Below are 56,117 nucleotides of genomic sequence, written 5' to 3'. Positions count from 1 at the left end.
TACCGCTCCAGACCCGAGAAGCCGCAGGTCTCGGCCTTCTGGTAGACGGTGCGGTCGGCGATGCCGGGCACGTCGAGGTCGGCCGCGGTGCCGCAGAGGTGCATGCTGTCGCTCGCGCCGCCGATCTCGGCGTTGTGCGCGATGCTGCGGAAGCCGGAGTTGACGGTGATCGGCACATTGCCGAGCTTCTTGCGCAACGCCTCCAGCTTGTACATCGCCCGGCGGGCGTTCTCCTTGACAGCGGCGGCGCTCACCTTGCCGCCGTCGAAGTTGCCGCTCGAACGGTCGCAGAACTCGCTCCAGTTGAAGTGCGCGGTCGAACCGTCCGACTGCTCAAGGGCGTTGAGCTGCGCCTGGGTCACAGGTCCGGCGCTGCCGTCGGCCGAGAGCCCGTACGCGGCCTGGAAACGACGCACCGCGGCGGCGGTTCCAGGACCGAAGTCGCCGTCGCCGCTCACCCGGGACTGGGACGCGGAATCGGCGGCCCAGCCCGCCACACCCGGACCTGAAGCTCCATCACATCGGCACCGGTGGCGCCCTGGTTCATGGTGCGCGCCCAGTCGTACGCCTGCGCGCCGCCCGAGAGCAGGACGAGCCCGGCGAAAACACCCGCGGCAACGGCGAGGGCGCCGCGCACGACGGAGCGGCGGTCCGGAGAGAAGGCCATCATGAACTCCCTTGTACACAGGGTCAGAAGGCAAGCCGGAACAGGACGATCTGAGCGTCGCCGTCGTAAGCGCGCACGCGCAGCCTGAAGCCGGTGCCGTCCCTGACACCGGTAGCGACAGCCGCCCACCGGGGACCCAACGCCGAGTAGGTGCCGCCGTGGTCGCACAAGAAAGTGTGATCCACGAAAACGACACAGACATCCAGGAAGCCGGCGGCCGAACTGCTGACCATGATGCCGATGCCGCAGCAGCGCGAAGCACTCGTGCAGCTACCACACCCGACAGCGGCAGCGGAGCAGCCATAGCCGAGCAGCACCGCACCACCACAGCAAGAAGCCACCGCACCCTCAGCTTGACCAACGGCCGGCACGGCGACACCCCCGGCAAGAAACACACTGACGGCAGCGAGCACAACCGCCGCTCACCGGATGCGGAACACCGAAACTCCCAACCACTCGAGGAAAGCACAAGCCAGAACCCCCACCAGGCCAGAAAGCAATCCGGACACACACGAAGAAGCCCTCGAAACCCACACCAAAGGGCACAGCGAACCCGCCACCGACCCCGACACCAACGGCAACAACCCTCCAACTCCAGCCGACCCAGACCCAACAACCACACCCCCCAACACAGATAAACACCACCCAAACCCAGCCAAAACCAGCACCACCACCCACCACACAGACACCGACATCAACACAACAAAACAACGCGACACAGGACCCGAACACGGCGGCGTACCCGTAGTTCAGGTGACGGCGCTGCCGTAGCAACTGGTACTCAAAGACGCCGAGTTGACGGGGCCGCCGACGCGGTGGCGGGCGCCGAGACGGCAAGGGCAGCGAGCAGGGCCGCCGCCGCGGCCGGGGGGGATGAGGATCTTCGCCATCGGGTTCCTTCGGTGTCCGTTCGTGCCGGGCTCGGGTCGCGGGCTCATTTGAGTGGGCCGGGGACCTGCGGAAGGTGCGGGTGGTGCACCGGGGATCGGTGCGGCGGAGCGAGTTCATGCTCCGGTGTGCGCTTTCGGCTGTCATGCTCATTCGAACAGGATGAAATGACGCCGGTGGAAAGGGTTTCCACACGCTGACGCTGTTGGGGGCGACGATGGTGAGCCGGAACACGAAGGAGGCTCCGCCGGGCGCCGCCGGGTGAGGCGGTGGCGTGTCCTGGGCGACGGGACGCCTCACCCGTGGGCGAACAGCGAGCCGCGTCCAGCTTCGCTGGTCCGGACGGGCCGGGCGCCGAGCGGCCGATCACCTCCGGGCAGCTCGCCCTGACCAGAAGCCTCGCGCGTCCGGCCGCGGTTCTGTCGCCCCCGCCGCCTAGCATGCTCAAGGCACCGGCGTTCCCCGGACAGAACGGAGCTGGCGACGTGCCCTTCGCGGAATCGGACGGTGAGGGGGTTCCCGGGCCGTCCGACGGTGCGGACCCGACGGTCCGGCGGCGTCGCATGGCACCGCTGCTGGCCGTGTGCGCCGGTTATTTCATGGTCATCCTGGACGTCACGATCATCAACGTCGCGGTACCGGTGGTGGGCCGGGATCTGTCGGCCTCGCTCACGGGCATTCAGTGGATCACGGACGGCTACACCCTGGTGTTCGCCGGTTTTCTGATGACGGGTGGCGCACTGGGCGACAGGCTGGGGAACCGGCGCGTCTTCTGTGCGGGCGTGCTGCTGTTCACGGTGTCGTCGGCGGCCTGCGCGTTCGCGCCCGACGCCGTCTTCCTGATCGCGGCGCGGCTGGTGGAAGGACTCGGTGCGGCGCTGATCGTCCCCGGTTCACTCGCGCTGCTCCAGGAGGCCTACCCGGCCCCGGCGGCACGCTCGCGTGCCTTCGGTCTGTGGGGCTCGATGGCGGGCGTCGCGGCCTCGGCCGGACCGCTCCTCGGCGGACTGCTGGTGTCGACGGTGGGCTGGCGCTGGGTCTTTCTCATCAATCTGCCGGTCGGTGCGGCCTGTCTCGTCCTGACGTCGCGCCATGTGGCGCGCTCTCCGCGCCATGCGGGCCGGGCTCTTGACTGGCCCGCGCAGTGTGCCGTGGTGGCGGCGGTGGCCCTGCTGACCGCGTCGTTGAACGAGGGGGGACGGCGCGGCTGGTCCGACCCGGCCGTCCTCGCCGGACTGGGCCTTTCCGCGGTGGCCGTTGCGGCGTTCCTGGTACGTGAGCGGGTGGCCCGCTCCCCCGCACTACCGCTCCGGCTGCTGCGCTCGCGGGCCATGGGCGGCGGGGCCGTCGTGGGAATGCTGTTCAACTTCGGGTTCTACGGCATGGTGTTCACCGCCAGCCTCGATTTCCAGCACCGGCGCCATTTCAGTGCGCTGGAGACGGGGCTGGCCCTGTTCCCGGCGGTGGCGATGACCATGTTCGCCTCGGTCCTGTCCGGGCGGCTGACCCGTCGTACCGGTGACCGACCGCTGGTGACTTCGGGCATGCTGCTGGCGGCCCTCGGACTGGCGGGGTGGGCGGCGGCAGGCCCCGAGCCCGCGTACGCGCTGCTGGTGGCGCCGATGATGGCCACCGGATTCGGTACGTCCTTCGCGCTCACCGGCGCGACCGCCACCGTGATGGGGTCCGCGCCTCCGGCGTACGAGGGAGGCGCCTCGGCCCTGTTCAACACGACCCGGCAGATCGGCAGTGCCACCGGTGTGGCGCTCGGCGGCAGTCTCCTGGCGACCAGTGGCGGCTACGGAACCGGGGTGCGCGTCAGCATGGCGATCGGTGCTCTCGCCTACCTGATCGCGGCGGCCCTCGCCTGGGCGTGCGTGCCGGCCCGGGCGCGGGGCGCGGGCCGGTGACCACGCCGCGGTCGTCGCCGCCTTCCGAGCCGCAGCCGCAGCCGCGGAGGCGTTGAGCCCAGCCGCCCTGAAAAGGCACGGTCGCCCCTGGACGGCGGGAGCCGGTCGTGGTCGGGTGGGCGCATGACTTCCTTGATCCGTCACGTCACCGTGGACTGCGCCGATCCCTACGTTCTCGCCACGTTCTGGGCCGGAGTGCTGGGGGGCTCCCTCGCCGAAGACGACTTTCCGGGAGATCCGGAGGCCACGGTGACGACTGCGGCTGCCGCCCTGCTGTTCGTCAGGAGCGATGAGCGCAAGTCGGTGAAGAACCGCGTGCATCTGGACGTTCAGCCCCAGGACCGCACCCGGGACGAGGAGGTCGAGCGTCTTCTCCTGCTCGGTGCCACCGTGCAGGGTGATCACCGTCGGCCCGACGGTTCCGGATGGGTGACCTTGCTGGACCCCGAGGGCAACGAGTTCTGCGTGGAACGCAGCAGGGAGGAACTGGCGCTCCGCTCTCCTGCCATGATTACTACCGATCAGTAGCTTGACGTTCGGCGAGAGGCAGCGCAGTGACCCGAGTGTTCACCGTGAAGGGCAGCATCGTCATCGACGTTCCACCGGAGGTGGCCTACCGCGCGGTGAGCCGCCCCGGCGACATGGGGCGCTGGAGTCCGGAGAACCTCGGCACGACAGCCGACGCGGCGGGCGAGGACGCGGCCGTGGGCACCACGTTCGTCGGACGCAACAAGCGGGGCAGGTTCCGCTGGGTCACGCGCTGCACGGTGACGGCCGCGGATCAGGGGCGCCGCTTCGCTTTCCGCGTGCACGCCATCGGACGCACCCGCCCGTTTCTGCGCGGCCCGATCGCCACCTGGGAGTACCGCTTCGAGCCGGTCCAGGGGGGCACGCACGTGACGGAGATCTGGACCGACGACCGGCGTGCCTGGCCCACCTTCGTGGCCCACGCCTTCGACAAGCTGGTCACCCGGGGCAGGACCTTCGCCGACTTCCAGGTCCGCAACATCGACACGACGCTGAGCAACCTGAAACGGGAGCTGGAGCGGGACCTCACCCCCTGAACGCCGACACCGGGAGTCCAGGGGCATCCCGGAACGGGATGGCGAGCCGGCTCAGCCGGCATCCGGCGTGGTGAAGGCGCTGAACACCACCGAGACGGGTGACCGGGTCGCCGCCTTCGACGGTGTCGGTGAGTCGTGTCTCCGTAGACGATGCCGATACCGGTGGGCAGGTGGTCGGGGAGGGGCGGGCGAAGTGCCCGGGCAGGAAATCCAGTTCGGCCGTGGCGCCGTCCGGACCATCGGAGGGCGGCGCGCCACTCGCACTGACCGGCGGCTAGGTCCTGGGCGCCAGCCTCTCGGCGCACGCCTCCCTGCCGGGCGCCCTCGCCGCGTACGAAAGCTGGACGCGGCCCCTCGTCGACGCCGTGCAGAAGCTCCCGCCCGGCGTCGTCCGGGCTCCTTGCCCCCCGGACCCGGCTCGATCCGGCCCTGCGCACCGTGACCGTCAGACACCTCCGTCGCGCCAGGTCGCCGCCGAGCGGACGTCGCGCCAGGTCGCCGCGTGCTCGTGGAACGCGAACCGCAGCGGGTTGTGGGTGTCGATGTTCTTGGTCAGACCGTAGACCACGCCGTCGGCCTCGGGCTCGAAGCTGGTGAACAGGCGGTCCCAGACGACGAGGATGCCGCCGTAGTTGCGGTCCAGGTAGACGGTTTTGGAGCCGTGGTGCGCGCGGTGGTGGGACGGGGTGTTGAAGACCCACTCCACCGGGCGCCACAGCTTGTCGACCCGTTCGGTGTGCAGGAAGAACTGGTCGACGAGGCTGACGGACTGCTGGAGGAGGATCATCCAGGGCGGTACGCCGAGCAGGGCGAGCGGCAGCCAGGACGGCAGCGTCGTGATCGGCGTCCAGCTCCGCCGGAGCGCGGTCGAGAGGTTGAAGCGCAGGCTGGAGTGGTGGACCACATGGCTCGCCCACAGCACCCGCACCCGGCGGTGGGCACGGTGGAAGACGTAGTAGGCCAGGTCGTCGGCGAAGAACAGCAGCAGCCAGGTCCAGGGCGAGGACGGCGGGAGGTGCCAGGGCGCGAGGGTGAAGGCGGCGGCGTACACCACGACCGTCACCACCTTCCACGGCAGCCCGATCACTTGGCTTCCCGCGCCCGTGGACATACTGGTGACGGTGTCGCGCAGTTCGTAGCCGCGCTCATCGTCGCCGGACATAAGCGCCCTCCACGATGAGCCGCCACCAGGCGACGTCCGGCTCGTCGAGCTCCGTGAAGTCCGGGCCCGGTAGGGCGTACCGGCTCGCCCCCTCCATGATGCGGGCGGCGGTCTGGTCGGAGCGGCGCAGCGCGCACAGCCGGGCCGCGTCGACGCCGACCCAGGCGCGCATCTCCAGGGTGTCTCGGGTGAGTTCGGGGATCGTGGGGCCGGTGTCGGCCGCGGCGATGCCCAGGGCGAGGTCGAGGCCGGCGGTGCGCCGTCAGTCCAGAACGAGGGTGCGACCGCCGTGGCTGACCTCGACCAGCCGGGCCTGCTGGAGCCGCTTGACCGCTTCGCGCTGGGCGTGCCGAGTGACGCCGAACTCGGCCGCCAGGTCGCGTTCGGCGGTCAGCGGGGAGCCGGGTGGCGGCGCTCCGCCGAGAATCCCGTCGCGCAGCACGGCATAGAGCTGGTCGGAGACCGCTTCGCGCCGGACGGGCAAGGAAGGCATGGCGAACAGGGTGGGTGACGGCCGGGCACTGGTCAGCTGGTTGGACCCGGTCGCCTCCGCGCTCTTCGCCGTGCCGGGTTCTTCTGATGCGCTGCGCGAGGTTCGTGCGCGGCGAACAGTTCGGGCGGATTTTTCCGCCGAAGCCGTGCTCGCGCATCCGTACGGACGCGCCGGCACGAAAAGTATCGCGTAACGCCGTCAGTCAGCCGTCGAACGGGAGGCGTGGATGGAGATCGAGGGTGCGCGCGTCCTCGTCGCCGGAGCGAGCGGTGCCATCGGCGCGGAACTGGCGGTGCGGCTGGCCGGGCTCGGGGCGGTGACCGCCCTCGCGGGACGTGACCGCCGGAGACTGGCGGAGGTGCGCGCGGAGTGCGGCCCCGGCCCTTCCCGGGTGTTCGACGCCTGGGACCTCGACGGCGCGGAGGGCTGTGCGGCCTGGGCGGCGCGGGAGCTGGGAGGGCTCGATGCCGGAGTGGTGTGCGTGGGGGTGGCCGCCTTCGGTCCGGTCGGTGAGATCGGTGAAGCGCTCGCGGAGCATGTGATGACGGTGAACGCGCTCGCGCCCATGGCCGTTCTGCGCGCCGCGTCGACGCTCGTGCGCCCGGGCGGTCTGCTCGCGGCCGTCACGGGAACGGTTGCCCGTTCGGCGCCGGCCGGCATGGCGGACTACGCGGCGGCGAAGGCCGCCCTGGCGACCTGGCTGACGGCGACTCGGCGGGAGTCGCGTCGCAGCGGCGTGGGGGTCATGGAGATCTGTCTGCCCCACGTGGAGTCCGGATTCGCCGGGCGCGCCGTGACCGGCACCGCGCCCTCGCTGCCGCGGGGCATTCCGGTGGAGGAAGCGGTGGACGCCATCGTGGAGGGCATGAGAGCGGACGCGCGGTTCGTGCCCCTGGCGACGGCGTCGGGAGGGAGTTGGCCGTACCGCAGCGAGGTGCGACGTGACGGGAGAGAGCGTACCGGGCACCGCGTCCCGGCCGGGGCGTACCGTCGGCGAGGTGGAGGGTGTCACGCCGGTGTCCCCGCGTCCCCTGCCGCGGGTGGTGTTCCGGCAGTGGTGGCGTGACCTCGTGTTCCTGCACTGGGCCGCCGATCCTGACGAAGTGGCCCGGCTGCTGCCTCCCGGCACGTTCCCCGACCTCCACGAGGGCCGGACCTATGTGGGTCTCGTCTTCTTCCGGATGGAGCATCTGGCCGTCGGGCAAGCGCCCGCGCTTCCCTACCTGGGCAGCTTCGGCGAGGTGAACGTGCGTCTGTACAGCAGGGACGCCCTCGGGCGGCGAGGGGTGGTGTTCCGCTCCCTCGACTGCGACCGTCTGCTGCCCGTGCTGACGGCTCGGACGGTGTTCGGACTGCCGTACCACTGGGCCCGCATCCGCACATGGCGTTCGCACGGCGGGATCTCCTACGAGAGCGTCCGGCGCGGTGGTCCGGGCCCGGGCGCCCGGGTGCGCGCCGACATCTCGCCGGAGCAGCGCGCGGCGAACTCCCTTGAGGACTTCCTCACGTGCCGCTGGGGCCTCCACAGCCGGATCCGCGGGCGCACCTTCTACCTGCCGAACACCCATCCCCGATGGCGCTTCACCCGGTGCGAACTGCGCCTGTACGACGAATCGGTCGTCGCCGCGGCGGGGCTTTCCGCACCGTCCGAGGAACCGGTGAGCGTGCTGTACGCGCCGGGAGTCCCTGTCCGCTTCGGGCCACCGGTGCGGGTGCCCTGACCGGGTCAGGGGCGTTTGGTCGACAAGGCGCCGGACCTTCCTCCTCCGGTCGGCGACATTACGCCCCACGTGTACGGGTGCCTGGTCCGCGGGTCAACTCGTACTGTCGGCTCCGGCGTCGTCACACACCGGTGGGGGACATGGCAAGCGACGAAGAGGCCGGGCGGAGGCGTGAGTTGATCCGCCTGTTCGGGGAATAGTCTTCGGTTTCCCCGACCTGGCGCGTCTGCGCCTCCGGGCATCGGCGGGTGGCTCGGCGACGGTTTCCGAAGCCCACTTCTCCTGTGCGCACCACCGCGTAGGCACCTCTGGCCGAACACGAGGTGGTGATCCGGGGATTCAGCCGGAACACCCTCGAAGCCGGGGAACAGCCCGACACCCCGGACGGCGGGAGGCCGTACGTGCGGGTGGTGGACGAGGGCGGCCCCCAGGCACCGGCTGGACCTACCCCGGCTGCTGAGCGGCAGCGCGACGGCGCGGCCCGGTCGGGCGTGGCGCCGTCGGCTGCGGGCTCCGGCTGGTCAAGTGGTGCGGAGCGGCCGCCGTGGGCGGGCGCGGGCCGCCCTGGTGATGGATCGCGCCGTGGAAGCGCTCAAGGGCCTTGCGGCCACCCGGGGTCCTGAGAGCGCCGCAAGGCCCACGGCAGCGCCGGTGCCTGCTCAGTCGAGACGGCAACGGCATGGGGGGGGTCTCCCCCTATGTCTGGGTGCTCTCGTACTGTGCGAGGGCTTGGCCGAGGCCGAACCACGTCGCGGGCCATGTCGCGATGAACGTGCCCCATCGGTCCGCACGGTCGAGCCCGTTGGACTCGACCTCCAGGGAGGTCACCCAGGAGGCGACGGACAAGCCGATGCTGAGACAGGCGACGGAGTAGGCGTGCCGGCTGCGAAGACCCTTGTCGTACAGAAATTTGACGATCATGACATCTCCTGTGGGGGTGTGGCGGTGCTTCGTGGGAAGCGGTACGCCTGTGCGGGGGCCAGCTCGGCCGCCTGGCGGGACGGGGCGGAGGTGTGGCTCCCAGACCCCGCTGTCCGGTCGCTCGCGGTGAGTCCACGGGCAGGCAGCTCGGGTGGCGCTCTGCGGCCCGGTCGTCGCCCGGCCGCGATGGCGTCGGTCTGGCCGACTGCTTGCCACCGCTCAGGCCGGTGAGGAACCGCCCTTCTCCTACCTGTTTCACCCGCACGATGCCGATCGGATGCGTAGAACCGCTTCCGCGACCGGATGAGGGCACACATTCCGCTCGGACACGTGCCCCGCCAGACGGAGGGACGGGCAGACGGACAGCCGGATGCCCGTGCAATGGGTCAGAGCGCAGGAGTTGTCGAAGCGATCGTCGCGAGAGCGACAGTCCCGGGCTGCCTTCAGCCTGCGGTCATTCGCACGGTTTCCAGACCCAGTCACGGCTCCGGCGAAAAGTCAGCCGGGCAAGGCAGATCAGCGTGACCAGCCATACGGCACCGAAGGCACAGTAGAGCGCCGTGCTCGTGAACGCCACGGCGAGCCCGAGCAGGGTGAAGGACACGGCGGAGCCTCCCGCGACGGCGGACGCCGGGCGGCGCAGTCTCATGAGCTGGGTCGCGCGGTGGAGGCGGACCGTCGCCCGGTCACGTCTCAGCGTCTCCTCCATCGCGGCCAGCACCCGGCGCTCTCGCGCCGACAGGCCGATCTCGTCCACGGCAGGCACCCCTCTCACCTTCGTCGGCCCCGCGACACGCTGCGGACTCCCCCCTCGCATGGTGTGCTCCTCAATGGTTCGGCATCCCTTGCCGCACCGGATGCACGGACCGCCGATGTCGACACCCCCTTCACGACTGAGGCGGACCGCCCTGGCCCGCCGGGGGTGCTCGCGCCGCCGGCGGTGCGTGAGGTCCAGGACCCGTCCGGTGCGTGCCCGGTCCCGTACCGGTGCGTCGGAGGAGGGGAACGGCGTGGTGCTGCGGTGGCTGTCGGGCGGGTGTTCCGCCGAGCGGCGAGTCGGTCGGTCCCGGCACCGGCCCTGTGGCCGTTCCTCCCCCAGCCGACCGCGTCCAGGGCTGCTGGAGGGCAGTGGGGGGGGATCTGTTGCACCGTGGCGCCAGTGAGCCGGCACGCCACGTCGTCGACTCGCCTCGGCCCAAGCCGCACGGCCGCGCCCGGGGTTCCGGGTCACGGCCGTCGCTGGACTTCGCCACGTTGCTGATCGGACGCCGTCGCGTCCGACGCCCTTGTCAGGAGTTGCGAGCGCGTGAGCTCACAGGTTCTCGGCCATCTCGGACCTCCGGCCGGCCGAAGCCCCGGCCGACCCCAGTGCCACGCGCAGCTCGGTCAGACCGCGGAACGCGGGAAAGGGGACTGTCAGCCACTTCGCCTCCTCGCCCGGCGCTTCCAGGGCGAGCCCGGGGAAGCGCTGGAAGAGGGAGGTCAGGGCGATCTGCATCTCCATCCTCGCCAGCGGGGCGCCCAGGCAGTAGTGGGGGCCCGTGCCGAAGCCGAGGTGGTTGCTCTGGACGCCCTGGCGGGTGATGTCGAAGACGTCGGGGTTGTCGAAGGCGGCGTCGTCGCGGTTGGCCGAGGTGACGGCGATCTGGACGAGGGAGCCCTTGGGGATGACGGTGTCCGCGATGGTGATGTCCTCGAGGGCGTGGCGGAAGGTCGCGTTCTCGACGGAGCCCTCGTAGCGGATGACCTCCTCGATGGCGTTGGGGAGGAGGTCGGGCGAGTCGATCACCCGCTGGAGCTGCTCGGGGTGGGTGAGCAGGGTGTAGACGGCGTTGCCGATGAGGTAGGCCGTCGTCTTGTGGCCCGCGAAGAGCAGGACCCAGAGGGTGGAGAGCAGTTCGCCGTCGGTCAGGGACTCCTGCTCGTCGCGCGTCTGGATGAGGACGCTGAGCAAGTCGTCCTCGGGGGTCTGCCGCTTACGGGCGATCAGGACCTCGAAGTACTTCCGGAGCGTGGTCTCCGCCTCGGCCAGCTTGTCCTTGTCCTTCTTGCTGAAGCCGGTCCGCGCGACGACGCTGCACCACTGCTGGACCTCGGCCCGCTCCTCCTCGGGGACGCCGATCAGCTCGCAGATCACCTGCAGGGGCAGCGGGAAGGCGAAGGCCGACAGGAGGTCGACGGAGTCCTGTCCGGCGCACTTGTCGAGCAACGCGTCGGTGATCTCCTGGACGCGCGGGCGCAGGGCCTCGATGCGGCGGGGGACGAACGCCTTGCTGACGATCCGGCGCAGCCGCGAGTGCTTCGGCGGGTCCGCGAACAGCATGTTGTCGTCCAGGGCGATCGAGGAGTCGCCGAAGATGGACCGGTAGGCGTCGATGGCCGCGTACATGTCCTTGCTGATCCGCGGGTCGGCCAGGGCGGCCTTCGCGTCCTCGAACCGCGTGACGAGGTAGGAGTCCACGCCGTGCGGCGGGGTGATGCGGACGACGGGCGCGTTCTCGCGCAGATGCCGGTAGACGGGGTGGGGGTTGGAGCGGTACACGGGGCAACCACGGGACGCCGCGTCCACTGCCCGGGCTGTCTCGTCCGCGTTCTCCTGCTCTTGCAACTGAGTCATCGACGGTCCTTCTTCTCTTCCCGCAGTGGTCTTCCGCAATGGCACGAGGCGGCTTGACGCCGGAACGCAGGAATTCATTGACGCCACGCGGAACGGGAAAACGCGATTCACCCTGACGCCGCCCCGGCTCTCCGGCCCGGCGCGGAAAGGGGAAAGGCGAATGCGCCGTCCGAGGGAAGGCTCGATTGCCGACCCGGTGTCCCTGTGACAGGTTCGGAATCAGGGCCGCCACGAGTTCGAATTGCTGCCCGAACCACCGCTGGGTCACTGGAGGAGGACGGGCCGTGGACAAGCGCGCCTCGGAAGTCGAAGAAAACGAAGAAATGCTGCCGGTACTGATCGTGGGCGGTTCGCTCGTCGGACTGTCCGCGTCGGTGTTTCTGGGCAGGCTGGGCGTCAGTCACATGGTCGCCGAGCGACGGGCCGCCACGTCGGAGCACCCCCGGGGCCGGGGGAACAACATGCGCACCATGGAGCTGTTCCGCACCGCCGGTCTGGAGCCGGACATCCGGCAGGCGGCGTCCAGCCTGTCCGGCAACCACGGCATCCTGCAGACGGACCGGCTCTCGGGCGGTGAGAGCAGATGGCTCTCGGCCCGGCTCACCGGCGGGGCCCCCGAGAAGGGCCTGTGCTCCACCGTGCGGTGCGCGTGCAGCCAGAACGACCTGGAGCCGGTCCTGCTGGACCATGCCCGTCGCCTGGGCGGGGACGTGCGTTTCGGTACGGAGCTGGTCTCCTTCACCGAGGAGCCGGACGGCGTGACGTGCGAACTGCTCGACCGGGAGAGCGGGTCGACGTACACGCAGCGCGCCGCCTACCTCCTCGCGGCCGACGGTCCGCGCAGTCCCGTGCGCAGGCGTCTGGGCATCGGGCAGAGCGGCGCGGGCGACCTGTTCCACAACGTCAGCGTCACCTTCCGCAGCAAGCTGCTGCGCGAGGTGGTCGACGACCAGCGCTTCCTGGTCTGCTACCTGAACGGGACCGAGGGCGACGGGGTCCTGCTGCCCGTCGACAACGAGGAGAAGTGGGTCTTCCACATCCCGTGGTTCCCCGAGCGCGGCCAGACGCTCGAGTCCTTCACCGACACGCGCATCGCGGACCACATCAGGGCCGCCGCCGGCGTACGGGACCTGGACGTCGAGGTCACCGGGCGTGCCCCGTGGCACGCGGCGGACCGGGTCGCCGACGGCTACCGGGAGGGACGCGTCTTCCTCATCGGTGACTCGGCCCACGAGATGCCGCCCACCGGCGCGTTCGGCTCCAACACGGGCATCCAGGACGCGCACAACCTGGCCTGGAAGCTCGCGGCGGTGCTGCGCGGCTGGGCGGGCGAGGGGCTGCTGGACACGTACGAGAACGAGCGGCGTCCGGTCGCCCTGGCCACGATCGCGCGGGCCATCGAGCAGGCGGCCCGCGAGGAGCACCCGGGCTACGCCGCCGCGCAGAGCACGGCGCAGAGCACGGATCTGATGACCGTCTCCCTCGGCTACCGCTACGTCTCCACGGCGGTCTCCGGCGCGGACACCGAGGCGCCAACCATCCCGACGGAGCTGCGCCTGGACGGGGACCCCGGGACCCGGGCCCCGCACATGTCCGTGGTGCACGACGGGGAGAGCAGGTCGACCGTCGATCTGTACGAGCGGTCCTTCGTCCTGCTCTGCGGCACCGTGGACGGCCCGTGGCCGTATGCCGCCAAGGCGGCTGCGGCCGGGCTCGACGTCCCGCTGGTGTCCTACCGCGTCGGCGCCGGTGCGGACTTCGACCTCGACACCACGTCAGCCTCCAGTGCCGGTGGCGCGGACTGGGCCGCCGTCCACGGCGTCACCTCGCGGGGCGCGGTGCTCGTGCGCCCCGACGGAATCGTCGCCTGGCGCTCCACGGACCTGCCCGCCGACCCCGAGCCGGAGCTGACGCGGGTCCTCGAAGGTCTCCTCAGCCGCTGATCCGCCGTCAGACAACCCGAACCTCACCCCCCATAGGGAGTGCCATGCCGACCGACCTGCAAGCTCCGGGCGACATAGGTCGCCGCGCCGTGCCGGGCGGCGACGACGCCCGACACGAACGGATTGACGTCCACCACCACTACACCGCTCCCGAATGGGTGCGGTGGGCCACGGAGAACGGCACGGTGGACCCGGACAGCCTGCCGCCGTGGACGCGGTGGGACGAGGCCGCCGCGCTGGACCTGATGGACCGCACCGGCACCCGCACCAGTGTCCTCACCGTGGCGATGCTGGGCCGTTCCAAGGACCCGGCGGTACGCAAGGAGAGCGCGCGTGTCTCTCTCGACGCGGTCGGCGACCTGACCGCCCGGCACGCCGGCCGGTTCGCCTTCTTCACGCCCGTCTTCCTCGACGACCCCGAGCTCTCCCGCTGGTCGGTCTCCCACGGGATGGACGAACTCGGGGCCGTCGGCGTCAGCGCGCGCACCAGCACGGGCGACACGTTCCTGGGCGACCCCGCGCTCGACCCGCTGATGGCGGAACTGGACGAGCGCGGCGCCGTGATCAGCACGCACCCCATGCAGGTGGCCACCTCCGGCGGTCCCCAGGGCGTGCCGCCGTTCGTGTGCGACTTCCTCATGGACACCACGCGCGCCGCGCTGAGCCTGATCATGAACGGCACGCTGGACCGCTTCCCGCGGCTCACCTTCGTCCTCCCGCACGGCGGCGGGTATCTGCCGTACATCGCGGGCAGGATCGAGGTCTTCGGCCGCCGGCTCGCTCCCGCGGTCGACCCCGGCCGCGTCCGCGACTATCTGCACCGCTTCTACTACGACACGGCCGCGCCGATGTCCCCGTCGGCCACCCCCACGCTGCTGGCCGCCGCGGGCGTCTCCCGGATCCTGTACGGCAGCGACTGGCCGCCCACCCCCACCCGTGTGGTCACCGAGGTGACCACACCCGCGCTGGACGCGGATCCCGCCCTCGGCGAGCGGGAACGCGGCCGCATCAACCGCGGGAACGCCCTGCGGCTGCTGCCCGCGCTCGCTCCCGCCTGAGCACGAAGGAAAAGAGAATGCCGCACGTCGACGAAGAAGAGATCCGCGGGAACGCGGACCATACGGTGCCCCGGTCCCGGACCCTCACCGGCGGTCTGCGTTGCGCGGTCGGGCAGACCCATCTGATTCCGGTTCTGCTGGTCCTGACGGTCATGATGGTGGCCCTGTGGCTCATGGGAATGCCTTTCCTCCAGGCCCTGACCATTTCGACCGCGCTGAAGATCTCGATGGCTCTTCTCGCGGCGCGCGGTCTGCCGCGCGCCGCGAAGAACTGACGCGCGCTTCAGACCCCGTGGCCGGCCCTCTCCCCGGCCCCGCTCTCCCCCACGCCCGGCCGGGGCGTCGCCGCGAGGTCGTCGTCCTCGTGTGTCCGGCGCTCGCGCAGGTCCGCCACGGCCAGGGCGAGGGCGAGGGCGATGATGGTGGCGGCGGTGAGCAGCCCGAGCTGGAGGGCCCTCGGGGCACGGCCGTGGTTGGCGAGGTGGGCGAAGTACACGGCGCCGACCACGGCGATGCCCACGGACGAGCCGATCCGCTGGCCGGTCTGCATGACGCCGCCGGCCGCACCGGCTCGTCGTACGGGTACGAGCATGAGGGTGAGGGTGGTGTTGGGCGAGACCGTGAGGCCGGAGCCGATGCCGCCGATGAGCAGCGGCAGTGCCATGGCCCAGCCGACGTGCTCGCCGGGCACCCACTGAACGGCCAGCACCACGCCCAGCAGCCCGAGGATCACGCCGCTCAGGCCGATGACGACCAGGCTGCGGCCGTAGCGCACCACGGCGCGTCCACCGTAGGCCGCCCCCGCCGCAGAGGCGGCGGCGAACGGCAGGATCGTCACGCCGGCGGCGAGGGGGCTGTATCCCACGGAGTTCTGCAGGAACAGCGACAGCACGAAGAAGATCGTGGTGAGCCCGCCGAAGAACGTGAGGCTGATCAGGGTGCCGAGCGTGAAGGAGCGCAGGGAGAACAGCCCGAGGTCGACCAGCGGCGCCTCGCCCGTGCGGCCCCGGTCCTGCTCCCACCTCCAGAACGCCCCCAGCAGCAGGGCGCCCAGCGGGAGCAGCAGCCACTTCGCGCGGCCCGGCCACTGCTGTTCCTGGACCAGGGGAAGCAGCAGGGCGAGCACGCCGGTGCCGAGCAGCAGCACGCCGACCGGGTCGAACTTCTCCCGTCCGCCGCCCGCCGCCGGGAGGCGGGGCAGCAGCCGGTGTCCGGCGACGAGGGCGGCCACACCGATGGGCACGTTGACGAAGAACACCCAGCGCCAGCCGTGCTCGGTGCCGAACGCCTGGAGGAGCAGTCCGCCCACGAGCGGACCCACGGCGGTGGACACGGCGATGACGCTGCCGTGGAAACCGAACGCCCGGGCCCGTTCGGCACCCTGGAACATCTGCTGGATCAGTCCGGAGGTCTGCGGGGCGACCACACCGGCGGCCGCGCCCTGGACCATCCGGAACACCACCAGCCAGGCGGGCCCGGCGGCGAGACCGCACGCCATGGACGCGGCCGTGAACACGGCGAGGCCGAACAGCAGCACCTGGCGGCGACCCCGCAGATCGCCCAGCCGTCCCGCCGGCGCCAGCGCGAGCCCGAAGGCGAGGGCGTACCCGGACACCACCCAGGACTGGGTGGCTTCGGAGGCACCGAGCCCGCGCTCCATGGAAGGCAGCGCCACGTTCACGATCGAGACGTCGAGCAGCGAGATGAAGCCCGCGGTCAGACAGACCCCGAGCGCTTTCCACCGCCGGTCGTCGAGAACGGGACGGTCCGTTTCTGTGGTCATGCGATCACGCTATGCAGTCACGGGCGGTCGCACCAGCGGTGAAGGGGGGTGTCGGGGTGCCGATCGGCAGCACGGAGCAGGGCGCCGACGCACCACCGGTCAGACGGTGAGCCGGGGTTCGCCCGGACCGAGGCAGTGCGCACGAGTCGGCTCGGCGGGTCCACCTGCCGTCCGTCCGCCACCGCCTGAGCGGGACGTCGGATCAACCGCCGGAACCCGGTGCCGTGACCGGCAGGCCGGACAGGTTCAGGTCGGCCGGGGGTGGCAGGGGACCGTGTTGCGGGGCGGGACCGAAGGAGTCGAGGAGGTAGGCGACCAGGCGGGCCGATGCGGCCGGTTCGTCGGGGAGGGCGGCGACCAGGCCGCCGTGGGAGAGGAGGACGACGGCCAGGTCGGAGAGGTGGAAGTCGGGGCGGAGGGCGCCCGCGGCCTGGGCTCGGCGGATCAGGGCGGACAGCGCCCGCTCGGCCTCGGACCGGGCTGCGGCGTGTTCGCGGGCGCGGTCCGGGAAGGCCGCGAGGAACGCCGCCGGGAAGCCGCGCTCCTCGCGTTGGAGGCGGCACAGTTCCACCACCAGGCGCCGGAAGCCGCGGCCCGGGTCCGGGTCGGCCACCGCTTCGGTGAACACCTTTGCGCACGCTGACATCTGGTAGGCGAAGGCGCCTCGGACCAGGTCGTCGCGGGTCGGAAAGTGGCGGTACAGCGTCGCCACACCCACTCCGGCGCGGCGGGCCACCGTCGCCATCGGGGCGTCGATGCCGTGCTCGGCGAAGACCTCGCGGGCGGCCGCCAGGATACGGCGGCGGTTGCGGCGGGCGTCCAGGCGCAGCCCCGTCTCCTCGGCGGGGTCGGCCGCCGCGTACCGGCCCACGCCCGGGGGTGCCATCCGAGAGGAATCCCCGGTCACTGTCTCTCACCTTCGCGTAAACGGACGATGCCGTCCGTTTACCAGCCTAACCTCGGGAAACGGCCGCCGGGTGCCCTCCGGCGGGCTCCGTTTCCGCAGCTCCGTACCGGCAGAGGAGAACACCATGAGGGCCGTATTCGTCGACCGCTTCGGCGGCCCGGAGGTGCTACGGGTCGGGGAGGCCGAGCGGCCCGCGCCGGGTCCCGGGCAGGTGCTCGTGCGGGTGCGGGCGTTCAGCGTCAACGGCGGTGAACTCGCCGCCCGCGCCGGGAAGGTGCGCCTCGTGACCGGCCGCCGGTTCCCGCAGCGCACGGGTCTCGACTTCACCGGCGAGGTCGTCGGGCTCGGCAGGGGTACGGCCAAGATCGCGGTGGGCGAGCGGGTGTGGGGCGTGCTGGGCCGTGGCTCGGGGTTCGGCAGCGCCGCCGAGTACGTCGCGGTGCCCGCCGAGCGGGTCGGACGGGTGCCGGACGGGCTGGACCTGGTGGAGGCGGCCACGCTCCCGGTCGCCACCACAGCCGTCACCGCCCTGCGCGACAAGGCCCGCCTCCGGCCCGGTGAACGGGTCCTGGTACGCGGGGCGGCGGGCGGGGTCGGCAACGCAGCCGTCCAACTGGCCAAGGCGCAAGGCGCCCATGTCACCGGTCTGGCCCGCGCGGCGAACCTCGACTTCGTCCGCGATCTGGGGGCGGACGAGGTGGTGGATCACCGCGCCGTGGGCCCAGGCGAGTTGGGCCGCTTCGATGTCGTACTGGACACGGTGGGCACCCAACTGCCCGTCTACCGCGACCTGTTGCGTCCCGGCGGTCGTATGGTCACCATCGCCTTCGACCTGTCCCGGCCTGTGGCGTCCCTCGCCTGCGTCGCCGCGAGTGCGGTGCACGGCCGCGCCCGTATCCGTTTCTTCAGCGGTAATCCGCGGCGGGCTCTGCTGGACGACATCGCCCGGCACGTGGTCCGGGGCGATCTGCGGCCCATGGTGGACACGGTCTATCCCCTGGCGGCTGTCGCCGACGCCCATCGGGCGCTGGAGGCGGGTGGGGTGCGCGGCAAGTACGTGGTGCGGGTGGACTGAGCCGACGGGGGCGCGCCCCTGTCGTACCCAGGGTTCGTCCGTCGGATTCGGCGCTCCACGAACCGCGAACTCCTGCTCCCGGGCTACTTCTTGTCCTTCTCGTCGTTCTTCTTGAAACAGACGACGAACGTCTTGCCCGAGGCCAACTGCGTCAGCGAGCCGGTGGTGTCCGGGACGTCCGAGCACGCGAAGGTGTCGACGACCGCGTCCTTGTCCATCTTGAGAACCTTGTAGTCGGCGTGCGGGTCGGTGCAGTCGAGCTTCTCGGCCTTCGCGTTCGTGTCCGTGCCGGTGTTCTGGAAACAGTCACCGGGCTTGAGCGTCGCGGACTGGTCCTTGGTGTCGTACGGGCCCAGGGCGGAGAACGTCACGAGGCCCGCGAGGACGAGGAGCACGGCGAGGAAGATCAGACGGTTGCGTCGTATCTGCGCCGGGGTGCGCGAGACGTTCGGGTCGCCGGGGGACGGTGGTCGGGGCACGGTCGGTTCCTTGGGCTAGGGGTGTGTGCAAGAGAGATCATGAAACTAGCCCACCGGCCCACAGGTGCCGCTCGCCGCCCCCGTTGTCGGTGGGTGGCGCAGGTGGTGGAACACGGAGCCGAACCCCGGCAGGATGTCGGTCCCGGGCGATCGCGTGGACGACGCCGCTCGTCTGTGCGCCTTTCTCCGCTCAGGGGAGGACCGCTTCGGCGTGCGGCTGACAGCCCTTCTCCCCCGACCGCCCGGACCTGTCCGTGGCGGCGCCCCCGCAGACGGTGGAGGACGCAGGCGCTGGACGTTCTGGTGGGACCGGGGACCGCGCGGACCCTGCGGGCCGCTCGGTTCACACGCGGGTGAGCCGGTGCAGTGCCCAGTGGACCATGGGGGCGTAGAGCAGTGGGACCGGGCAGGCGGCGGTCAGGTCCACGGCTACTTGGGTGCCCGTTCCGTGGGGAGACATGGTGTGGGCCACCTGTACGGGGATACCCAGGAAGACCAGTTGCCAGGTCCAGGCGCCCTTCGGGCGGTCGACCTCCGTGACGAGGAAGCGGCCGCGCAGTACGCCCGCCACCTGGACCACTCCCTGTGCGCCCGGCCGGATGACGTCGCCCTCCGTCTCGACGGCACGCAGATGCGGTGCCCAGTGGGCCCAGCGGTCGTACCGCGCGTAGCGTTCCCAGACCACATCGGGCGCCGCGGGGCCCGCGACCGTGACGGTGTGCCGCATCTCCTACCTCCCAGCGGTGTCGGCCTCAATCTACGGGGCACCGCGCAGGGGTGCCTGGCGAGCGGGGCGAGTGCGGACGCGGACCCGGGGGGGGCGCTGAGTGATCCGGAGGGTGCGCTCACGCGCGAGCGGGTGACGCCGACCGAGATGTCGCGCGCGCCAGGGACCGCTCGGCCGCCCGCGCACCTCCTCGTCGTACCGGCGCAGCACCAGCTGCGCCACGTACCGCTGTGCGCCAGGGGCGCAGCCGTCCAGCTGGCCCCGTTCCGGTGAGCCGGCGAGCGGAGCGACCCGGGGCCAGGAGGTGGGTCGCCAGGGCTACGTCCGGGTGACCCGCCGACCGCCTGGCGGCGACCGCCTTGGCGGGTGAAGGCTCTCGCCTGTGGCGTAGGCGGCCGTCACCGGCGCGTCGAGGTGGGCCGCCGGCAGGCGGGCCGATTCGGCCGTGTCGGCGCGGGCCCGGGGGCCGGAGCTCGCGGCGTACGGCGTCTGCGCGGCGGTCACCTGGACGGCGTACGTCCGCCGGCACCGGTCCGCGTGACGCTCGCGCCCCCCGGCTAGGAGGCGGCAGCCTCGACGGCGCGGCGGGTCTCCGCGAGGCGTCCGGCGACGAACCGGGCGAAGAGCAGCACGTCGTCGGGATCGTCGGCCCGGATGCTCATGCGGCGCAGCAGGCCGGCATCGTCGAGCGCGACGCCCTCGCGGGCGAGGACGAACACGAGGGTGAGGAAGGCGGACCGGGCGTTGCCGTCGTCGAAGGGGTGGAAGAAGCAGACGTCGAGGTACGCGCGTGCGGCTCGTGCGGTGAGGGGTAGTGGTCGCGTCGTGTCCGGCGCGCTCTCGGCCAGGCAGGCGTCGAGGCGGGAGCGGGTGTCCGGGTCGACGCCGTACCGCTCCCGGCCGTTCTTGGCGAAGGCGGGGAGGGCGCGGAATGGCGGCAACTCCGGTGCGTTCAGGACGTGTTGCTGCCAGCGCTGGATCAGTTCGAAGTCGAGCGAGGCGCCGCGTGCCGCATCGGCCCGCAACAGTTCCAGGCCGGCGAGCAGACCTTGCGCGCGGGCGGCGTCGACGGCCGCGTCGAAGCGGCGGATGCCTTCGGCCGCGCCGTCTCGTGCCGGGGTCACCGGTCCGCCCCCGCCGCCGTCGGGAGCCTCGTGCCACGGCACGGTCCTGCGTACGGCGAGCCACCGCTCCAGGTGGTCCGGGGCGGGCCCGGCGGCGGGCCGTACGGCGTCGCCCGGCCGCAGCGACAGCGCGAGCCGCTCCGCGACGTCCTCCACCAGTTCGGCGTCGGGGCCGGTCCAGCTCCTGAACCGGCCGCCGATGGCGTCCTCGACCATCTCCTCCGCGCGCTCGGGCGCCACTCCCCAGCGGCCGAGGAACCAGCCGAGCACCTGATGACAGTGCCCGTACCAACCGCTGCCGCAGCCCGTGCGGTCCGTCACCAGCACGATCAGGTTGCGCGCGACCCGCTCCCACAGAATCCGCTGCTCATCGACATCCGCCAGGTCCAGCGGGTACGCCTCGAACCACCCGGCGAGACTCTCGAGCCACTCCCGCCACTCGCGCAGCGCCGCGACCACCCGTGCGAGGGTCTCCTCCGGTGTCGTGATCGAATCCCGGGGGCAGCACCAGTTCCCCACCGGCCCCCCGTCGAAGTCCCCTTCGTCGTGCCCCCACCGCCACCCCACCGTCCACCGGCCGTAGCACTCGGCAAGAGCGTGCGACATGGCGTCGGCCCACGGCTCCCCCTTCTCCCGGGTCCAGTCGCTCATCGCGGGGTCCCCGAAGCGGACGTCGGGGCGGGTCGGCACCCGCCGCGCGAGACCCAGCGACCGCACCGTCCGCTCAGCCGACCCGGCGTCGAACGGGTGGCGGTCGGGATCTACGTCGGCCCAGGTCAGGTGATGGGGGGAGAGGTCGAAAATCACCGGGTAAGGCTGTCATGGACGTACGGGTGTTCTTCAAGTGGGTTTCGGCGGGGCGGCGGACGGGGACTTGCTCCCTTTCAACTCGGAAACGCGGCGTTCCGAGAGCCGTACCGCTTTCTGTACCAGGCCACCTGCTCCGCGCTCATCGACGAGGAGAGGGCGTACACGTCGCCGCTCCGCGCTCCGCCTCGGCGCCGTTCGCCTTTCTCAGGCGACCGGGACACCATGGCGGACACCTGGGAGGCGGGTTGCCAATGCAGGCTGTGCGTGGGGGCGTTGGGGTCCGGGACGTCCTCCAGGTGCACTCCGCGAGTGGCCAGCAACCGCTGCAGTCTGTCGAAGCGGAGGTGCCGGTCGAAGCGGCCGTACCGCTCGCGCAGCACCCTGTTGACCGTGTGGCCGCCCCGGGAAAGGCGATGCACCTGGAGGGTGAAGTGGTGTCCCACCCAGGGGTGTTCACGGGATCGTCGTTCCCAGAAGAACTCGACCATGCCGTAGTCGCGCCACATGCTCCGGGCGTCGGGGGAGTTCTCGGCGAAGTCGGAGCCAAGGATCGCGGTGACCTGGTCGGGGCTGTCCGCCGGCTTGGCGCCGAGGACCGTTCCGGACGCGATCACGTCCAGGTAGAACGCGAGGGAGTGCGGAGTCAACGGGGCTTTCCTCAAAGAGGTGTGGCGGTGGGCGGGCGCCTCAGCGTAGTTGACCGCGCGGCGGGGCCCGACGGGTACGTGCCTGGACGCGGAGGGGCGTCCAGGCACGTACCCACGGACCGGCGGTCAGACGAGGGTGTGCAGGTGGACCGTGCCGTCCGGCAGGCCGGTCGACTGGAGCGCGAAGATGTCGGGGTTGGCGTCGATCTTCGTCGCCGCTGCCTGCCAGGCGCCGGCGGCGCTGTAGGCGCGGTCCCACACGCCCGAGCCGGGGACCACCGCGTCGACGGTCATGCGGCCGTCGGGCAGCGCGGCGACACTCACCGCGGTGATGTCGCCGTTGGTGTCCAGGTGGGACGAGCTCTGCCAGGTGCCCGCGGCGGTGCGGACGCGGTCCCAGATCCCGGAGCCGGGCACCACGCCCTCGATGTGCTGGGTGCCGTTGGGCAGCGCGGCCGTGGCCAGGGCGGTGATGTCCCCGTTGCTGTCGATCTGCGTGGCGGAGGTCTGCCAGGTGCCCGAAGCGCTGCGCACCCGCTCCCAGATGCCCGAACCGGGCACGAGGGCCTCCAGGTGCAGGGTGCCGTCGGTCAGGCCGGCGGCGGCGATCCGGGTGATGGACGTGTTGTCGTCGATCTTCGTGGCCGCCGTCCAGGTGCCGTCGGTGTCGCGGGTGCGGTCCCACACGCCGGAGTTCTTCACGACCACGTCGACATGGAGGGTGCCGTCCTTGAGCGCGGCGGCGCTCACGGCGGTGACGTTGTCGTTGTCGTCCATCTTGACGGCGCTCGTCGCCCAGTCGCCGGAGGCGCCGCGCACCCGCTCCCAGACGCCCGAGCCCGGCACCACCGTGAAGGTGTGCAGGGTGCCGTCGGGCAGTGCGGCCGAGGCGACGGCGGTGATGGCGTCGTTGTCGTCGACCTCGTTCGCGCTGCCTGCCCAGGCGCCCGAGGAGCCGCGGGTGCGGTCCCAGACGGTGCCGTGCGGGACGCTGGAACCGGCCGGGGCGACGTCGAGGTAGTCCGAGTCGATGTTGACCGAGACGCCGCCGTAGGTCTCGGTGTGGCCGCCGCTGTACTGGTGGACGCGCTGGTGGTTGGCCCAGAGCGAGGACGACACGGCCGGGTCGGCGGTGTCGGCGTTGCCGTTCCACAGTGCGTCGTAGATGACGTCGGGCATCTGGTAGCCGCTGCCGTAGTGGTCGGCCAGGTCGGATATGCCGGAGGTGGAACTGCTGTACACGGCGGACTTGTAGCCCTGGGCGTGGAGTTCCTTGGTCCAGGCGGAGAGGAAGCTCAGCACGCTGGAGGACGCGGAGGGGCTGTAGGCCTCCATGTCGTAGTAGAGGACCGAGCCCGCAGGGAAGCCGAGCGAGGACGCCTGGGTGACGGCGTCGTCGGCGGCACTCGTGCCCTGGGAGGCGGGTGAGCTGATGCCGCTCGCCTGCACACCGACGTAGATGGGGAGGAAGTGCCATCCGGCGGAAGCCTGTTGGGAGACCCACGAGGCGGTGAGGTTGGGCTGGCTGCAGCCTCGGTAGGCTCCGCCGATGTAGATGCCGACGGCACCGTAGGGGGACGCGCTGTTCCAGGTGTTCATGGTGCTCGCCGAGGGCGCGGCGCAGGCGTCGAAGCCCTTGCCGGTGTAGTGGGTGGTGCCGCTGGAGACCGCCGTCGCGGCGAGTGCGGTGGGCGCGAGCCGACCCGTGGGGGCGGCGGCCTCGGGCGTGAGGTCCGCGTCCTTGGCGATGTCCTCGATGAGCCGGGGGTCGGTCTTGTAGGTGCCGGTGAGCTGGATGCGGTCGTCGGACGCGGCGAGTTGGTGGGCGGTCCTGTCGGTGCGCGCCTGGCCGGCGCCCCGGGACCCGGCCGGCTGGACGAGCATCGCCTCGGTGCGGCCGACGACGTGGGCGGGGCAGTCCTGGTCCGCCGAGGGGGTGCCGTAGTAGAGGGTGTGCCGGTCGAAGCGCACGCAGGCGTGCCGGTCGCGGTCGAGGTCGACGGTGTGCCAGCCGGCCGGCACGGTGAAGTGGTGGCCGCGGTAAGTGACGGAGCGGGCCGGGGACTTCGCCGGTTCGGCCGCGTGGGCGGCGGGGAGGCCCACGCCGGTGAGCACGGCCGCGGTGGCGGTGACCGTGAGGGATCTGCGTACCGCTCTGCACAGGGCTGCGGGGACGAACACGGAACTCTCCTCAATCCAGGACGTGTGTGCGCATGACAACGCGAAGCTTGGAAACGGCGGCGGTTCAGCGGATTACGGCTGCCACCAGCGGGCCTTGTAGATGCCGCCGTCGGCGAGCGCGTACGGGGCGGCGGTGCCGGAGGCGTCACGGACGTAGCGGGTCAGCCAGTTGGGGCTCAGGTCGCCGTCCGGTTTGGTGAACAGGACGGTGCTGCCGGAGTTGCTCACGGCCTTCACACCGCCCCACGGGCCGCCGCCGCAGGCGGTGCTGCCGTACGGCGTGAAGGTGCGGGCCGACTTGGAGTACTGGTAGAGCGCCGATCCGGTGGAGACCCACAGCAGGTCGGACGAGCCCGCTACGGCACCCACGTCGTGGCCGTCGGAGGTGGGCAGGTCCACGGAGACGGAGGTCTTCTCGGTGAGGACGGGCTGCGCCGGGGTGCCGGCGAGGGTGTAGGCGGCGAGCTTGGTGCCGCCCACCGCCCACAGCACGTTCGCGCCGGAGTCCCAGTGGACGCCGTGCGCCGTGGTGAGCGGGGTGGTGAAGTAGTCGGTCGCGGTGGGACCTTGGGACGCCGCGTAGACGCGGACGGCGTTGCCGTGACTGCACGCGACGGCCACGTTGCCGTCCGGGAGCAGCTCGATGCTGTGCGGGTTGAGGTCGTCACCCGGTCCGGAGCCGGCGACCAGACCGGCCCAACGGCGTTTGCCCGTCGGGTACTCCACCACGGCCGCGAAGCCGTACGAGGCGGTGACGAGCACGAGCGTGGATCCGCCCGAGGTGCGCGCCTTGACCTCGCTGACGTAGGTGAAGCTGGAGGTCGGCTGAAGGTCCGCGTACCGGGAATCGCCGTCCGGGGTGAAGGACCACTGCACCACGGACGGATCGGCCGCCGGGTCCCAGGCGGTCTTCGTCGAGTCCAGCAGCAGCACCTTGCGTGCCTTCTGGTCGCCGACGAGAACCGGGGGCACGGTGGCGGCGCGGGCTTTGCCGCCGAGCGGCAGCGCGAGCCCCAGTGCGGCGCCCACGCCGCCGAGCAGGAGCGCGCGCCGGGAGGGCGGACGGGAGGACGGGGCTGATGGCGACGGGGAGGATGTCATCTTCGCGTCCCTCACTGCCAGATCATGTCGCGGGGGGCCACCGCGGTGCCGGCCGGCTGCTCGGCCGTGGCGGCGGCCGGGCGCCCCTTGGCGGCGACGGCGGTGGAAGAGACGGGCGACGTGTGGGCGGTGTGGACGCCGACGACGGCGGCGAGGCCGAGAGCGAGGGTCGCGACCGCGGCGGCGACGGGGCGGAATGCGGGCATGGCGAAACGTCCTTCCGGATGACGGGCGGGGAGAGCGGGCCGTACGAAGTCCGTGCGGCGGCCGACTCGGACACGTCCCGCGGTGACGTGTCCTGCGGCCTGGAACTAATGTCCGCCCTGGTCAGGACCTTCGGAAGGGGCTTCGCCGGGCCACAAGAGGCTGTGGCCCGAAGGGGCCAGCAGGGGCACTTCGGCACGCAGCAGCGACCAGCCGGCGAATTCGGGTGCCGTGGCCAGCGCCCGCAGGCACAGGGCGGCCGCCGTCCGCTCGGCCTCGCGCAACGACAGGACGCGGAGCCACAGCCCGGCCACCGGGCAGGGCTTGACGTCCGGGTGAACGCTGACGTGCTCCAGGCGATCCTCCGGACGGGCTGCGGCACGCAGAAGGGCCGCGGCCGCCGGCGACAGGGGAACGCCTCTCTCGGGCGGGCACAGTCGGGCGTGAATGAGATACATACCGGTCAACACTCACAACAAGGCGCTGTCGGACGCAACGAGCCGGGCCTGGACGGTTGTACCGGAGGCCGGAAAAGGCCACACCGCGTCGCGGACATATCACGGTCGACCGTGCCATGCGATGATCCCGTGAAGATCATTCGACACCGATTGCCGACCGTGGGGGGAAGCATGTTGACCGCATTGGGGCTCGATCCGGTCGCTGAAGCGGTCTACCGGGCCATGCTCGCCGAACGCGCCGACGGAGTCGCCGAGTTGGCAGCGCGCCTGGAGCTGGCCGAGGACGAGGTGCGCCGGGCGCTCGACCGGCTCAGTGAACTCTCCCTCGTCCGCCACTCGTACGAGATGCCCGGCGCCCTGCACGCCGTCAGCCCCGAGGTCGGCCTGGAGCTGCTGCTCGCCCGTCAGCAGGCCGAAATCGCCGCCCAGCAGCAGCGCGTGGCGACCTCGCGGGCGGCGGCGGCCCAGTTGATCGCCGAGCACGCGGCACTGCGCCCCTTCGCCGCCCCCGGCGTGGAGCAGCTCACCGGCATCGACGAGATCCGCGACCGGCTGGCCCGGCTCACCCGCCACGTGGTCGGCGAGGTCATGACGCTCGCCCCGGACGGCGAGCACACACCTCAGTCCATCGCGGCGGCCCGGCCGCTGAACAGCTCGCTGTTGGAGCGCGGCGTGCGGTTGCGCACCGTCTACCTCGAAAGTGTCCGCAACAGTCCCCACACCCAGGAGTACCTCGAATGGCTGAGCGGGCGCGGCGGTGAGATCCGTACCGTGGCCACGCTGCCCACTCGGCTGATCATCGTCGACCGCAAGCACGCGGTCATCCCGCTCAGCAGCGACGACTCCGCGGCCGGCGCGATGGTGCTCAGCGGCCAGGGCACGCTGACGGCGCTGTGCGCGCTGTTCGACAGGATCTGGCATTCCGCCAAGCCCCTCGGTGAGAACGGCCGGCGCGGCCCCGAGGGTCTGACGGACACCGAGGAGGCCGCGCTCAAGCTGCTGGCCGACGGTCATACGGACGAGGCGATCGCCAAACGCCTCGGTGTCTCGCCCCGCACCGCCCGCCGCATCGCGACCGGACTCATGCAACGCCTGGACGCGCGCAGCCGTTTCGAGGCGGGGGTGCGCGCGGCCCAGCGCGGCTGGCTCGGGTGAGCGGGTGAGCCGACGCGCCCCTCCACGGCCTTCTCCCGCCTGCCGCCCAGGTGCGTGCCGCCTTCTCCCCCGACCGGCCCCTCGACGAACCCGCTCCCTCCCCCGCTCTGCCTCCTCCCCCGCTCAGGCTCACGCCCGGTCCCGGCCCTCCCCGTATCCGGCCGGAACCGTCCCCGGACGCATCTGTCCAGGTCAAAGCCCTTTTGTTGACGCACGCATGACGGCCAGTCTCGTATCGGCGCTCCGCAGCGAAGACTGAAGCCGCGGACCGCTCCGTCGACCGGCCCCGCTCCTGCGGCACGCCGGTGACGCGTGCCCGTCGCAGGTCCTCCTGCCGGGCTCCCGCTGCCCGCGAAGGAGATCCGTCATGCTCAGCCGCGCCCGAGGCCGTGTCCGCGTCGTCGCCCTTGCCGCAGTGCCGCTCGCCGCGGCGGCGGCTGTGGGCGCCGTCCGATACGCCGCCGATCCCGCGCCCTCCGCCGCGAAGGTGCCCGTCGCCACGGCGGCTCCGGTCGCCGCGGAGTCGACGGGCCCGGAGGACTGGACGACCGACACCGCGCCCGGCAGTGCTCCCACCGCCCCCTCTCACAGCGCGACCGCCTCCCGCTCCCCGTCCCACTCGCCGTCCGCGTCGCGATCCCCTTCCGGGCCCGCGACCAGGACCGCCCACGCTGTGCAGGCGCTGCCCGCGGCGAAGCTGCCCGACGCGCATCGCTCCGCCTGGAAGGCGATGGGTCCGCCCCAGACCCGGCAGACCACCCATGACGTGAACGTCAGCGAGTGCGGCTCGGTCCACGGGGCCGTCGGCTGGCGGCAGCAGGGCTACGCCGGCAAGGCGAACAACCCGGCCATCCAGGACACGTTCACCTTCACCTCCGCCGCGGCAGCCGACACCGCCTACCGCAAGCTGCTCACCGGGTTCGACGGCTGCCGGCACAACCTGCGCGCCCTCCAGGCAGAGCACGGCGCACCTCGCGACGCGGTGGTCACGAAGACCGCTTCCATCACCGACGGCACCGCCTACTCGCGCTCCTGGACCGCCGTGCCCGGCATCTCCATGCCCGGCCGGCAGACCAACCACTACTACGTCGTCAGGCGCGGCGCCGCCCTGACGGTCGTGCAGTACACCCAGCCCGGCGTCACCGCCCCGGCCGACCCGCACCACCAGGACTCCGGCGACCGGGCGGACCTGTCCACCATCGCCGAGCACATGTAACCGCGTTTCCACCTGTGTTTCCCTCACCGAAGGCGAGTTCACCATGCCCAAGTCCCGCACCTCCCGGCTGCGCGCCCTGGCCGTCCTCGTGGCTGTCACGGCCACCACGACCTTCGCGTCCGGCCTGCCCGCCCACGCCGATTCCAGCGTCGACGGCTCCATCACCAGAAGCGAGGTACTCAACCGGGCGCAGAGCTGGGTGGACGCCCACGTGCCCTACAACCAGAGCGGCCACTGGGGCGGTTACCGGGAAGACTGCTCCGGCTACGTCTCGATGGCCTGGCACCTGTCGACGTCCCTGGTGACGCAGACCCTGCCGAGCGTCTCCACCAAGGAGAGCTACTCCAGCCTCAAGCCCGGCGACATCATGGACTACACCGCCGACCACACCTTCCTCTTCGCCGGCTGGACCAACAAGGCGAACGGCGACTTCACGTACTACGCGGAGAGCAACCCCAACGACCCCACCCACGGCCCGACCCACGCCAACATCAACTCGTCGAGCATCGAGGGCTGGCCCACCAGCAACTACGACGCGTACCGCTACCAGAACATCGTCGACGACCCGGTCACCCCGACCGGCACCGTCTGGGACCGCACCCGCAGCGCCTCGGGCGGCTGGGACGCACACGCCACCGAGATCGACGACAACAGCGCCGTCACCGCGGTGGCGTCGGCCACGCTGCCGGACGGCACCGTGCACGTGCTGACCATCGTCCCGGGCTCGGGTGTGTGGGACCGCGTCCGCAGCGCCTCCGGCGCCTGGGCGGGGGCCGCCACCAAGATCGACTCCAACGGCGGCATCACCGCGGTCTCTGCCGCCGCGCTGCCCGACGGCACCCTGCACGTGCAGACCCTCGTGCCGGGCGCCGGTGTCTGGGACCGCACCCGCAGCGCGTCCGGGAGCTGGTCGTCCAGCAGCCAGATCGACTCCAACGGCAACATCACCGCGCTGGCCTCCTCCGGTCTGAAGGACGGCACCCTGCACGTCCAGTCGCTCGTGCCGGGCTCCGGGATCTGGGACCGCACCCGCAGCTCCTCCGGGAGCTGGAGCTCCTCCACCAAGATCGACGACAACGGCGACATCTCCGCCATCGCGTCGACGGCGCTGTCGGACGGCTCGCTGCACGTCGACGCGGTCGTGCCGGGCTCCGGCGTCTGGGACCGCACCCGCAGCTCCGCCGGCACGTGGGCCGGTGCGGCCACGCAGATCGACGCCAACGGTGACGTCGCCTCCGTGTCGGCGTCCGCCCTCCCGGACGGCTCGCTGCACGTCGACGCGGTCGTGCCGGGCTCCGGCGTCTGGGACCGCACCCGCAGCTCCGCCGGCACGTGGTCGACCGCGACGAACATCGACAGCAACGGTGACATCTTCGACACCTACACGGCCGGACTGCCCGACGGCTCGATGCACGTGGGCACCGTCGCCTAGCCGATCCACGGACGGGCGGTCCCTGTTCCACCCCGGCTGGACCCCGTGATCGCGGCGGACGCACGGCACCGAGTCACCACAGGTGCCGTGCGTCCGCCGTGTGTTCGGGATCGCCTGGAACCAGGCCGTGGTCGGCCGGGGCTCAAGAGCGAGGAGGCGTGCGTGGTGTGCCGCGTCAGCACTTCTCGCGCAGCGAGTGCAGGTACGCGCTGGAGCGGCGGGCGAAGCGGAAGGAGTCGGTGGGGTTGTCGTGCTCGGTCTGCCAGTGGTGGGCGTGGCGCCCGCCGCGCAGGCGGGTGACGGCGGAGAGGAAGCGCTGGTAGTCGATGTCGCCGTCACCGACGTCGGTCATGCGGTAGCCGAACTCGTCGGACGGGTCGCTGACGCCGTCCTTGACGTGGAAGAGGGGGTAGCGGTGGGGGTGGGCGAGGACGTAGTCGAGGGGTTCGAAGGGGGCGGGGGTGCCGTCGGGGCGCTTGGAGAAGCGGAACTGGCCCGCGTAGGCCCAGTAGATGTCCATCTCCAGGTAGACGAGGTCGGGGTCGGTCTCCGCGAGCAGGACGTCGTAGAGGCGGACCTTGGGGTTGTCGGCGGCGAAGGCGAACTCGTCGGAGTGGTTGTGCTGGTAGAACTTCATGCCGCGCACCTTGGCCGCCGCGCCGTAGGTGTTGAACTCCTGGGCGGCGCGTTTCCAGGCGTCGACGGTCGAGCCGTAGCGGAAGGGACCCGAGGCGGTGCCGATGTGCTTCAGGCCGAGGGCCTGGGCGTCGTCGAGGACCTGGTCGAGGTTCTGGGCGAAGGTGTAGGCATTGGGGTCGTCGGAGTAGTAGCCGACGTGGCTGCCGATCGGGGTCAGGCCGTGGTCCTTGGCGAGGCGCTTGAGGCGGGCGAGGGTGATGGGGCCGGCCGAGCCCTGGGTGTAGCCCGCGAACTCGATCTCGTCGTAGCCGTACTTCTCCAGTTCGGCGAAGACGGGGGCGAAACCGAGGGTGCCGACCTTGTCGCGCAGGCTGTAGAGCTGGATGCCGAGGCGGCCGGGCGGGAGGACGGGGCGGCCTCGGCCGAAGGAGGACGCCGTCGGCGCGGTGGTGCTCGCGGCGGCGGGGCCTGCGGCGGCACCCAGCAGCGCGGCGGCCGTGGCGCCGGCGGCGACGCCCAGGATGCCCCTTCTGGAGAGTCGGTGGGTGAGTTCGGGATCATTGCGAGAAATGCGGCTCATGTGGGAACTCCGGGGTGTGGGCGGGCGTTGTCGGTGGTGAGTGCTTCACTGGGGACCAGGTGCACAGGACGCATCTGGTGACGGGTCGTCAGGTGAGACCTGCGAGTCGGAGCAGGAGTGGTTTCACATCGGTGGCCGCGAGGCGGTCGCCCACGGCACGGGGGGTGGAGCAGATGAGGAGCGGACCGTCGTCGTCGCTCGCGGGAAGGCGTCCGTGGCCGCCCCGAATAGGTGACGGGTCGAGGGGTACGACCGCCATCCGGTAGCGCATCCCGAGCTTCTTGCGGGCCAGTGCGGTCGCGGCTTTGACCTTGACGTAGGGGTCGAGGGGGTCCATGAAGAGTTCGACCGGGTCGTAGCCGGGTTTGCGATGGATCTCCACGAGCCGTGCGAAGTCGGGCGCTCGGGCGTCGTCGAGCCAGTAGTAGTACGTGAACCAGGCGTCCGGCTCGGCGACGGCGACGAGTTCGCCGGAGCGCGGGTGGTCGAGGTGGTGGGCCTTCTTGCCCTCGTCGTCCAGCAGTTGGGCGATGCCGGGCAGGCCGGACAGGGCGGCCCGGGTGGCGTCCAGATCCTCGGGGCGGCGCACGTAGACGTGGGCGATCTGGTGGTCGGCCACCGCGAAGGCGCGGGACGCCATCGGGTCCAGGTACTCCATGCCGTCCTGCGTGTGCACCTCCAGCAGCCCGGCGCGGCGCAGGGCGCGGTTGATGTCGACGGGGCGGTCGGCCCGGGTGATGCCGTACTCGGAGAGCACGACGACGGTACGGCCCTCCGCGCGGGCGTCGTCCAGGAGCGGTGCGACCGCGGCGTCCAGGTCGGCGGCCGCGGTGAGGGAGCGCGGGTCGTCGGGGCCGTGGCGCTGGAGGTCGTAGTCGAGATGCGGGAGGTAGCAGAGGGTCAGGTCGGGGTGGCGGGTGCGCTGGATGTGGCGGGTGGCGTCGATGATCCAGCGGCTGGAGGCGAGGCCGGCGCCGGGCCCCCAGAACTGGAAGAGGGGGAATGTGCCGAACTTCGCGGTGAGTTCGTCGTGCAGGTCGGGAGGCCGGGTGTAGCAGTCGGGTTCCTTGCGGCCGTCGGCGTAGTAGACGGGACGGGGGGTGACGGTGATGTCGGTGTCGGCGCCCATGGCGTACCACCAGCAGATGTTGGCCACGGTGTAGCCGGGGTGCGCACGACGGGCGGCGTCCCAGAGCTTGTCTCCGGCGACGAGGCCGTTGTGCTGGCGCCACAGCAGGACGTCGCCCAGCTCGCGGAAGTACCAGCCGTTGCCGACGATGCCGTGTTCGGAGGGCATGAGACCGGTCAGGAAGGTGGACTGCGCAGCGCAGGTGACGGCGGGCAGGACGGTTCCGAGGTGGGCGCGTGAGCCCTGGGCCGCGAGTTCGCGGAGGTGGGGCATGTGCCGGAGGAGACGGGGGGTGAGGCCGACGACGTCCAGGACGAGGAGGGGCGCGGGGCGGCCGGATTCCGGTCGGGGCGGCGCCGTCGGTCGGTGGGGCGCGGGCTCTGGCAGGGGTGCCGGGTGGTGGGTCACGGCAGCTCCTTCAGGCCGAGGTCGGTGAGCAGGTCGCGGGCGAGGGCGAGTTCGGCGGCGATGCCGTCGGCGAGCTGGGCGCGGGTGCGGGGTCTGAGCGTGGCGGGGAGTGCCTGCCAGGTGTAGGTCTCGACCTCCAGGTGGCGGGTGAGCGGGTGCGGGCCGCCGACGAGGCGGGTCAGGGCGGTGCCGAGCACCGGGAGGGTGGAGGTGAGGGGTGCGGCGGGGGCCGCGTGCAGGGGGACGTGGACGTGGGTGCGCCACGGCGCGCTGTCGGGCAGGGAGCCGTCCTGGAGGGCGTCGCCGAGGTCGTCGGTGCCCTGTCGTCCGGTGGCGGTGAGGGTGCGGGTCTGGTGCAGGAAGCGGGGTTCGGCGAAGGCGGCGAGTGCCTCGCGGACCTCCGGGCGGTGTGGGTGCTCGGCGTGGAGTGCCGCGGAGAGCTGGGACTTGACGACGGGGACGCCGGCGTGGACGAGGGCGTCCAGGGCGGTGTGCGGGTCTTCGAAGGAGGTGGCGAGGTGGCAGGTGTCGACACAGATGCCGATGCGGGGGTGCGCGATGTCGGCGAGGGGGGTGAGGGCGTCGGCGGTGGTCTCGATGACGCAGCCGGGTTCGGGTTCGAGGCCCACGAGGAGGGAGCGGCCCGTCATGTCCGCCAGGGCGTCGAGGCGTTCGCCGAGGGTGCGGAGCGCGGTGCGGGCGGTCTCCATGCGGGCCGGGTCGGCGACGGTGCGCCAGGCGAGCGGCAGGGTGGAGATGCTGCCCTCGGGGACGTCGTCGGGGAGGAGTCCGGCGAGGATGCGGGCGAGGGCGGTGGTGTGGCGGAGCCGTTCGGGGTCGGCCCAGTCGGGCTTGTACACGCGGTACTTGACCTGCTGGGAGCCGAAGCCCTCGTAGGGGAAGCCGTTGAGGGTGACGACCTCCAGACCGCGCCGGTCGAGTTCGGCGCGGAGGGCGCCGACCGCGCAGGGGTCGTGCTCCAGGGTGAGGGCGGCGTCCTTGGCGAGCCAGAGGCCGATGCCGAGACGGTCGCGGCCGAGACGGCGGCGGACGGGTTCGCAGTGGTCGCGCAGTTGGGCGACCACGGCGTCGAGGGTCTCGGCGGGGTGGACGTTGGTGCAGTAGGCGAGGTGGATGAGCGAGCCGTCGGGGTGGCGGAAGCGCACGGGTCACTCCTCCCCGGCGGTTGCGGCGGCCGGGTCGGCGGCGGGCGCCGTGTCCCGGGGGACGCCACGGAGGACGGAGTTGCCCTCGTGAGTGGGCTCGGTCGCGGCGACGTCCAGGTCCAGCCGCCCGCTGAGGCCGTAGAAGGCGACCGGGTTGCGCCACAGGACGCGGTCGACGTCGTCCTCGTCGAAGCCCTCCTTCAGCATCAGGTCTGCCACCTTGCGGGTCTTCAGGGGGTCGCTTCTGCCCCAGTCGGCGGCGGAGTTGACCAGGACCTGTTCGGGGCCGTGGGCGCGGAGGATGGCGACCATCCGTTCCTCGTCCATCTTGGTGTCGGGATAGACCGAGAAGCCGAGCCAGCAGCCGCTGTCCTTGGCCTCCTTGACCGTCGTCTCGTTGAGGTGGTCGATCAGGACGCGTTCGGGAGCGAGGGCGGACTCGCGAACGGCGTCGAGGGTGCGGCGCAGGCCGGTGAGCTTGTCCCGGTGGGGCGTGTGGACGAGCGCGGGCAGGCCGTGGTCGGCGGCGAGCTGGAGCTGGGCGGCGAGCGCGGTGTCCTCGGCGGAGGTCATCGAGTCGTAGCCGATCTCGCCGACGGCGACGACGCGGTCCTTGACGAGATAGCGGGGCAGTTCGTCGAGAACGGGCGTGCAGCGGGGGTCGTTGGCCTCCTTGGGGTTGAGAGCGAGGGTGCAGTGGTGGGCGATGCCGTACTGGGCGGCGCGGAAGGGCTCCCAGCCGAGGAGGGAGTCGAAGTAGTCGAGGAAGGAGGCGGTGGAGGTGCGGGGCTGGCCGAGCCAGAAGGAGGGCTCGACCACGGCTCGGACACCGGCGCTGTGCATGGCCTCGTAGTCGTCGGTGGTGCGCGAGGTCATGTGGATGTGGGGGTCGAAGATGCGCATCAGGACTCCTTGCGGTGGGGGTCGCGGTCGTCCGTGGTGTGCGGCGCGGGGCCGGGCTCGGTCAGGGCCAGGACGTGGTCCAGGTCCGGGGGGACGGTGCGGCCTGCGGCGGTGCGCTCGGCGGCGAAGTCGGTGAGCATTCGGGCGAGTTCGCCGTCACCCCGGGCGCGTGCGGCGAGCTGGTCGACGCGGTCGACGGGCACGCCGGTGAACAGGCACTTCAGGACGGCGTGCCGCCACAGGTGCGGGTCCAGCCGGCGGGCGGCGTAGGGGCCTACGGCGGCGGCCAGGAGCCGGGTGTCGTTGGTGCGCAGCGCGTCCTCGATCAGGGGGAGGGCGTCGGGGCCCGGTACGAGGCGGGGCAGCGCGTGCAGGACGGCACGGCGTTCGTCGGCGGTGCCCTGGTGGTAGAGGCGGGCGAGGTCGGCCGGTGTCGGGCGGGCCGCGTGAAGAAGGAGGACGCGGGCGGTGTCGGCGTGTGCGGGACCACATCGTCGGCCGGCCTCAGCCAGGCGCAGCTCCCAGGCGGGGAGGGAGCCGTGGGCGGCGGTGGGGTCGGCGGCTTCGTCCAGGGCGCGGTCCAGCCAGTCGCGGGCGGGAGAGGTGAGACGAGTGCGCAGGTCGTCCAGGACGGGTGAAGGGCCGGCGTCGAGAGGAGCGCTGTCGGGCGCGAGGTGGGAGGAGGTCATGTGCTGCTCCCTTCCGTGGAGGGGGAGGACCGGGTGGCGACCGCTTGGAGGAAGGGCAGGGAGATCTCGGCGTAGTGGGGGCCGGCGTGGGAGTGGCGGGGCAGTTCGACCACGGTGAGTCCCTGGTACGGCGTGGCGGCCAGGGCCGCGAGGACGGCGGGGAAGTCGACGTCGCCCTCGCCGAAAGGCAGGTGTTCGTGGCGGCCGCGCCGCATGTCCTCGATCTGGACGTGCCGCAGCCAGGGCGCGGCGGCTCGGACGCAGTCGGCGGGAGAGAGGGGTTCGAGGCACTGGCAGTGGCCGATGTCGAGGGTGAGACCGAGGTGAGCGGGGTCGCCGAGGGCGTGGCGGAGGCGGTGGAAGTCGGCGAGGCCGGCGAGCAGATGGCCGGGTTCGGGTTCGACGGCGAGGGGGATGCCGGCGGCGGTGGCGGCTTCCAGGACCGGGGTGAGTGCCCCCGCCAGCCGGTCCCAGGCCGTGTCCTCGTCCGTGCCGGGCGGGAGCGTGCCGCTGAAGCAGTGCACCGCGTGGGCACCGAGGTCGGCGGCGACCCGGACCGCGCGGATCAGCAGGTCGGCACGGCGGGCCCGGTCGGCGGGGTCGGGGTCGAGGAGGGATGGGCCGTGTTTGCGGCGCGGGTCGAGGACATAACGTGCCCCGGTCTCCACGGTGACCTGGAGTCCGAGAGCGGCCAGGCGGTGGGCCACTCTCCGGGTGCGGGCGGTGAGGTCGGGGGCGAGCGGGTCGAGGTGCATGTGGTCGAGAGTCAGGCCGACGCCGTCGTAGCCGAGGTCGGCCAGGAGAGCGAGGGCGTCGTCGAGGCGGAGGTCGGCCAGGCCGTTGGTGCCGTAGCCGAAGTGGAGGGCGGTGCGGGTGGCGGGCCGTTCGGTGTCGCCGGTTCGGGGTCGGGTCGCGGAGGTCATGTCGCGCTCGCCTTCTTGGGTGACTCGGGCGGTGAGCGGGGCCGGGGCCGCGATGACCGGCGCCGAGTCGGGAACGGCGTTGGAGCCGAGGCGGAGGGCGCCCCGATGGGGCGACCGCTCGCTCCCTGTACACCGTCGGATCGCGGGACTCATGTCACGCTCACCCTTTTCGCGAACCGTGCGGCGAGCGGGGCCAGCGCCGCGGTGATCAGCGCGCTGACCGGGGCGCCGGAGCGGGCGCAGAGGGCGGCCTGGAGGGGGATGGTGGCGCGGATGCCGCCGCCGACGGCGCGCTGGGTCAGCGGGGGTGAGGGGTTGAGGGCGGCGTGCAGGTAGGGACGGGCGGCGGTCGCGGCGTAGGCGAGGGCGCAGGCGGCGGGTAGCGCTCCCCGTCTGAGGGAGGCGAAATTGCTCTCGCCGCAGAGCAGTTCCCTCTTCATCGGGGTGCGCCCTCCGCCCACCACGCGTGTCAGGACACCGGTCGTGGCAAGGGCCGCCAGCGGTGTCAGCGGGGCACCGCCCTGCGTCTCGTGGCGGGAGACCGCCGTGAGCGCGAGGGTGTGCGTGCCGAGCAGCGCGGCGGAAGGGAGGGCGGGCCGGACGTGGCCCGAGCCGGCGGCGGCGCCGAGCAGGAGGTCGAGGGCGCGGGCCGTCGCCATCGCGGCGGGGCCCGCCGGGGTGTGTTTGAGGCCGAGGTCGTACGCCCAGACGGTCGCGGCGAGGGGTGCGGCGACGGCGAGCGCGGGTCGGCCGGACCGGGCCGCGAGGGCGAGGCCCGTGGCGGTCAGGGCGCAGGCCGCGGTGAGGGCGGCGGCGGGGCGGATGCGGCCCGAGGGCAGCGGGCGGTGCGGGCGTTCGGCGGCGTCCTCGGCGCGGTCGGCCCAGTCGTTGAGGACCATGCCTGCCTCGTACAGGCAGAGGGAGGAGCCGATGGCCCACAGGGTGCGGGGACCGGGGCAACCGGTGGCCGAGGCGCTGCCTGCCAGGACGTCACCGGGGACGGTGAACAGGGCGGGGATGCGGAGAAGTTCGGCCCAGGCGGCGGACCGGCGCCCGCTGCCCCGGCCGGGGCGCGAGGGGGCGGGGACGGGCGGGTGGTCTTCGTCGGCGACGTCGGCCGTCCGCGCGGTGAGGTCGCTCGCGGACGCCGCGCCGGGAGCCCCCGTCGCGCCCAGTACGCCGCGCTCGGGCGCCTCGACTCCCCCGGGGCTGCTCGTGGTTCCCCCGCTCCTCACCACGGCTCCACCAGGCGCCACTGATCCGCCCGCAGGCCGCGTGAGCTCCCTGGAATTCACCGGCCCGCCCCCGGCCCCGTCGCCTTTCACCGCCCCTCCCCCACGCCCCCGGCGTCACCGCGCAGCCGGTCGGCGAAGCGCCCGAGTGCCGCGTACTGCTCGCCCAGAGCCGCGGGTGCCTCCCCCACCGGGTCCTTGAAGTAGAAGCCGAGGTCCCCGAGGGGACCGGACAGGCCCGCCGTCCGGGCGCGGAGCGCCAGCCGGGCCAGATCGAGCACCAGCGGCGCGGCCAGCGCCGAGTCGCAGCCCTGCCAGATGGTCTGGAGGACCATGCGGGTGCCGAGGAAGCCGTCGAAGGCGATGTGGTCCCAGGCGGTCTTCCAGTCGCCGAGGGCGGGCACGTCGTCGATGTGCACGGCGCCCTGGACCGGCGTGCCGAGGGTGTCGGTGAGGACGCGTTCCTTGCCCGCGTTCTTGGCGGCCGCCGCGGCGGGGTCGGCCAGCGCGGCGCCGTCGCCGCCGCCGAGCAGGTTGGTGCCGGACCATGCGCGTACGGCGAGCGCGCGCTGGGCGAACATCGGCCCCAGCACCGAGCGCAGCAGGGTCTGGCCGGTCTTGCCGTCCCGGCCCGCGTACGGCAGACCGCTCTGTGCCGCTGCCGCCGCCAGCGCGGGGTGGTGGAGGCCGGTAGAGGGGGTGAAGTTGACGTAGGGGCAGCCCGCGCGGAGGGCGGCCGCCGCGTAGAGCGAGCTGGGCGGGAGGGAGTCTTCGGCGGCGGGCTCGGTGGAGGCCACGTTGACGACGACGGTCCCGGCGGGCGCGCGGCGGGCGGTGAAGTCGCGGATGTGGGCGGTGAAGGCGTCGATCAGTTGCCGCTCGTCGCGGCGGTCGCCGGGGAGCGGGCCGCCCGGGACGATCTCGCGGTCGGCGGCGGCGAGTTCGGCGGCGACGGCGCCGGGGAGGTCGGGTGGCAGAACGCCGTCGGCCGCGAGTTCCTCGGCGCGTTTGGGCAGCGGGCAGTCAAGGGTGTCGTGGCCGCCGAAGACGAGGGACGGCAGTTCGGGCAGGTCGCAGCCGTCGAACAGGGCGGTCTCGGTGACCATGCCGACGGGCGGGTGCAGCCCCGAGGTCACCGCGGCGCAGCCCGCGACGACGGTGGTCGCGACGGAGCCTCGGGCGCCGATGAGCCACACTCCGGCGGGGCCTCGGGAACGGGACGCGGACATGGTCGGCCTCCTTGTCGGGCGCGGAAGCGCTCGGGCAGCGGTGAAGGTGGGGGGGACGGCGGGCGGGAGTACGGCGTCTCCCGCCCGCCGCCGGTCAGCGGCCCTGAGCGGGCAGTTCCTTGATCCGGACGTCACGGAACGACACCTGGTCGTCGGCTCCGTGGTTCTGGAGGCCGATGTGTCCGTCGCGCAGGCTGCGGGCCGGGTCGGTGTTGGTGAAGTCGTTGACCGGTATGCCGTTGAGCCAGACGCGGAGGTGTTCGCCCTCCACGCGGATCTCGTACGTGTTCCACTCCCCCGGCGGGTTCAGCGCGCGGTCGCGTGCCGCCAGGTCGGCGGACTGGAAGCCGTACACGGCCCCGGTGGTCTTCTCCGGGACGTCGGTGGCGTCGATCTGGATCTCGTAGCCGTTGTCCACGGCGGACCAGGGGTCGTCCGAGGGCGGGAAGCCCACGAAGACACCGGAGTTGCTGTCGCCGGTGACCTTCCAGTCGAGTTTCAGGGAGTAGGAGGAGAGGCCGGAGGCGGCGTACCAGAGCAGGCCCATGCCGCCGGTGGAGGTCAGGGTGCCGTCGTCGGCCAGGGTGAAGGAGCCGGGACCGGCCTGCCGCCAGTTCTCCAGGGAGGTGGTGGTGCCGTCGAAGAGCGGGTGGTAGCCGTTCTCCGGGCGGCAGTCGGCCTGTGCGGTGCCGGTCGCCCACCGCAGGCCGCCCAGCAGGTGGGCGCGGAAGGCGGGGTCGGCGTAGGACTCCTTGGTGTGGCCGCCGCCGGTGTAGAAGGCGCGGCCGCCCTGGTACTCCTGGCACCAGGCGATGGGGTGGTCGCCGTTCATGGTGCCGCCGGAGTACGTGGACTCGTCGAGCGAGGCCAGGACGTGGGCGCGTGCGCGCGGGTCGGAGCGGTAGTTGTACCACTCGTCGGTGCGCTCCCAGCGGGCGGGCAGGTGGGCGGTCGAGGGGTGTGCGCGGTCCTCGACCACGACGGTGGCGGGCTGGATCGCCGGGTGCGAGTCGAACCAGGCCCCGGCGAGTCCGCCGTAGAACGGCCAGTCGTACTCGGTGTCGGCGGCCGCGTGGACGCCGACATAGCCGCCGCCCTGGTGGATGTAGCCCTCGAAGGCCCGCTGCTGGGCGGGGTTCAGCACGTCGCCGGTGGTGGAGAGGAACACCACGGCGTCGTAGCGGCGCAGATTGCGGGCGGTGAAGGCGCCCGCGTCCTCGGTGGCGTCGACCGTGAAGCCGTCGGTGTCGCCGAGCTGCCGGACGGCCGCGATGCCGTCGGGGATGGAGTCGTGGCGGAATCCGGCTGTCTTGGAGAAGACCAGGACCCGTTCGCTGTCCGCGGGGCGTGCGGCGGCCGGGCCGGTGACGCAGCCGAGCAGCAGCGCGGTTCCGACGGCCGCTGTGGTGAGCAGGCGTGTGGTGCGCGGGCGTGTGGTGCGCATGGGGGTGCCCTCCGCTCAGCCGGTGGTGAAGGTGAAGTCGTCCACGTCGAAGAGGGCGCCGGTGCCGCCCTTGAAGACCAGGTAGAGCGTGGTCGTGCCCTTGGGCGCGCGGGACAGGTCGGCGCTCACGTCCTGGAAGGTCTCCCAGCTCCCGGTCACCGGCACGGTGGCCTTGCCGAGGAGTGTGCCCTTGGCCGATCCGGCACGGACCTCGAGCGTGCCGCCCGCGCCGCCGGAGGAGATGCGTGCGGTGATCTTCTTGGCGTTGCCGAGCGCGTAGGGCGTGAAGGAGATCCAGTCGCCGTCGTGGATGTCACCGACCGTCTTGCCGCCGTGGGCGGTGTCCTTGGACTGCGGGGTGACGCCCGAGGAGTCGGTGTAGTGCTCGGCCTGCCGGTGGCGGGGCTGGGCGACGCTCTGGTCGTGCGAGGTGAGCGCGGCCTGGCCGCCGCCTCCGTTGTCGGTGTACTCGGCGTCGAACACGCCGAAGATGTTCTCGTCCTCGTCGTGGCCGCCGTCGGCGCTGGTCTGGATGGTGCCGGTGCAGCCCTGGGCGGAGGTCAGCGGGTGGCCGTGGGTGTCGTGGCCGAGGATGAAGTGGACGGTGACCTTGGAACAGTCGACGTTCCCGCCGTCCTCGGGGTCGGTGACCCGCACCGTGAACGGCACGGCGTCACCGAAGCCGAACAGCTGCCCGTCCTGCGGGAGCTGGAGGGTCACGGTGGGCGCGGTGTTGCCGACGACGATACGGACGGTGGCGCTGCCGGTGCGGCCGGAGGGGTCCTCGGCGGTCAGGGTCGCGGTGTAGGTGCCGTTCTTGCGGTACGTGTGCGAGGGGTTGGCGGCGGTGGAACCGGTGCCGTCGCCGAAGTCCCAGTGGTGGGTGAGGGTGTCGCCGTCCTGGTCGGTGGTGCCGGCCGAGGAGAAGCGGACCTTCAGCGCGGCCTGCCCGGAGGTCTTGTCGGCGGCGGCCTTGGCGACGGGCGAGTGGCCGTCGGTGGCGTTCTCGATGCGGTAGAGCGCCGAGTTCTCGTCGCCGCCGAACCAGGCGGTGCCGTAGTCCAGGACGTAGAGCGCGCCGTCGGGGCCGAAGGCCATGTCCATCACCTGGGTGCCGGTCCAGGGGAAGGCGTTGATCGATTTCACGGCTCCGTCGGCACCGCTGTCGATGCGCTTGATCCAGCGGCGGCCGAACTCACCGGCGAAGAAGTTCCCGTCGTACGCCTCGGGGAACTTCACCGGGGAGTCGAGGGCGGCGTCGTAGTGGTAGACGGGGCCGCCCATCGGGGACTCGGAGCCGTCGCCGAACTCCGGTACGGACGCGCCGTCGTAGGGAATCCAGGCGGGCTGTGCCGGGGGCAGGTCCCTCAGGCCGGTGTTGTGCGGCGAGTCGTTCTCGGGGGCGGCGCAGTCGAAGGCGGCGCCGGAGGCCCCGGTGGCGAAGTCGTAGTCGACGTAGGCGTCGTTCTCGCCGGTGCAGTACGGCCAGCCGAAGTTGCCGGGACCGGTCACGCGGGCGAACTCGACCTGGCCGCCCGGTCCTCGGGCGGGGTCGGCGGCACCGGCGTCGGGACCGTAGTCACCGACGTAGAGGACGCCGGTCTCCTTGTCGACGCTGAAGCGGAACGGGTTGCGGAAGCCCATGGCGTAGATCTCCGGGCGGGTCTTCGCGGTGCCGGGGGCGAAGAGGTTGCCGTCGGGGATCGCGTAGGAGCCGTCGTCCTTCACCTTGATGCGCAGGATCTTGCCACGCAGGTCGTTGGTTTTGCCGGCGGTGCGCTGGGCGTCGAACGCCGGGTTGCGGTCGGCGCGTTCGTCGATGGGGGTGAAGCCGTCGGACTGGAAGGGGTTGGAGTCGTCGCCGGTCGACAGGTAGAGGTTGCCGTCCTTGTCGAAGTCGATGTCCCCGCCGACGTGGCAGCAGATGCCGCGCGAGGTCGGGACGTCCAGGATCTTCTTCTCGCTGGCGGTGTCGAGGGTGCCGTCGGTCTTCAGCACGAAGCGGGAGAGCCGGTTGACGCCGTCGAAGGGGGCGAAGTCGGCGGCGGTGCCGGTCTCGGGGGCGTCGCCGGGCGGGGTGTCCAGCGGGGGCGCGTAGTAGAGGTAGACGAACCGGTTGTCGGTGAAGTGCGGGTCCACACCGACGCCTTGGAGTCCCTCCTCGTCGTGTGAGTACACGGCGAGCCTGCCCGCGGTCCGGGTGGTGCCGGTGGCGTCGGTCAGGCGGAGTTCGCCGTCGCGGGAGGTGTGCAGGACCGAGCGGTCGGGCAGGACGGCGAGGCTCATGGGCTCACCGACCTCCGCCGCGCCCTGGGCGAGGGCGACCTGCTGGAAGTCCTCGGCCGCGGCCCTGCCGCCCCGGTCTGCGGGGGCGGCGACGGCGGCGCCGGGTGCGGTGAGGGCGGGGGCGGCGCCGATGAGCAGCGCGGCGCCGATCAGGGCCAGGGCGGTGCGCAGCCGTGGCGGCCGGGTGGGGGTACCGGTGGGGCGGTCTTTCCCGTGCACGTGTGCCTCCAGATGGGGCGGGTCGTACGGGCGGGTGCGGGTGCGCCGGGATGCGCCGTCATCCCGGTGGGGGGAGCGGGTGGGGGCGGAGAGCCGGTCGTGGGGGTCAGTTGCCGAAGGCCGCGTCGAACGAGGCCGACGGCGGGTCGAAGTCGTACGCCTTGAGGCGGGCCAGGGCCTCGGGTGCGCCCTGGAGCCGGTCCATGCCGGCGTCCTCCCACTCCACGGAGATCGGACCCCGGTAGTCGATGGACCGCAGCATCCGGAAGACGTCCTCCCAGGGCACGTCGCCGTGTCCGGCGGAGACGAAGTCCCAGCCGCGGCGCGGGTCGCCCCAGGGCAGGTGGGAGCCGAGGCGCCCGTTGCGGCCGTCGAGGCGCTTGCGGGCTTCCTTGCAGTCGACGTGGTAGATCCGGTCGCGGAAGTCCCAGAGGAAGCCGACGGGGTCGAGGTCCTGCCACACGAAGTGGGAGGGGTCGAAGTTGAGGCCGAAGGCGGGGCGGTGGTCGACTGCCGCCAGGGCGCGCCGCGTCGTCCAGTAGTCGTAGGCGATCTCGCTCGGGTGGACCTCGTGGGCGAACCGCACGCCCTCGGCGTCGAAGACGTCGAGGATCGGGTTCCAGCGCTCGGCGAAGTCCTGGTAGCCGCGTTCGATCATCGCCTCGGAGGCGGGCGGGAACATGGCGACGAGGTGCCAGATGGCCGAGCCGGTGAAGCCGATCACGGTGTCGACGCCGAAGGCCGCGGCGGCGCGGGCGGTGTCCGCGATCTCGGCGGCGGCCCGCCTCCGTACGCCCTCGGCGTCGCCGTCGCCCCAGATGCGGGCGGGCAGGATCGCCTGGTGGCGCTCGTCGATGATGGCATCGCAAACAGCCTGTCCGACCAGGTGGTTGGAGACGGCCCAGCACTTCAGGCCGTACTTGTCGAGGAGTTGGTGGCGGGACGCGATGTACGACGGATCGGCGAGAGCCTTGTCGACCTCGAAGTGGTCTCCCCAGCAGGCGAGTTCGAGGCCGTCGTAGCCGAAGTCGCGGGCGAGGCGACAGACCTCCTCCAGGGGGAGGTCGGCCCACTGACCGGTGAACAGGGTGAAGGTGCGGGGCATGGCGGGGCCCTCCTCAGACCGCGATCGGGGTGTAGACGGAGTTCTTCGCCGCGCTCTCCTCGACGGCGGCCAGGACGCGCTGCACCTGGAGTCCGTCGGCGAAGGACGGCTCCGGCCTGCGGCCCTCGGCGATGGCGTGCACGAGGTCGCGGACCTGGTGGACGAAGGTGTGCTCGTAGCCGAGTCCGTGTCCCGGCGGCCACCAGGCGTCCAGATAGGGGTGGTCGGGCTCGGTGACGAGGATGCGGCGGAAGCCCGCGTGCGCGGCGCCCTCGGTGGCGTCGTGGTACTGCAGCTCGTTGAGCCGTTCCAGGTCGAAGGCCAGCGAGCCGCGCCCACCGTTGAGTTCGAGACGCAGGGCGTTCTTGCGTCCGGTGGCGTAGCGGGTGGCCTCGAAGGAGGCGAGGGCGCCGGAGGGGAAGCGGGCGGTGAACACGGCGGCGTCGTCCACGGTGACCTGGCCGGTACCGGCCGCGGTGACCGCCGCCAGGCCGCTCGTGGGTGCGCTGGGCAGGGGCCGCTGCCGCACGAACGTCTCGGTGAGGGCGGAGACCCCGGAGAGTGTCTCCCCCGCCAGGTATTGGGCCATGTCGACGATGTGGGCGCCCAGATCACCGAGCGCGCCCGATCCGGCCGTCTCCTTGCGCAGCCGCCAGGTCAGCGGGAACTCCGGGTCCACCAGCCAGTCCTGGAGGTACGAGACGCGGACGTGCCGCAGGGTGCCGAGTCGCCCCTCGGCGATCATCCGCCGGGCCAGGGCGACGGCGGGAACACGGCGGTAGTTGAAGCCGACCATGGCCAACTGACCCCGTTCGTAAGCCTCTTCGGCCGCGCGAGTCATCGCCTCCGCCTCCTCGACGGTGTTCGCGAGGGGCTTCTCGCACAGCACGTGCTTGCCCGCGGCGAGGGCGGCGACCGCGATCTCGGCGTGGCTGTCGCCGGGCGTGCAGATGTCGACGAGGTCGATGTCGTCGCGGGCGATCAGGGCACGCCAGTCGGTCTCGGTGGCCGCCCAGCCGTGCCGGTCGGCGGCGGCGCGGGCGGCGGCGCCGTCGCGGCCGCAGAGCACGGACAGGACCGGGCGGCGGGGCAGGTCGAAGACGCGGCCCGCGGTGCGCCAGCCCTGGGAGTGGGCGGCGCCCATGAAGGCGTAGCCGACCATGCCGACGCGCAGCGGCGGTTTCCCGGCGGCCGGGCGGGCACCGTCCCCGGCGGGGCGAACCTCTTGTGCCGCCGGGCGATCGGCTTCCCCGGCCGGCCGGCCCTCGTCCCCGGCCGCCCGGTCCGCGCCGGTCCGCTCCCCTGCTGACTGCTGCGGCTGTGCCATGAGGTGGGTCCTCTCCTCGTCCTCGTACGGGGTGGTGCCGTGCGGGTGCGGCAAGGGCCCGGTCACCGGAAGCCGGTGGGCATGTACTGGTCGACGTTGTCCTTGTCCACGACCGCCGAGTAGAGGGTGATGGAGGCGGGGATCTCGAACTCGGCGAGCCCGCCGACGCCCTTGTTCTGGCCGAGGGCGCGGGCGAGGTCGATGGCGGAGGCGGCCATCGTCGGCGGGTAGAGGACGGTCGCCTTGAGCACGCTGTCGCCGCGCTTGATCGCCTGGAACGCGGCGAGCGCACCGGCGCCGCCGACCATCAGGAAGTCGTCGCGTCCGGCCTGCTCGATGGCGCGCAGCGCGCCCACGCCCTGGTCGTCGTCGTGGTTCCACAGAGCGTCGAACTTCGGCTGCGCCTGGAGGAGTTGAGCCATCTTGGCCTGGCCGGACTCGACGGTGAAGTCGGCGGCCTGGCGGGCGACCTTCTTGATGTTCGGGTAGTTCTTCAGCGCGTCGTCGAAGCCCTTGGTGCGCTGCCGGGTCAGCTCCAGGTTGTCGAGTCCGGCCAGTTCGACCACGCGGGCGTTGGCCTTGCCCTTGAGCTTCTCGCCGATGTAGTGCCCGGCGTTGAGGCCCATGCCGTAGTTGTCGCCACCGATCCAGCAGCGGTACGCCTGGGGGCTGTTGAAGACGCGGTCGAGGTTGACGACCGGGATGCCCGCGCGCATCGCCTTCAGCCCGACCTGGGTGAGGGCCTTGCCGTCGGCGGGCAGTACCACCAGCACGTCGACCTTCTTGTTGATCAGGGTCTCGATCTGGCCGATCTGCGCGGCGGTGTCGTTGGACCCCTCGGTGATCTCCAGTGTGACGTCCGCGTACTTCCCGGCGCGCCGTTTGGCGTTGTCGTTGATGGCGTTGAGCCAGCCGTGGTCGGCCTGCGGTCCGGCGAAGCCGATGGTGACGCGCTTGCCGGGCTTGTCGTCGGCGACCGGCTGGTCGTTCGCGCCGGTCTTCTCGTCCTTGGGCTCGTTGCTCGTACACCCCGCGAGGACGACGCCGGCGGAGACGGCGGCGCTCCCGAACAGCAGTCCTCTGCGACTGGGGAGGTGCGACATGGCGGTGAACCTTTCCTCGGGGCTCGGGCGTCTCGGGTCGTGTCTCGGTCTGCTCGGTTCTGCTCGGTTCTGCGCGTGTCGAGGGTGCGGTGGTGCTCAGGCCGAGTTCGCGGTCCGGCGCTGCACCAGCACGGCGGCGACGATGATCGCGCCCTTGGCGATCTGCTGGACGTCGCTCTGGAGGTTGTTGAGGGCGAAGATGTCGGTGATGGTGGTGAAGATCAGGACGCCGAGCACGGAGCCGGTGATGGTGCCGCGTCCCCCGGTGAGCAGCGTGCCGCCGATGATCGCGGCGGCGATGGCGTCCAGCTCGTAGAGGTTGCCGTTGGTGTTCTGGCCGGAGCCGGACAGGACGATCAGCAGGAAGGCGGCGATCCCGCAGCACAGCCCGGACAGCAGGTAGAGGTAGAGGCGCTGGCGGCGTACGTCGATGCCGGCGAGCCGCGCGGCTTCGGCATTGCCGCCGACGGCGACGGTGCGGCGGCCGAAGGTGGTGCGGTTGAGCACCAGCCAGCCGATGACGGTGACGACGGCGAAGACCAGGACCAGCGGGGGGATGCCGAGGACGTACGCGTCGCGCTCTCCGAGGCTCAGGACGGAGTCGACGGTGACGATCTGCGTGCGCCCGCCGGTGATCTGGAGGGCGAGTCCGCGGGCCGAGGCCAGCATGGCGAGCGTGGCGATGAAGGGGACCATGCCGCCGTAGGCGACGAGGAGGCCGTTGACGAGTCCGCAGCCCACTCCGACGATCACGGCGGTGAAGAGGATGCCCGCGAACCCGAAGTCCTGGGTCGCCACCGTCGTCGCCCACACCGAGGCGAGGGCGACGATCGCGCCGACGGACAGGTCGATGCCGCCGGAGGTGATGACGAAGGTCATGCCGACGGTGACGACGCCGATCACCGACGCCTGGGTGAGCACGAGTTGGAGGTTGCGGGTGTCGAGGAACTCGTCGGGCTTGGTGACCCCGCCGATCACGATCAGGGCGGCGAGGACCCCGAGCAGGGAGAGGGTGCGGACGTCGGCGCGGCCCGCGAGCGCGCGCCAGGCGGGGGGCGGGGCGGCGGTGGGCACCTTGCCGGTGCCGTACCGGGGCGGGGAGGCGGGCTGCGTCATGACGCCGGGCTTCCTTCCATGACGAGGTCGAGGACGCGGTGCTCGTCGAGTTCGCGGGCGGGCGCCGTGTGGACGACGCGGCCCTCGCGCAGCACCAGGACGCGGTCGGCGAGGCCGAGCACCTCGGGGACCTCGCTGGAGACCAGCAGGACGGCGAGACCCTCGTCGGCGAGCCCGCGCACCACGGCGTACAGCTCGGCGCGGGCGCCGACGTCGACACCCCGGGTCGGCTCGTCCAGCAGCAGCACCCGGCAGCCGCGCAGCAGCCAGCGGGCGAGGACGGCCTTCTGCTGGTTGCCACCGGAGAGGGTGCGTACCGGGACGGCGGGGTTGTCGGGGCGCAGGGAGAGTTCGCGGGTCGCGGCGCGTGCGGCGCCCCGCTCGGCGTTGCGGTCGATCCAGCCACCGCGCGCGAACCGGGAGAGGGAGGACACCGAGACGTTGCGGGTGACGGACTCCAGCATGAGCAGGGCCTGCGCCTTGCGTTCCTCGGGCGCGAGGCCGATGCCCGCGCGCACGGCGGCGCGTACGCTGCCGGGGCGCACCGGCCGGCCGCCGACCAGTACCTGACCGGTGTCGGGCCTGCGGGCGCCGTAGACGGTCTCCAGGATCTCGGACCGTCCGGAGCCGACGAGCCCGGCGATACCGACGATCTCGCCCGGCCGTACCTCGAGGTCGAACGGCGCGAACTCACCGCCACGGGAGAGTCCCCGCACCTCCAGCACCGGTTCTCCGGAAGGGAGTTCGGTGGGCCGGTCGGGGAAGACGTACTCGACGTCGCGTCCCGTCATCAGGGTGACGACCTCGCGGGTCGGAGTCGTCTTCGCGGGCAGCCCGCGTGCCACGGCCCGGCCGTCCTTCAGCACGGTCACCCGGTCACCGATGCGGCGGATCTCGTCCAGGCGGTGCGAGATGTGGACGACGGCGACGCCCTCGGCGGTGAGCCCGGCGACCACGCGGAAGAGGTTGTCGACCTCGTCGGGGTCGAGCGCGGCGGACGGTTCGTCCATCACGATGAGCCGTACGTCGTGGGACAACGCCCGTGCCATGGACACGATCTGCTGCTGGGCGGCGGACAACTCCCCCACCAGCCGCCCCGGTTCGATCTCGGGGTGTCCGAGTCGGCGCAGCAGCGCGGTGGTGTTCGCGCGTGCGGTGCGGCCCCGTACGACGAATCCGGCGGTGGTGGGCTCGTGGCCGAGGTGGACGTTCTCCGCGACCGAGAGGTGCTCCACCAGGTCGAGTTCCTGGTAGATGGTGGCGATGCCGAGGCGCATGGCGGCCATCGGCGAGCGGAGTACGACGGGGTCGCCGCGCCAGCGGATGACGCCGGTGTCGGGCTGGTGGGCTCCGGCCAGGACCTTGATGAGGGTGGACTTTCCGGCGCCGTTCTGGCCGAGCAGGCAGTGGACCTCGCCCTCCTGCACGTCGAGGTCGACGCTGTCGAGCGCCCGGACGCCGGGGAACGCCTTGGTGATGCCGGTCATGCTGAGCAGGGGTGGTTCCGATGCCATGTGGGTTCCCCTCGGCGGGCGTGCGGGCCTGTTTCAGGGCGGTGCGGCGACGGGTCGGGTGGTGCGGCGCGGGGGTGCGCGGTGCGGGGGTGCGCGGTGCGGGTGGTGCCTGCGCGCCGGGCGTGCCGGTGGATGCTCGCGCGGTGGGGACGTGCGCTTGCGTGGTACGTGCCGGGCGGTGCTCAGGCGGTTCCGGGCGGTGCTGTCCGTGGCGCTGTTCCTGCGGGCCGTCCGGCGGCTCGGTGCCGGACGGGGGCGGTCACGCGGGGGAGAACAGGTGGTCGCTGATGAGCCGGGCCGCGCCGATGACTCCGGCGTTCTGGCCCAACTCGCCCAGGACGATGGGCAGGTTGCCGGTCGCGAGCGGCAGCGACTGGCGGTAGACCTGGGTGCGGATCGCGGCGAGCAGGGTGTGGCCGAGGCCGGTCACCCCGCCGCCGATCACCACGAGACCGGGGTTGAAGAAGCTGACCAGGCCGGCGATGACCTGGCCGGTGCGGGTGCCGCCCTCCCGGATGAGGTCGAGCGAGACGGCGTCGCCCGCGGCGGCCGCGGCGGCGATGTCGACGGCGCTCAGGGTGCCGTGCGTCTCCAGACGGGAGGCGAGTTCCGCCGAGAGTCCCTGCCCGGCCGCCTCCATCGCGTCGCGGGCGAGTGCCGCTCCGCTGAAGTGGGCTTCCAGGCAGCCCCGGTTGCCGCAGGCGCAGGGGCGTCCGTCGGGCACCGCCTGGATGTGCCCGATGTCGCCCGCGCTGCCCGTGGCTCCCCGGTACACCTCGCCGCCGACGACGATGCCGCAGCCGATGCCGGTGCCGATCTTGACGCAGAGGAAATCACCGACGGAGCGGGCGACCCCGGCCTGCTGCTCGCCCATCGCCATCAGATTCACGTCGTTGTCGACCATGACGGGGCAGCCGAGTTCCTGGCTGAGCGCCTCCCGCACGGGGAAGCCGTCCCAGCCGGGCATGATCGGCGGAGCGACGGGCACCCCCTCCGGGAAACGGACCGGGCCCGGAACGCCGATCCCGGCGCCGTCGAACCCTTCCGCCAGCCCGGAGGACCTCAGCTTGGCCGCCATGGCGAGGACGTGCTCGAAGACCGCGACCGGGCCCTCGCGCACGTCCATGGCCTGGTTGAGGTGGCCAAGGACCTCCAGCTCGGCGTTGGTGACGGCGACGTCGACCGAGGTCGCGCCGATGTCGATGCCGAGGAAGCGCAGGCTCGGGGCGAGCCGCAGATTGTGGGAGCGGCGCCCGCCGCGCGAGGCGGCGAGTCCGTCGGCCACGATCAGCTCGGTCTGGAGGAGACGGTCCACCTCCACGGCCAGCTTGGACCGCGACAGCTCGACCTGGTCGCCCAACTGCGCACGCGAGTTGGGTCCCTGGTCGCGCAACAGCCGCAGCAGCCGGGCCTGGTGGGCGTTGGCGGGTCGTGCCGTCATGCGTCTCACGAGTCCCTCCCGCCTCGATGGGGCCGTCCGTCGCGTTCTTTCGGGTGGAACGTAGCAGCGGGCGCCGGGAGTGGGAAGAAGTAGCGCGGGAATTCGTATCCACTTTCTCCACTCACAGGACAAAGGCGGGGTGTCGGCCAGGCAGCCCTCGTCCGCCGCGCGTGCGGCGTCAGTGGTCGTGGTGCGCGGCGGTGTGGTGTCCCGAGTGGCCCGGCACGGTGCCGTCGGGTTTCGCCACCAGGAACAGCCCGGCCATCCCCATGTCGGAGTGGCTCTGTACGTGGCAGTGGTACATCCACGCGCCCGCTCCGACGTGTTCGCCCGCTATGACCTGAAAGCCGAAGGAGTCGGCCGGTCCGGTGATCTTGTTGTCGATCACACGGCTGGGGTCGTCGGGCCCGGTCAGCAGGCCCGTGCGGTTGTCGGCCCAGCGGTGACCGTGCATGTGGAAGGTGTGGTAGTACTCGCCGTGCGTGATCATGATGATCTCTACGCGGTCGCCCACCGTGGCCTCGAAGTCGGGGGTCTCGCCCGCTGCCTTGTTGTTGATCGTCATGTCGTTGAAGACGATCGTGAACTGCTTGTCCGGCAGGATGTCGCCCTTCCTGCGCACGACGAGCGGGCCGTACAGACCCTTGCGGATGCCGCCCGTTCCGTGGTCGGTGCCCACGACGTGGTCGTGGTAGTGCCAGTAACCGGCGCTGCCCGGCTGCCAGGTGCCGTCCTTGCGGCGGCCGGGTGCGTGGGTGCGCCAGGTGTAGGTGCGGGTGCCGCCGGGTTCGACGTGGCTGCCCGTCATCCGGGTGCCGTCGTTGGCGATGTCGTAGTCGACGCCGTGGACGTGGAGACTCACGTCCCCGTCGGTGGTGTTCTCGAACTCGATGTGCAGGGTGTCACCCTCGACCAGCTCGATGAGCGGACCCGGCACGGTGGCCCTGCCCTTCTCCAGGCCGTACCCGAGCTGCCCGCCCGGCAGTTTCTCGGCGTAGAGCTTGAGGTGGCGCACCTGGCCGCCGGAGGGAGCCGTGAGCGGTGACGGTTCCGCGGCGGAGGGTGCGGAGGCCACCGACAACGTTGCCGTACCGGTCGCGGCGACCACGCCGCCGGCCAGCATCCGTCGCCCGAACGTCCTTCTGTCCAGAGCCATACCGGTCCCTCCCGTGCTGTGCGGAGACGGATGGGGAGCCAGGGCCCGCGTTCCGGATCAAGCCGAGGTCGCGGGGTCCGGCAGCGGGCGCCGTCGGTCCGAGCCGGCCTGATCCGGAAGGCGGGGCCTGGCTCCCCGTGGGGACGGCCACGGTAGAGCCGTCACCCTCGTTTATCCACACTCAGGACAAAGTTGGTGAGATTCCGTCCGTTGGTATTGGCGGGTCGTTGAAAGCCGTCTAGCTTCTGGCGCTGTTGCTGAGACCACGGAGGGTGGGTGACCCATGCAGAGCGCACCACATCACCGGTCGAGATCCCGGCGCGCGGCGGCCGCGGCACTGACGGCCGGGGCCCTGGCGGCATCCCTGCTGAGCGGTGGCACGGCCGCCACGGCCCGGCCGTTACCGGACCCGAAGGCGTCGGCGCTGCCGTCGCCGCCGGGGGGCAAGAACGTCAGAGTCCTGGTCTTCCACGCCTCGGCCACCGAGGAGTCGCCGACCGTGGACGCGGGCATCGAGGCCATCGAATCCATCGGCCTGACCGGCCCCGCCGAACAGCGCTTCAAGACCGTGGCCACGGACGACGCCTCGGTCTTCACCGACGACAGGCGGCTGGGCACCTTCAACGCCGTCGTCTTCCTGACCGGCGGCGGAGACGTCCTCGACCCCGAACAGGAAGCCGGTCTGGAGTCCTACCTCAAGGCGGGCGGCGGCTTCCTCGGCATCCATGACGCGGCCAGGACGGAGCCGTACTCCGACTGGTTCACCGGCCTGATCGGCGCCCGTCCCGCGAGCGGGAGCCCGGCCGCCGTGCAGCGTGCCGTCGTCGAGGTCCCCGACCGGAGCCATCCGGCCACGAAGGACCTGCCGCTGGAGTGGAAGCGGCCCGACACGTGGTTCAACTGGACGAGCAACCCGACCGGCAAGGTGCACACCGTCGCCAAGGTCCGGGAGAGCAGCTACCGGCCGGGTGCCGGGGCCAACGGCGCGGACCACCCCGTCTCGTGGTGTCGCGACTACGACGGCGGCCGGTCCTTCTACACCGCGATGGGCGGCACGGTCGAGTCGTTCGCGGAGACCGACTTCCGCGACCATCTGCGGGGCGCGCTGCTGTGGACCACCCGGCTCTCACGCGCCGACTGCAAGGCGACCATCGACGCCAACTACTCGGCGGTGCGGGTCACTCGGCCGAACCAGCCCGGTCAGCAGGACCAGATCGGCGAGCCGCACGGGATGGTCGTGGCGCCCGACGGCCGGGTGCTGTACATCGGCCGGGGCGGCGGCACGAACGAGGCTCCCGTCGTCACCGACTGGAACGACCCCGACATCGGCAAGGGCACCGGCCAGATCCACATCTACGACCCCGCGACGAAGAAGGTGACGCTCGCGGGCGCCCTGACCGTCTTCGGGAACAAGGGCGGCGGCGACGAACTCACCAAGGTCGAGGAGGGGTTGCTCGGGATCGAGCTGGACCCCGGCTTCGAGTCCAACGGCTGGGTGTACCTGCACTACACCCCGCACTCCGGTCTCGACCGCGACAAGCAGGTGGCCGAACGCCGCGTCTCCCGCTTCACGCTGGACCGCGCCACCGACAGGCTCGACCTCGCCTCTGAGAAGGTCCTCCTCAAGTGGCCGGTACAGGTACACAGTTGCTGTCACGCGGGCGGCGGGATGGCCTGGGACTCCAAGGGCAACCTCTACATCGCGACCGGTGACAACAACTCCTCCGGTTACAGCGACGGTTACTCCGGCAACAACCCGCAGCCCAGCTACAAGGGTCTCTCCTTCGCCGACGCCCGCCGCACCGCGGGCAACACCCACAACCTCAACGGCAAGATCCTGCGCATCCACCCGGAGCCGGACGGCACGTACACACTGCCCGAGGGCAACCTCTTCACCGGCAGAGAGCAGGACGAGGGCGGCGGGAAGACCCGCGGCGAGATCTACGTGATGGGTGTACGGAACCCGGCGCGGATCTCCGTCGACAAGAAGACCGACATCCTCTACGCGGGCTGGGTCGGCCCCGACGCGGGCGCGCCGAGCACCACGTGGGGTCCGGCGAAGTACGACACGTTCGCCGCGATCACCAAGGCGGGCAACCACGGCTGGCCGTTCTGCATGGGCAACAAGCAGCCCTACCGCGACCGCAACCTGCCCGACCCGGCCAAGCCGCTGGGCTGGTACGACTGCGACGCCCCGAAGAACGAGTCGCCGAACAACGACGGCCTGGTGAACCTCCCGCCCGTCACCGGCAACACCATCTGGTACTCCCCTCAAGGAGGCGCCCCCGACTTCCCGCGCAACGCGGCGGGTGTGCCCAGCTACAGGAACGAGGAGGCCACCTACCTCCTGCCGTGGCTCAAGGGCGGCGGCCAGGCCACCATGGACGGCCCGGTCTACCGTTACGACGCGGCGAAGGCCGGCGCCGGGGCGTGGCCGGAGTACTGGGACGGCAAGTGGTTCGTCGGTGACTTCTACGACGCGGACAACCCGCGCCACGCGGTGCTCACCGACCCCAAGACGGTCGGCAAGGGCGGTCTGCCCGTCACGGCGGAGTCGCTGAAGAAGATCGTCCCGGTCGGACAGGGCGGCATCCGCAACCTGATGGACTGGAAGTTCGCGCCGGACGGTTCGCTCTACGTCCTCGACTACGGCCGCGGCTTCTTCACCTCCGACTCGCAGTCCGCGCTGTGGCACGTGACGTACACCGGCGGCGCGGCCACTCCCGCCGCGAAGGATCTGGCCAGGAAGGCGGCACAGTGAGACATCGACCTCTGCGCCTGTACACCGCGCTGCTGGGCGCGCTGCTGCTGATGCTGGGGCTCACCTCGACGGCCGCGTACGGGCGTGACGGCGACCGCGCGAGCGCTGCCCAGGTGTTGACGTGGACGGCGAGTTCCCGCACCGACCGGTACGCGAGCTTCCCGACGACGGCGGTGGCCGGCCCCGCGACCCTCGTCTTCGAGAACAGCACCGCGACCGGCAACGACATCGGGATGCCGCACACGCTGACCTTCGACGTGTCGGACCCCGAGTACAACCACGACGTACCGGTCAACATCCTGGCCAACCCCGGCGACGACAGCGGGGGCAGGCACACCGTGGACGTGACGCTGACGCCCGGGCGCTACCGCTACTTCTGCAGCATCCCCGGCCACGGCCAGATGCAGGGCATCCTGACGGTGACCGAGCCCGGCGGCGACGACACCACGGCTCCCACGGTCACGGCCAAGGCCGAGGGGCAGAGGAACGCCGACGGTGCCTATGTCGGTTCGGCCACGGTGACCGTGTCCGCGTCGGACGACGCGTCCGGCGTCAAGTCGATCGAGTACGCGGTCGGCGCGGACGGCCCCTGGCAGGCGTACACCGCGCCGGTCGTCGTCGACCAGGTCGGCACCCACACCCTGCGCTACCGCGCGACCGACAAGGCGGGCAACGTGGCCGCAGAGAAGTCCGTGACCTTCAGCGTGGTCGCCCCGCCGACGGACGACACGACGGCGCCGGAGACCTCGGCGACGGTGAGCGGCGAGAAGGACGCCGACGGGAACTACCTCACGATGGCGACGGTCACCGTGACCGCCTCGGACACCGGGTCCGGCGTCAACACCATCGAGTACGCGCTCGGTTCGGACGGTGCCTGGCAGCCGTACACCGCGCCGGTGATGGTGCACGAGGTGGGTACGCACACCGTGCGCTACCGGGCCACCGACAAGGCGGGCAACGCGGCGGCCGCGAAGTCCCTGACCTTCACCGTCGTGGCCCCGCCCGCGCAGGACACGACGGCGCCCGAGACCTCGGCGACGCTGAGCGGGACCAGGAACTCCAACGGGGCGTACGTCACGAGCGCCAAGGTCACCGTCAACGCCTCGGACTCCGCCTCCGGGGTGGCCCGTGTCGAGTACTCGCTCGACGGGGGCGCGTATCTGGAGTACTCGGCGCCTGTGGCCGTGGACCGGCTCGGGTTCCACACGGTGGCGTACCGGGCGACGGACAAGGCGGGCAACACCTCCGCCGCCAAGAGCGTCACCTTCACGGTCGCGCAGGGCGGGGGCGTCCCCGCGCCGGCCTGCCCCGAGTACGACGAGCGGCTGACCGTCATCGTCGGCACCGTCGACTCGGGCGTGCCGAACCGGATGACCCGCAGTCGGTGCACGATCAACGAGCTGATCGAGGACGAGAAGGACTGGTCGTCGCAGGCGCTGTTCCTCAAGCACGTCGACGGCGTGCTCGACGGGCTCCTGGCGGACAACGTCATCGACCAGCGCGAGTTCAACAAGATCACCAAGGCCGCCAAGCAGTCGAAGATCGGCAAGCCCGGTCGGACGACGGGGTACCGCGACCTGTTCGACGGCACGGAGGCGTCCCTGGCCAAGTGGGAACAGGTCGGCGGCGGGCAGTTCACCCTCACCGGCGACGGCGCCCTCACCAGCAGCACGACCGTGCAGGGCATGGGCATGTTGTGGTTCCCGGAGCGCAAGTACGGCGACTTCTCGCTGAAGCTCCGCTTCCGCGACGACGCGCCGGGCACGGGCAACGCCAACGGCGGCGTCTTCGTCCGCTTCCCCAACGTCCACGACCATCCCGAGGAGTCCCGCCCCGAGTGGGTCGCCATCAACTACGGCCACGAGATCCAGATCCTCGACAGCCCGACCGGCGACATGTACAAGACCGGCTCGGTCTACGGCTTCGACCGTGTGGGCCTCGGCGGCGCGGGCGTCACCCCGAAGGGCACCTGGAACGACTACGAGATCCGCGCGGAGGGCCAGC

Annotated in this window: 50 protein-coding genes (2 of these 50 only partly in view); 15 read left to right on the top strand and 35 right to left on the bottom strand. The window is 71.8% G+C overall.

Going from position 1 to position 56,117, the window contains the following annotated elements:
• The 3 genes in view from ACWEEU_RS25465 to ACWEEU_RS25455 are tightly spaced (at most 20 nt apart) and all read right to left on the bottom strand, a layout consistent with a single transcriptional unit that may run on beyond the window.
• Positions 1-458 carry the 5' portion of a D-Ala-D-Ala carboxypeptidase family metallohydrolase gene (locus ACWEEU_RS25465; RefSeq protein WP_451735154.1) on the bottom strand. It extends 76 nt beyond the left edge of the window, so only the first 458 of its 534 coding nucleotides appear in the window; it begins with the start codon at positions 456-458; its stop codon lies off the left edge, out of view.
• Positions 455-670 carry a hypothetical protein gene (locus tag ACWEEU_RS25460; protein WP_451735152.1) on the bottom strand — a complete coding sequence of 72 codons (216 nt, stop codon included), beginning with the start codon at positions 668-670 and terminating at the stop codon, positions 455-457. Before ACWEEU_RS25460 ends, ACWEEU_RS25465 begins: the two co-directional genes overlap by 4 nt.
• A 20-nt stretch (positions 671-690) precedes the next feature.
• Positions 691-1,080 (bottom strand): hypothetical protein, encoded by a 390-nt coding sequence (locus tag ACWEEU_RS25455; RefSeq protein ID WP_451735150.1) that lies wholly within the window; start codon positions 1,078-1,080, stop codon positions 691-693.
• 1,038 nt (positions 1,081-2,118) lie between these two features.
• Here ACWEEU_RS25455 and ACWEEU_RS25450 point away from each other — a divergent pair.
• The 3 genes from ACWEEU_RS25450 (at position 2,119) to ACWEEU_RS25440 (ending at position 4,529) form a co-directional block, all read left to right on the top strand.
• Positions 2,119-3,465, top strand: a complete 1,347-nt coding sequence (locus ACWEEU_RS25450) for an MFS transporter (protein WP_451735148.1) — start codon at positions 2,119-2,121, stop codon at positions 3,463-3,465.
• Between the two features lie 123 nt (positions 3,466-3,588).
• Positions 3,589-3,993: a VOC family protein gene (locus ACWEEU_RS25445; RefSeq protein WP_451735146.1), complete on the top strand. Its 405-nt coding sequence runs from the start codon at positions 3,589-3,591 to the stop codon at positions 3,991-3,993.
• A gap of 26 nt (positions 3,994-4,019) precedes the next feature.
• On the top strand, positions 4,020-4,529 hold the full coding sequence (locus ACWEEU_RS25440; protein ID WP_451735144.1) for an SRPBCC family protein: 510 nt from the start codon (positions 4,020-4,022) through the stop codon (positions 4,527-4,529).
• Between the two features lie 445 nt (positions 4,530-4,974).
• Here the strand turns inward: ACWEEU_RS25440 and ACWEEU_RS25435 are convergent, their stop codons facing one another.
• The 3 genes from ACWEEU_RS25435 to ACWEEU_RS25425 all read right to left on the bottom strand — a co-directional run bounded on the left by ACWEEU_RS25435 (position 4,975) and on the right by ACWEEU_RS25425 (position 6,184).
• On the bottom strand, positions 4,975-5,691 hold the full coding sequence (locus tag ACWEEU_RS25435) for a sterol desaturase family protein (RefSeq protein ID WP_451735142.1): 717 nt from the start codon (positions 5,689-5,691) through the stop codon (positions 4,975-4,977).
• The gene (locus tag ACWEEU_RS25430) at positions 5,675-5,863 is read right to left on the bottom strand and encodes a hypothetical protein (RefSeq protein ID WP_385747990.1); all 189 of its coding nucleotides are present in this window, start codon (positions 5,861-5,863) and stop codon (positions 5,675-5,677) included. The genes ACWEEU_RS25435 and ACWEEU_RS25430 overlap by 17 nt, the downstream gene beginning before the upstream one ends.
• Positions 5,864-5,953: 90 nt before the next feature.
• The gene (locus tag ACWEEU_RS25425; protein ID WP_451735140.1) at positions 5,954-6,184 is read right to left on the bottom strand and encodes a FadR/GntR family transcriptional regulator; all 231 of its coding nucleotides are present in this window, start codon (positions 6,182-6,184) and stop codon (positions 5,954-5,956) included.
• Between ACWEEU_RS25425 and ACWEEU_RS25420 the strand changes: the two genes are divergently transcribed.
• The 3 genes from ACWEEU_RS25420 to ACWEEU_RS25410 are packed head-to-tail and all read left to right on the top strand — an operon-like array spanning position 6,183 to position 7,905.
• The gene (locus ACWEEU_RS25420; protein ID WP_451735138.1) at positions 6,183-6,377 is read left to right on the top strand and encodes a hypothetical protein; all 195 of its coding nucleotides are present in this window, start codon (positions 6,183-6,185) and stop codon (positions 6,375-6,377) included. The two genes, ACWEEU_RS25425 and ACWEEU_RS25420, sit on opposite strands and share 2 nt — an antisense overlap.
• A gap of 33 nt (positions 6,378-6,410) precedes the next feature.
• Positions 6,411-7,250, top strand: a complete 840-nt coding sequence (locus ACWEEU_RS25415) for an SDR family NAD(P)-dependent oxidoreductase (protein ID WP_451735136.1) — start codon at positions 6,411-6,413, stop codon at positions 7,248-7,250.
• On the top strand, positions 7,225-7,905 hold the full coding sequence (locus ACWEEU_RS25410; RefSeq protein WP_451735134.1) for a YqjF family protein: 681 nt from the start codon (positions 7,225-7,227) through the stop codon (positions 7,903-7,905). Before ACWEEU_RS25415 ends, ACWEEU_RS25410 begins: the two co-directional genes overlap by 26 nt.
• A gap of 696 nt (positions 7,906-8,601) precedes the next feature.
• On the opposite strand, the gene ACWEEU_RS25405 is transcribed toward ACWEEU_RS25410, so the two are convergent.
• The 3 genes from ACWEEU_RS25405 to ACWEEU_RS25395 all read right to left on the bottom strand — a co-directional run bounded on the left by ACWEEU_RS25405 (position 8,602) and on the right by ACWEEU_RS25395 (position 11,443).
• Complete coding sequence (locus ACWEEU_RS25405; RefSeq protein WP_385747984.1) at positions 8,602-8,826, bottom strand: hypothetical protein; 225 nt, start codon at positions 8,824-8,826, stop codon at positions 8,602-8,604.
• Between the two features lie 454 nt (positions 8,827-9,280).
• Entirely contained in the window at positions 9,281-9,592 is a 312-nt protein-coding gene (locus tag ACWEEU_RS25400; protein WP_385747982.1) for a hypothetical protein, read from the bottom strand.
• 546 nt (positions 9,593-10,138) lie between these two features.
• Complete coding sequence (locus tag ACWEEU_RS25395; protein WP_385747980.1) at positions 10,139-11,443, bottom strand: cytochrome P450 family protein; 1,305 nt, start codon at positions 11,441-11,443, stop codon at positions 10,139-10,141.
• Positions 11,444-11,766: 323 nt separating this feature from the next.
• Between ACWEEU_RS25395 and ACWEEU_RS25390 the strand changes: the two genes are divergently transcribed.
• Genes ACWEEU_RS25390 through ACWEEU_RS25380 form a run of 3 tightly spaced genes read left to right on the top strand, consistent with a single transcriptional unit; the run spans position 11,767 to position 14,719 of the window.
• Complete coding sequence (locus ACWEEU_RS25390) at positions 11,767-13,386, top strand: FAD-dependent oxidoreductase (RefSeq protein WP_451735131.1); 1,620 nt, start codon at positions 11,767-11,769, stop codon at positions 13,384-13,386.
• 44 nt (positions 13,387-13,430) lie between these two features.
• The gene (locus ACWEEU_RS25385; protein WP_451735129.1) at positions 13,431-14,444 is read left to right on the top strand and encodes an amidohydrolase family protein; all 1,014 of its coding nucleotides are present in this window, start codon (positions 13,431-13,433) and stop codon (positions 14,442-14,444) included.
• 17 nt (positions 14,445-14,461) lie between these two features.
• Positions 14,462-14,719, top strand: coding sequence for a hypothetical protein (locus tag ACWEEU_RS25380; protein WP_451735127.1), 258 nt, complete (start codon positions 14,462-14,464; stop codon positions 14,717-14,719).
• Positions 14,720-14,727: 8 nt separating this feature from the next.
• On the opposite strand, the gene ACWEEU_RS25375 is transcribed toward ACWEEU_RS25380, so the two are convergent.
• Both ACWEEU_RS25375 and ACWEEU_RS25370 read right to left on the bottom strand, forming a co-directional pair.
• Positions 14,728-16,227: an MFS transporter gene (locus ACWEEU_RS25375; protein ID WP_451735125.1), complete on the bottom strand. Its 1,500-nt coding sequence runs from the start codon at positions 16,225-16,227 to the stop codon at positions 14,728-14,730.
• A gap of 202 nt (positions 16,228-16,429) precedes the next feature.
• Entirely contained in the window at positions 16,430-17,113 is a 684-nt protein-coding gene (locus tag ACWEEU_RS25370; RefSeq protein WP_451735123.1) for a TetR/AcrR family transcriptional regulator, read from the bottom strand.
• 145 nt (positions 17,114-17,258) lie between these two features.
• Between ACWEEU_RS25370 and ACWEEU_RS25365 the strand changes: the two genes are divergently transcribed.
• On the top strand, positions 17,259-18,209 hold the full coding sequence (locus ACWEEU_RS25365; protein ID WP_451735121.1) for an NAD(P)-dependent alcohol dehydrogenase: 951 nt from the start codon (positions 17,259-17,261) through the stop codon (positions 18,207-18,209).
• Positions 18,210-18,292: 83 nt separating this feature from the next.
• Here ACWEEU_RS25365 and ACWEEU_RS25360 read toward each other — a convergent pair whose 3' ends face one another.
• The 7 genes from ACWEEU_RS25360 to ACWEEU_RS25330 form a co-directional block, all read right to left on the bottom strand.
• Positions 18,293-18,688, bottom strand: a complete 396-nt coding sequence (locus ACWEEU_RS25360) for an LppU/SCO3897 family protein (RefSeq protein ID WP_385747968.1) — start codon at positions 18,686-18,688, stop codon at positions 18,293-18,295.
• Between the two features lie 343 nt (positions 18,689-19,031).
• A complete protein-coding gene (locus ACWEEU_RS25355; RefSeq protein ID WP_385747966.1) occupies positions 19,032-19,415 on the bottom strand; it encodes an SRPBCC family protein in 384 nt (127 codons plus the stop codon).
• A 557-nt stretch (positions 19,416-19,972) separates the two neighbouring features.
• A complete protein-coding gene (locus tag ACWEEU_RS25350; RefSeq protein ID WP_451735118.1) occupies positions 19,973-21,346 on the bottom strand; it encodes a Fic family protein in 1,374 nt (457 codons plus the stop codon).
• A 77-nt stretch (positions 21,347-21,423) separates the two neighbouring features.
• A complete protein-coding gene (locus ACWEEU_RS25345; protein ID WP_385747962.1) occupies positions 21,424-21,996 on the bottom strand; it encodes a hypothetical protein in 573 nt (190 codons plus the stop codon).
• A gap of 126 nt (positions 21,997-22,122) precedes the next feature.
• Entirely contained in the window at positions 22,123-24,177 is a 2,055-nt protein-coding gene (locus ACWEEU_RS25340; protein ID WP_451735116.1) for a DUF1906 domain-containing protein, read from the bottom strand.
• A 72-nt stretch (positions 24,178-24,249) separates the two neighbouring features.
• On the bottom strand, positions 24,250-25,278 hold the full coding sequence (locus ACWEEU_RS25335; protein ID WP_385747958.1) for a DUF6528 family protein: 1,029 nt from the start codon (positions 25,276-25,278) through the stop codon (positions 24,250-24,252).
• A gap of 11 nt (positions 25,279-25,289) precedes the next feature.
• On the bottom strand, positions 25,290-25,484 hold the full coding sequence (locus ACWEEU_RS25330) for a hypothetical protein (protein WP_385747956.1): 195 nt from the start codon (positions 25,482-25,484) through the stop codon (positions 25,290-25,292).
• Positions 25,485-26,111: 627 nt separating this feature from the next.
• Between ACWEEU_RS25330 and ACWEEU_RS25325 the strand changes: the two genes are divergently transcribed.
• From ACWEEU_RS25325 to ACWEEU_RS25315, 3 genes are all read left to right on the top strand, one after another.
• Positions 26,112-27,095 (top strand): helix-turn-helix domain-containing protein, encoded by a 984-nt coding sequence (locus tag ACWEEU_RS25325; protein ID WP_385747955.1) that lies wholly within the window; start codon positions 26,112-26,114, stop codon positions 27,093-27,095.
• Positions 27,096-27,462: 367 nt separating this feature from the next.
• Positions 27,463-28,311, top strand: a complete 849-nt coding sequence (locus tag ACWEEU_RS25320; RefSeq protein ID WP_451735114.1) for a hypothetical protein — start codon at positions 27,463-27,465, stop codon at positions 28,309-28,311.
• Positions 28,312-28,354: 43 nt separating this feature from the next.
• Positions 28,355-29,743 carry a hypothetical protein gene (locus ACWEEU_RS25315; protein WP_451735112.1) on the top strand — a complete coding sequence of 463 codons (1,389 nt, stop codon included), beginning with the start codon at positions 28,355-28,357 and terminating at the stop codon, positions 29,741-29,743.
• A 175-nt stretch (positions 29,744-29,918) separates the two neighbouring features.
• Here ACWEEU_RS25315 and ACWEEU_RS25310 read toward each other — a convergent pair whose 3' ends face one another.
• The 17 genes from ACWEEU_RS25310 to ACWEEU_RS25230 form a co-directional block, all read right to left on the bottom strand.
• A complete protein-coding gene (locus tag ACWEEU_RS25310) occupies positions 29,919-30,962 on the bottom strand; it encodes a sugar phosphate isomerase/epimerase family protein (protein WP_451735110.1) in 1,044 nt (347 codons plus the stop codon).
• Positions 30,963-31,050: 88 nt separating this feature from the next.
• Positions 31,051-32,364, bottom strand: a complete 1,314-nt coding sequence (locus ACWEEU_RS25305; protein ID WP_451735108.1) for an alkaline phosphatase family protein — start codon at positions 32,362-32,364, stop codon at positions 31,051-31,053.
• A gap of 131 nt (positions 32,365-32,495) precedes the next feature.
• The gene (eboE, locus tag ACWEEU_RS25300) at positions 32,496-33,665 is read right to left on the bottom strand and encodes a metabolite traffic protein EboE (RefSeq protein WP_451735106.1); all 1,170 of its coding nucleotides are present in this window, start codon (positions 33,663-33,665) and stop codon (positions 32,496-32,498) included.
• A gap of 3 nt (positions 33,666-33,668) precedes the next feature.
• Positions 33,669-34,568: a TatD family hydrolase gene (locus ACWEEU_RS25295; RefSeq protein ID WP_451735104.1), complete on the bottom strand. Its 900-nt coding sequence runs from the start codon at positions 34,566-34,568 to the stop codon at positions 33,669-33,671.
• On the bottom strand, positions 34,568-35,257 hold the full coding sequence (locus ACWEEU_RS25290; RefSeq protein ID WP_385750885.1) for an EboA domain-containing protein: 690 nt from the start codon (positions 35,255-35,257) through the stop codon (positions 34,568-34,570). Before ACWEEU_RS25290 ends, ACWEEU_RS25295 begins: the two co-directional genes overlap by 1 nt.
• Complete coding sequence (locus tag ACWEEU_RS25285; RefSeq protein WP_451735102.1) at positions 35,254-36,180, bottom strand: sugar phosphate isomerase/epimerase family protein; 927 nt, start codon at positions 36,178-36,180, stop codon at positions 35,254-35,256. The genes ACWEEU_RS25290 and ACWEEU_RS25285 overlap by 4 nt, the downstream gene beginning before the upstream one ends.
• Positions 36,181-36,329: 149 nt before the next feature.
• On the bottom strand, positions 36,330-37,199 hold the full coding sequence (locus tag ACWEEU_RS25280; RefSeq protein ID WP_451735168.1) for an SCO3242 family prenyltransferase: 870 nt from the start codon (positions 37,197-37,199) through the stop codon (positions 36,330-36,332).
• Positions 37,200-37,501: 302 nt separating this feature from the next.
• Entirely contained in the window at positions 37,502-38,641 is a 1,140-nt protein-coding gene (locus ACWEEU_RS25275; RefSeq protein ID WP_451735101.1) for an inositol-3-phosphate synthase, read from the bottom strand.
• A 94-nt stretch (positions 38,642-38,735) separates the two neighbouring features.
• Positions 38,736-40,085, bottom strand: a complete 1,350-nt coding sequence (locus ACWEEU_RS25270; RefSeq protein ID WP_451735099.1) for a ThuA domain-containing protein — start codon at positions 40,083-40,085, stop codon at positions 38,736-38,738.
• 15 nt (positions 40,086-40,100) lie between these two features.
• The gene (locus ACWEEU_RS25265; RefSeq protein ID WP_451735097.1) at positions 40,101-42,590 is read right to left on the bottom strand and encodes a PQQ-dependent sugar dehydrogenase; all 2,490 of its coding nucleotides are present in this window, start codon (positions 42,588-42,590) and stop codon (positions 40,101-40,103) included.
• Positions 42,591-42,696: 106 nt separating this feature from the next.
• Positions 42,697-43,695 carry a sugar phosphate isomerase/epimerase family protein gene (locus tag ACWEEU_RS25260; RefSeq protein WP_385748648.1) on the bottom strand — a complete coding sequence of 333 codons (999 nt, stop codon included), beginning with the start codon at positions 43,693-43,695 and terminating at the stop codon, positions 42,697-42,699.
• Between the two features lie 13 nt (positions 43,696-43,708).
• Positions 43,709-44,857, bottom strand: a complete 1,149-nt coding sequence (locus ACWEEU_RS25255; protein ID WP_451735166.1) for a Gfo/Idh/MocA family protein — start codon at positions 44,855-44,857, stop codon at positions 43,709-43,711.
• A 227-nt stretch (positions 44,858-45,084) separates the two neighbouring features.
• Positions 45,085-46,125 (bottom strand): substrate-binding domain-containing protein, encoded by a 1,041-nt coding sequence (locus ACWEEU_RS25250; RefSeq protein WP_451735095.1) that lies wholly within the window; start codon positions 46,123-46,125, stop codon positions 45,085-45,087.
• A gap of 96 nt (positions 46,126-46,221) precedes the next feature.
• Positions 46,222-47,241: an ABC transporter permease gene (locus ACWEEU_RS25245; RefSeq protein WP_385748642.1), complete on the bottom strand. Its 1,020-nt coding sequence runs from the start codon at positions 47,239-47,241 to the stop codon at positions 46,222-46,224.
• On the bottom strand, positions 47,238-48,755 hold the full coding sequence (locus ACWEEU_RS25240) for a sugar ABC transporter ATP-binding protein (protein ID WP_451735092.1): 1,518 nt from the start codon (positions 48,753-48,755) through the stop codon (positions 47,238-47,240). Before ACWEEU_RS25240 ends, ACWEEU_RS25245 begins: the two co-directional genes overlap by 4 nt.
• A 259-nt stretch (positions 48,756-49,014) precedes the next feature.
• On the bottom strand, positions 49,015-50,196 hold the full coding sequence (locus ACWEEU_RS25235; RefSeq protein ID WP_385748638.1) for an ROK family protein: 1,182 nt from the start codon (positions 50,194-50,196) through the stop codon (positions 49,015-49,017).
• Between the two features lie 178 nt (positions 50,197-50,374).
• Positions 50,375-51,346, bottom strand: a complete 972-nt coding sequence (locus ACWEEU_RS25230; protein WP_451735164.1) for a multicopper oxidase domain-containing protein — start codon at positions 51,344-51,346, stop codon at positions 50,375-50,377.
• Positions 51,347-51,635: 289 nt separating this feature from the next.
• On the opposite strand from ACWEEU_RS25230, the gene ACWEEU_RS25225 reads away from it, so the two are divergent.
• Positions 51,636-54,113 (top strand): ThuA domain-containing protein, encoded by a 2,478-nt coding sequence (locus tag ACWEEU_RS25225; RefSeq protein WP_451735090.1) that lies wholly within the window; start codon positions 51,636-51,638, stop codon positions 54,111-54,113.
• Positions 54,114-54,163: 50 nt separating this feature from the next.
• On the top strand, positions 54,164-56,117 hold the 5' portion of the coding sequence (locus tag ACWEEU_RS25220; protein ID WP_451735162.1) for an OmpL47-type beta-barrel domain-containing protein. It continues 191 nt past the right edge of the window; 1,954 of the gene's 2,145 nt are visible here — the first part of the coding sequence; its start codon is at positions 54,164-54,166; the stop codon falls past the right edge of the window.

Source organism: Streptomyces sp. NPDC005004, from assembly GCF_053600675.1.
This window is presented reverse-complemented; position numbering and strand designations above follow the sequence as displayed.

Excerpts from the sequence above, each read along its gene's own strand:
- ACWEEU_RS25460 (WP_451735152.1), bottom strand. The coding sequence starts at position 670 with ATGATGGCCTTCTCTCCGGACCGCCGCTCCGTCGTGCGCGGCGCCCTC.
- ACWEEU_RS25450 (WP_451735148.1), top strand. The coding sequence starts at position 2,119 with ATGGCACCGCTGCTGGCCGTGTGCGCCGGTTATTTCATGGTCATCCTG.
- ACWEEU_RS25445 (WP_451735146.1), top strand. The coding sequence starts at position 3,589 with ATGACTTCCTTGATCCGTCACGTCACCGTGGACTGCGCCGATCCCTAC.
- ACWEEU_RS25435 (WP_451735142.1), bottom strand. The coding sequence starts at position 5,691 with ATGTCCGGCGACGATGAGCGCGGCTACGAACTGCGCGACACCGTCACC.
- ACWEEU_RS25430 (WP_385747990.1), bottom strand. The coding sequence starts at position 5,863 with ATGCGCGCCTGGGTCGGCGTCGACGCGGCCCGGCTGTGCGCGCTGCGC.
- ACWEEU_RS25420 (WP_451735138.1), top strand. The coding sequence starts at position 6,183 with ATGGCGAACAGGGTGGGTGACGGCCGGGCACTGGTCAGCTGGTTGGAC.
- ACWEEU_RS25425 (WP_451735140.1), bottom strand. The coding sequence starts at position 6,184 with ATGCCTTCCTTGCCCGTCCGGCGCGAAGCGGTCTCCGACCAGCTCTAT.
- ACWEEU_RS25415 (WP_451735136.1), top strand. The coding sequence starts at position 6,411 with ATGGAGATCGAGGGTGCGCGCGTCCTCGTCGCCGGAGCGAGCGGTGCC.
- ACWEEU_RS25405 (WP_385747984.1), bottom strand. The coding sequence starts at position 8,826 with ATGATCGTCAAATTTCTGTACGACAAGGGTCTTCGCAGCCGGCACGCC.
- ACWEEU_RS25395 (WP_385747980.1), bottom strand. The coding sequence starts at position 11,443 with ATGACTCAGTTGCAAGAGCAGGAGAACGCGGACGAGACAGCCCGGGCA.
- ACWEEU_RS25390 (WP_451735131.1), top strand. The coding sequence starts at position 11,767 with ATGCTGCCGGTACTGATCGTGGGCGGTTCGCTCGTCGGACTGTCCGCG.
- ACWEEU_RS25385 (WP_451735129.1), top strand. The coding sequence starts at position 13,431 with ATGCCGACCGACCTGCAAGCTCCGGGCGACATAGGTCGCCGCGCCGTG.
- ACWEEU_RS25380 (WP_451735127.1), top strand. The coding sequence starts at position 14,462 with ATGCCGCACGTCGACGAAGAAGAGATCCGCGGGAACGCGGACCATACG.
- ACWEEU_RS25375 (WP_451735125.1), bottom strand. The coding sequence starts at position 16,227 with ATGACCACAGAAACGGACCGTCCCGTTCTCGACGACCGGCGGTGGAAA.
- ACWEEU_RS25370 (WP_451735123.1), bottom strand. The coding sequence starts at position 17,113 with ATGGCACCCCCGGGCGTGGGCCGGTACGCGGCGGCCGACCCCGCCGAG.
- ACWEEU_RS25365 (WP_451735121.1), top strand. The coding sequence starts at position 17,259 with ATGAGGGCCGTATTCGTCGACCGCTTCGGCGGCCCGGAGGTGCTACGG.
- ACWEEU_RS25355 (WP_385747966.1), bottom strand. The coding sequence starts at position 19,415 with ATGCGGCACACCGTCACGGTCGCGGGCCCCGCGGCGCCCGATGTGGTC.
- ACWEEU_RS25335 (WP_385747958.1), bottom strand. The coding sequence starts at position 25,278 with ATGACATCCTCCCCGTCGCCATCAGCCCCGTCCTCCCGTCCGCCCTCC.
- ACWEEU_RS25330 (WP_385747956.1), bottom strand. The coding sequence starts at position 25,484 with ATGCCCGCATTCCGCCCCGTCGCCGCCGCGGTCGCGACCCTCGCTCTC.
- ACWEEU_RS25325 (WP_385747955.1), top strand. The coding sequence starts at position 26,112 with ATGTTGACCGCATTGGGGCTCGATCCGGTCGCTGAAGCGGTCTACCGG.
- ACWEEU_RS25320 (WP_451735114.1), top strand. The coding sequence starts at position 27,463 with ATGCTCAGCCGCGCCCGAGGCCGTGTCCGCGTCGTCGCCCTTGCCGCA.
- ACWEEU_RS25315 (WP_451735112.1), top strand. The coding sequence starts at position 28,355 with ATGCCCAAGTCCCGCACCTCCCGGCTGCGCGCCCTGGCCGTCCTCGTG.
- ACWEEU_RS25310 (WP_451735110.1), bottom strand. The coding sequence starts at position 30,962 with ATGAGCCGCATTTCTCGCAATGATCCCGAACTCACCCACCGACTCTCC.
- ACWEEU_RS25305 (WP_451735108.1), bottom strand. The coding sequence starts at position 32,364 with ATGCCCCACCTCCGCGAACTCGCGGCCCAGGGCTCACGCGCCCACCTC.
- ACWEEU_RS25295 (WP_451735104.1), bottom strand. The coding sequence starts at position 34,568 with ATGCGCATCTTCGACCCCCACATCCACATGACCTCGCGCACCACCGAC.
- ACWEEU_RS25290 (WP_385750885.1), bottom strand. The coding sequence starts at position 35,257 with ATGACCTCCTCCCACCTCGCGCCCGACAGCGCTCCTCTCGACGCCGGC.
- ACWEEU_RS25285 (WP_451735102.1), bottom strand. The coding sequence starts at position 36,180 with ATGACCTCCGCGACCCGACCCCGAACCGGCGACACCGAACGGCCCGCC.
- ACWEEU_RS25275 (WP_451735101.1), bottom strand. The coding sequence starts at position 38,641 with ATGTCCGCGTCCCGTTCCCGAGGCCCCGCCGGAGTGTGGCTCATCGGC.
- ACWEEU_RS25270 (WP_451735099.1), bottom strand. The coding sequence starts at position 40,085 with ATGCGCACCACACGCCCGCGCACCACACGCCTGCTCACCACAGCGGCC.
- ACWEEU_RS25260 (WP_385748648.1), bottom strand. The coding sequence starts at position 43,695 with ATGCCCCGCACCTTCACCCTGTTCACCGGTCAGTGGGCCGACCTCCCC.
- ACWEEU_RS25255 (WP_451735166.1), bottom strand. The coding sequence starts at position 44,857 with ATGGTCGGCTACGCCTTCATGGGCGCCGCCCACTCCCAGGGCTGGCGC.
- ACWEEU_RS25250 (WP_451735095.1), bottom strand. The coding sequence starts at position 46,125 with ATGTCGCACCTCCCCAGTCGCAGAGGACTGCTGTTCGGGAGCGCCGCC.
- ACWEEU_RS25245 (WP_385748642.1), bottom strand. The coding sequence starts at position 47,241 with ATGACGCAGCCCGCCTCCCCGCCCCGGTACGGCACCGGCAAGGTGCCC.
- ACWEEU_RS25240 (WP_451735092.1), bottom strand. The coding sequence starts at position 48,755 with ATGGCATCGGAACCACCCCTGCTCAGCATGACCGGCATCACCAAGGCG.
- ACWEEU_RS25235 (WP_385748638.1), bottom strand. The coding sequence starts at position 50,196 with ATGACGGCACGACCCGCCAACGCCCACCAGGCCCGGCTGCTGCGGCTG.
- ACWEEU_RS25225 (WP_451735090.1), top strand. The coding sequence starts at position 51,636 with ATGCAGAGCGCACCACATCACCGGTCGAGATCCCGGCGCGCGGCGGCC.